At 61.3% G+C, this 57,671-nt stretch carries 50 protein-coding genes and 3 tRNA genes (1 of these 53 running past the window's edge); 38 read left to right on the top strand and 15 right to left on the bottom strand.

All coding sequences use genetic code 11. From position 1 onward, the window contains the following. Window positions 1-1,661, top strand: partial view of a chromosome segregation protein SMC gene (smc, locus tag VLU25_09640; GenBank protein HSR68192.1) — the end only. Its footprint begins 1,924 nt before the window's first position; the window shows 1,661 of its 3,585 coding nt (coding positions 1,925-3,585); the start codon falls outside the window, past its left edge; it ends in the stop codon at window positions 1,659-1,661. Between the two features lie 13 nt (window positions 1,662-1,674). Here smc and VLU25_09635 read toward each other — a convergent pair whose 3' ends face one another. The 3 genes from VLU25_09635 to VLU25_09625 are packed head-to-tail and all read right to left on the bottom strand — an operon-like array spanning window position 1,675 to window position 3,718. Beyond that, a complete protein-coding gene (locus VLU25_09635) occupies window positions 1,675-1,917 on the bottom strand; it encodes a helix-turn-helix domain-containing protein (GenBank protein ID HSR68191.1) in 243 nt (80 codons plus the stop codon). Between the two features lie 38 nt (window positions 1,918-1,955). Then, window positions 1,956-2,837, bottom strand: a complete 882-nt coding sequence (locus VLU25_09630; GenBank protein HSR68190.1) for a PHP domain-containing protein — start codon at window positions 2,835-2,837, stop codon at window positions 1,956-1,958. Beyond that, on the bottom strand, window positions 2,837-3,718 hold the full coding sequence (locus tag VLU25_09625; protein HSR68189.1) for a phosphoribosylaminoimidazolesuccinocarboxamide synthase: 882 nt from the start codon (window positions 3,716-3,718) through the stop codon (window positions 2,837-2,839). Before VLU25_09625 ends, VLU25_09630 begins: the two co-directional genes overlap by 1 nt. 257 nt (window positions 3,719-3,975) lie before the next feature. On the opposite strand from VLU25_09625, the gene groES reads away from it, so the two are divergent. The 3 genes from groES to VLU25_09610 all read left to right on the top strand — a co-directional run bounded on the left by groES (window position 3,976) and on the right by VLU25_09610 (window position 7,704). Further along, window positions 3,976-4,284, top strand: coding sequence for a co-chaperone GroES (groES, locus tag VLU25_09620; GenBank protein ID HSR68188.1), 309 nt, complete (start codon window positions 3,976-3,978; stop codon window positions 4,282-4,284). Between the two features lie 59 nt (window positions 4,285-4,343). After that, complete coding sequence (groL, locus tag VLU25_09615) at window positions 4,344-5,990, top strand: chaperonin GroEL (GenBank protein HSR68187.1); 1,647 nt, start codon at window positions 4,344-4,346, stop codon at window positions 5,988-5,990. A 100-nt stretch (window positions 5,991-6,090) separates the two neighbouring features. Continuing rightward, window positions 6,091-7,704: a glycosyltransferase family 39 protein gene (locus tag VLU25_09610; protein ID HSR68186.1), complete on the top strand. Its 1,614-nt coding sequence runs from the start codon at window positions 6,091-6,093 to the stop codon at window positions 7,702-7,704. Window positions 7,705-7,708: 4 nt separating this feature from the next. On the opposite strand, the gene VLU25_09605 is transcribed toward VLU25_09610, so the two are convergent. Genes VLU25_09605 through VLU25_09595 form a run of 3 tightly spaced genes read right to left on the bottom strand, consistent with a single transcriptional unit; the run spans window position 7,709 to window position 10,461 of the window. After that, complete coding sequence (locus VLU25_09605) at window positions 7,709-8,353, bottom strand: dienelactone hydrolase family protein (protein HSR68185.1); 645 nt, start codon at window positions 8,351-8,353, stop codon at window positions 7,709-7,711. Beyond that, the gene (locus tag VLU25_09600) at window positions 8,350-9,300 is read right to left on the bottom strand and encodes a ring-cleaving dioxygenase (GenBank protein HSR68184.1); all 951 of its coding nucleotides are present in this window, start codon (window positions 9,298-9,300) and stop codon (window positions 8,350-8,352) included. Before VLU25_09600 ends, VLU25_09605 begins: the two co-directional genes overlap by 4 nt. 51 nt (window positions 9,301-9,351) lie before the next feature. Next, on the bottom strand, window positions 9,352-10,461 hold the full coding sequence (locus tag VLU25_09595; protein ID HSR68183.1) for a radical SAM protein: 1,110 nt from the start codon (window positions 10,459-10,461) through the stop codon (window positions 9,352-9,354). A gap of 253 nt (window positions 10,462-10,714) precedes the next feature. Here VLU25_09595 and VLU25_09590 point away from each other — a divergent pair, with 253 nt between their 5' ends. The 5 genes from VLU25_09590 to lat all read left to right on the top strand — a co-directional run bounded on the left by VLU25_09590 (window position 10,715) and on the right by lat (window position 16,756). Continuing rightward, complete coding sequence (locus VLU25_09590; GenBank protein ID HSR68182.1) at window positions 10,715-10,978, top strand: helix-turn-helix transcriptional regulator; 264 nt, start codon at window positions 10,715-10,717, stop codon at window positions 10,976-10,978. Window positions 10,979-11,174: 196 nt separating this feature from the next. Then, on the top strand, window positions 11,175-12,698 hold the full coding sequence (locus VLU25_09585) for a DEAD/DEAH box helicase (GenBank protein ID HSR68181.1): 1,524 nt from the start codon (window positions 11,175-11,177) through the stop codon (window positions 12,696-12,698). A 1-nt stretch (window position 12,699) separates the two neighbouring features. Next, window positions 12,700-13,989, top strand: coding sequence for a sodium-dependent transporter (locus VLU25_09580; protein HSR68180.1), 1,290 nt, complete (start codon window positions 12,700-12,702; stop codon window positions 13,987-13,989). Window positions 13,990-14,048: 59 nt separating this feature from the next. After that, window positions 14,049-15,446: a cysteine--tRNA ligase gene (cysS, locus tag VLU25_09575; GenBank protein ID HSR68179.1), complete on the top strand. Its 1,398-nt coding sequence runs from the start codon at window positions 14,049-14,051 to the stop codon at window positions 15,444-15,446. Further along, window positions 15,428-16,756, top strand: coding sequence for an L-lysine 6-transaminase (gene lat / locus VLU25_09570; protein HSR68178.1), 1,329 nt, complete (start codon window positions 15,428-15,430; stop codon window positions 16,754-16,756). The genes cysS and lat overlap by 19 nt, the downstream gene beginning before the upstream one ends. Before the next feature lie 15 nt (window positions 16,757-16,771). Here lat and VLU25_09565 read toward each other — a convergent pair whose 3' ends face one another. Continuing rightward, on the bottom strand, window positions 16,772-17,221 hold the full coding sequence (locus VLU25_09565; protein HSR68177.1) for a YraN family protein: 450 nt from the start codon (window positions 17,219-17,221) through the stop codon (window positions 16,772-16,774). Between the two features lie 116 nt (window positions 17,222-17,337). Here VLU25_09565 and VLU25_09560 point away from each other — a divergent pair. After that, a tRNA-Gly gene (locus VLU25_09560) sits at window positions 17,338-17,412 on the top strand. Between the two features lie 78 nt (window positions 17,413-17,490). Next, a tRNA-Cys gene (locus VLU25_09555) sits at window positions 17,491-17,565 on the top strand. Window positions 17,566-17,585: 20 nt separating this feature from the next. On the opposite strand, the gene VLU25_09550 is transcribed toward VLU25_09555, so the two are convergent. The 3 genes from VLU25_09550 to VLU25_09540 form a co-directional block, all read right to left on the bottom strand. After that, window positions 17,586-18,479, bottom strand: coding sequence for a hypothetical protein (locus tag VLU25_09550; GenBank protein ID HSR68176.1), 894 nt, complete (start codon window positions 18,477-18,479; stop codon window positions 17,586-17,588). 103 nt (window positions 18,480-18,582) lie between these two features. Beyond that, complete coding sequence (locus VLU25_09545) at window positions 18,583-19,620, bottom strand: fatty acid desaturase (GenBank protein ID HSR68175.1); 1,038 nt, start codon at window positions 19,618-19,620, stop codon at window positions 18,583-18,585. A gap of 58 nt (window positions 19,621-19,678) precedes the next feature. Next, window positions 19,679-20,110, bottom strand: coding sequence for a hypothetical protein (locus VLU25_09540; GenBank protein ID HSR68174.1), 432 nt, complete (start codon window positions 20,108-20,110; stop codon window positions 19,679-19,681). 215 nt (window positions 20,111-20,325) lie between these two features. On the opposite strand from VLU25_09540, the gene VLU25_09535 reads away from it, so the two are divergent. Continuing rightward, on the top strand, window positions 20,326-21,813 hold the full coding sequence (locus tag VLU25_09535) for an AAA family ATPase (protein HSR68173.1): 1,488 nt from the start codon (window positions 20,326-20,328) through the stop codon (window positions 21,811-21,813). Window positions 21,814-22,008: 195 nt separating this feature from the next. Here the strand turns inward: VLU25_09535 and VLU25_09530 are convergent, their stop codons facing one another. Next, a complete protein-coding gene (locus VLU25_09530) occupies window positions 22,009-22,419 on the bottom strand; it encodes a hypothetical protein (GenBank protein HSR68172.1) in 411 nt (136 codons plus the stop codon). A 99-nt stretch (window positions 22,420-22,518) separates the two neighbouring features. Further along, the gene (locus tag VLU25_09525) at window positions 22,519-23,352 is read right to left on the bottom strand and encodes a universal stress protein (protein HSR68171.1); all 834 of its coding nucleotides are present in this window, start codon (window positions 23,350-23,352) and stop codon (window positions 22,519-22,521) included. Window positions 23,353-23,495: 143 nt separating this feature from the next. Between VLU25_09525 and VLU25_09520 the strand changes: the two genes are divergently transcribed. The 11 genes from VLU25_09520 to VLU25_09470 all read left to right on the top strand — a co-directional run bounded on the left by VLU25_09520 (window position 23,496) and on the right by VLU25_09470 (window position 34,798). After that, window positions 23,496-24,461, top strand: coding sequence for an SMP-30/gluconolactonase/LRE family protein (locus VLU25_09520; GenBank protein ID HSR68170.1), 966 nt, complete (start codon window positions 23,496-23,498; stop codon window positions 24,459-24,461). 54 nt (window positions 24,462-24,515) lie between these two features. Beyond that, window positions 24,516-25,631, top strand: a complete 1,116-nt coding sequence (gene tgt / locus VLU25_09515; GenBank protein ID HSR68169.1) for a tRNA guanosine(34) transglycosylase Tgt — start codon at window positions 24,516-24,518, stop codon at window positions 25,629-25,631. 51 nt (window positions 25,632-25,682) lie between these two features. Then, on the top strand, window positions 25,683-26,000 hold the full coding sequence (gene yajC / locus VLU25_09510) for a preprotein translocase subunit YajC (GenBank protein HSR68168.1): 318 nt from the start codon (window positions 25,683-25,685) through the stop codon (window positions 25,998-26,000). A gap of 35 nt (window positions 26,001-26,035) precedes the next feature. Further along, the gene (gene secD, locus VLU25_09505) at window positions 26,036-27,619 is read left to right on the top strand and encodes a protein translocase subunit SecD (protein ID HSR68167.1); all 1,584 of its coding nucleotides are present in this window, start codon (window positions 26,036-26,038) and stop codon (window positions 27,617-27,619) included. Window positions 27,620-27,669: 50 nt separating this feature from the next. Beyond that, window positions 27,670-28,866: a protein translocase subunit SecF gene (gene secF, locus VLU25_09500; GenBank protein HSR68166.1), complete on the top strand. Its 1,197-nt coding sequence runs from the start codon at window positions 27,670-27,672 to the stop codon at window positions 28,864-28,866. A 160-nt stretch (window positions 28,867-29,026) separates the two neighbouring features. Next, on the top strand, window positions 29,027-29,794 hold the full coding sequence (locus VLU25_09495; protein ID HSR68165.1) for a TonB family protein: 768 nt from the start codon (window positions 29,027-29,029) through the stop codon (window positions 29,792-29,794). Window positions 29,795-29,887: 93 nt separating this feature from the next. Then, window positions 29,888-30,577, top strand: coding sequence for a MotA/TolQ/ExbB proton channel family protein (locus tag VLU25_09490; GenBank protein ID HSR68164.1), 690 nt, complete (start codon window positions 29,888-29,890; stop codon window positions 30,575-30,577). A gap of 56 nt (window positions 30,578-30,633) precedes the next feature. Next, the gene (locus VLU25_09485; protein HSR68163.1) at window positions 30,634-31,095 is read left to right on the top strand and encodes a biopolymer transporter ExbD; all 462 of its coding nucleotides are present in this window, start codon (window positions 30,634-30,636) and stop codon (window positions 31,093-31,095) included. A gap of 2 nt (window positions 31,096-31,097) precedes the next feature. After that, on the top strand, window positions 31,098-31,553 hold the full coding sequence (locus tag VLU25_09480) for a biopolymer transporter ExbD (GenBank protein HSR68162.1): 456 nt from the start codon (window positions 31,098-31,100) through the stop codon (window positions 31,551-31,553). Window positions 31,554-31,577: 24 nt separating this feature from the next. Beyond that, on the top strand, window positions 31,578-32,396 hold the full coding sequence (locus VLU25_09475; GenBank protein HSR68161.1) for a tetratricopeptide repeat protein: 819 nt from the start codon (window positions 31,578-31,580) through the stop codon (window positions 32,394-32,396). Between the two features lie 167 nt (window positions 32,397-32,563). Further along, window positions 32,564-34,798: a bifunctional (p)ppGpp synthetase/guanosine-3',5'-bis(diphosphate) 3'-pyrophosphohydrolase gene (locus VLU25_09470; GenBank protein ID HSR68160.1), complete on the top strand. Its 2,235-nt coding sequence runs from the start codon at window positions 32,564-32,566 to the stop codon at window positions 34,796-34,798. Between the two features lie 13 nt (window positions 34,799-34,811). Here the strand turns inward: VLU25_09470 and VLU25_09465 are convergent, their stop codons facing one another. Further along, window positions 34,812-35,978 (bottom strand): porin, encoded by a 1,167-nt coding sequence (locus VLU25_09465; protein ID HSR68159.1) that lies wholly within the window; start codon window positions 35,976-35,978, stop codon window positions 34,812-34,814. Between the two features lie 204 nt (window positions 35,979-36,182). Here VLU25_09465 and VLU25_09460 point away from each other — a divergent pair, with 204 nt between their 5' ends. The 12 genes from VLU25_09460 (at window position 36,183) to VLU25_09405 (ending at window position 50,855) form a co-directional block, all read left to right on the top strand. Then, complete coding sequence (locus tag VLU25_09460; protein ID HSR68158.1) at window positions 36,183-37,376, top strand: acetyl-CoA C-acetyltransferase; 1,194 nt, start codon at window positions 36,183-36,185, stop codon at window positions 37,374-37,376. Window positions 37,377-37,400: 24 nt separating this feature from the next. Next, a complete protein-coding gene (locus VLU25_09455; GenBank protein ID HSR68157.1) occupies window positions 37,401-38,249 on the top strand; it encodes a 3-hydroxybutyryl-CoA dehydrogenase in 849 nt (282 codons plus the stop codon). A gap of 43 nt (window positions 38,250-38,292) precedes the next feature. After that, a complete protein-coding gene (gene recA / locus VLU25_09450; GenBank protein ID HSR68156.1) occupies window positions 38,293-39,318 on the top strand; it encodes a recombinase RecA in 1,026 nt (341 codons plus the stop codon). 3 nt (window positions 39,319-39,321) lie between these two features. Further along, the gene (locus VLU25_09445; GenBank protein HSR68155.1) at window positions 39,322-40,290 is read left to right on the top strand and encodes a hypothetical protein; all 969 of its coding nucleotides are present in this window, start codon (window positions 39,322-39,324) and stop codon (window positions 40,288-40,290) included. A gap of 160 nt (window positions 40,291-40,450) precedes the next feature. Beyond that, a tRNA-Gln gene (locus VLU25_09440) sits at window positions 40,451-40,525 on the top strand. A 144-nt stretch (window positions 40,526-40,669) separates the two neighbouring features. Next, window positions 40,670-43,702, top strand: coding sequence for a glycosyl hydrolase (locus VLU25_09435; GenBank protein HSR68154.1), 3,033 nt, complete (start codon window positions 40,670-40,672; stop codon window positions 43,700-43,702). 171 nt (window positions 43,703-43,873) lie between these two features. Beyond that, window positions 43,874-44,935 (top strand): hypothetical protein, encoded by a 1,062-nt coding sequence (locus VLU25_09430; GenBank protein ID HSR68153.1) that lies wholly within the window; start codon window positions 43,874-43,876, stop codon window positions 44,933-44,935. A 22-nt stretch (window positions 44,936-44,957) separates the two neighbouring features. Continuing rightward, on the top strand, window positions 44,958-45,752 hold the full coding sequence (locus tag VLU25_09425) for a hypothetical protein (protein ID HSR68152.1): 795 nt from the start codon (window positions 44,958-44,960) through the stop codon (window positions 45,750-45,752). 63 nt (window positions 45,753-45,815) lie between these two features. After that, window positions 45,816-47,003, top strand: a complete 1,188-nt coding sequence (locus tag VLU25_09420) for an acyl-CoA desaturase (GenBank protein HSR68151.1) — start codon at window positions 45,816-45,818, stop codon at window positions 47,001-47,003. 35 nt (window positions 47,004-47,038) lie between these two features. Beyond that, window positions 47,039-49,090, top strand: coding sequence for a phenylacetic acid degradation bifunctional protein PaaZ (gene paaZ, locus VLU25_09415; GenBank protein ID HSR68150.1), 2,052 nt, complete (start codon window positions 47,039-47,041; stop codon window positions 49,088-49,090). 17 nt (window positions 49,091-49,107) lie between these two features. Further along, the gene (locus VLU25_09410; protein HSR68149.1) at window positions 49,108-49,881 is read left to right on the top strand and encodes an enoyl-CoA hydratase/isomerase family protein; all 774 of its coding nucleotides are present in this window, start codon (window positions 49,108-49,110) and stop codon (window positions 49,879-49,881) included. Between the two features lie 158 nt (window positions 49,882-50,039). Beyond that, window positions 50,040-50,855, top strand: a complete 816-nt coding sequence (locus tag VLU25_09405) for a DUF6503 family protein (GenBank protein HSR68148.1) — start codon at window positions 50,040-50,042, stop codon at window positions 50,853-50,855. A 17-nt stretch (window positions 50,856-50,872) separates the two neighbouring features. Here the strand turns inward: VLU25_09405 and VLU25_09400 are convergent, their stop codons facing one another. Together VLU25_09400 and VLU25_09395 are read right to left on the bottom strand one after the other, a co-directional pair. Next, the gene (locus VLU25_09400) at window positions 50,873-52,615 is read right to left on the bottom strand and encodes an acyl-CoA dehydrogenase family protein (GenBank protein HSR68147.1); all 1,743 of its coding nucleotides are present in this window, start codon (window positions 52,613-52,615) and stop codon (window positions 50,873-50,875) included. A 15-nt stretch (window positions 52,616-52,630) separates the two neighbouring features. Then, on the bottom strand, window positions 52,631-54,091 hold the full coding sequence (locus VLU25_09395; protein HSR68146.1) for a non-ribosomal peptide synthetase: 1,461 nt from the start codon (window positions 54,089-54,091) through the stop codon (window positions 52,631-52,633). Between the two features lie 21 nt (window positions 54,092-54,112). Between VLU25_09395 and VLU25_09390 the strand changes: the two genes are divergently transcribed. The 3 genes from VLU25_09390 to VLU25_09380 all read left to right on the top strand — a co-directional run. Further along, window positions 54,113-54,448, top strand: coding sequence for a hypothetical protein (locus VLU25_09390; GenBank protein ID HSR68145.1), 336 nt, complete (start codon window positions 54,113-54,115; stop codon window positions 54,446-54,448). Window positions 54,449-54,693: 245 nt separating this feature from the next. Beyond that, a complete protein-coding gene (locus VLU25_09385; protein ID HSR68144.1) occupies window positions 54,694-55,674 on the top strand; it encodes a nucleotide disphospho-sugar-binding domain-containing protein in 981 nt (326 codons plus the stop codon). Next, window positions 55,671-57,671 (top strand): aminotransferase class III-fold pyridoxal phosphate-dependent enzyme (locus VLU25_09380; GenBank protein HSR68143.1); only part of this gene is annotated, 2,001 nt, incomplete at its 3' end. The genes VLU25_09385 and VLU25_09380, both read left to right, overlap by 4 nt.

Genomic DNA, 57,671 nt, shown 5'->3' with positions numbered 1-57,671 from the left:
TGGTGACCGACCTGCAGCGGGCCGTGGGACTGGCCGAAGCCCATCCCCGACAGACTTTCGTGACCCTGGCGGGCGAGGCCCTGGAGCCCAGCGGCCTGCTTTCGGCAAGCGCTTCCCAGTCCAAGAAGCTGGGCCTTCTCAGCCTCAAGCGCAAGAAGCGCGAAATGGAGAAGAAGCTGCAGGCCCGGCAACAGGAGGCCGAGAGTTGCGAGAAGCGGTTGCAGAAAAGCAAGCAGAGACTGCAAGACCTCGCTCTAGAATGCCGCCGGCTGGAAGAATCCGTCCATCAGGCCGAGAAGGAACTGGTCAGCCGCCGCCATGACCTGGAACGCGTGGAAAGCGATCTTGAAGAGCGCCGACGCCAACTCGGCCGGCATGAGCAGCTTCTCTCGGAACACGCCGGCCAAGTGGACTCCATGGGCAGGAAGCTGAAAGAGATCAGGGCCGCGCTGGACCAGCGCAGTCGCCAGCGCTCCGCTTCCGAAGCCTCCCTGGGAGAGCGGCGCAGGGGATTGGAGAGGCTTCGCCAGGAGGTGGGCCAGGCCCGTACTCACCTCAACGAAGCCCACCTCAACCGGCAGGTCATGGTGGAGCGGCGGAGTGCCCTCGACCGGGCTATCAGCCGCATCCAAGAGCAGCAGGGCGATCTGCGGGAGCGGCTGCGGGCCGGCGCCCTGGCCGAGGAAGAGGGACGCGCCCGTCGAACCGAGATGGGACAAAACCTGCAACAACTCGAGAGCGACCTCAAGCGCTTGGCCCAAGAGTCAGAGCAGCTCGAGGGAGTGCTGGCCAAGAGCGAGCGGCAGTACCAGGAGTGGAAGCGGCAGCATCCCGAAGTCGAGGCGCGGCTGGAAGCGCTGCGGGAGCGCAAGTCCGACCTCCAGGATGAGCGGTCTCAGGTCGATATCGAGCGCACCAAGGTCGAAACCAACCTTGAAAACGTCAGTCTCCAGTGCCAGGAGAATCTCAATATGTCCTTGCAGGAGGCCGCCTCCAAGGTCGATCAGGAGTCGCTTTCGCTGGAGGATGTGCTGGGGCCCTACCAGGAACGCCGTCAGAAGCTCGAGAACTTCGGCCCCATCAACATGACGGCTTTGCAGGAATATCAGGAGAACGAAGAGCGCCACGAGTTCCTGGTCGATCAGCGCGACGACATCGAGCGCTCCATCGCCGACACCACCAACGCCATCAAAGACCTCAACCGCCGTTCAAGGGAGAAGTTTCAGGAGGCCTTCCAAGCCATTAACGGCCACTTCAAAGTGCTCTTCCAGAAGCTGTTCGGGGGAGGCGATTGCGGCATGCGCCTGCTCGACGAGGACGATGTTCTGGAAAGCGGACTGGACGTCTTCGCCCAGCCTCCGGGCAAGAAACTGCAACACGTCAGCCTGCTCTCGGGGGGTGAAAAGGCCCTCACGGGACTTTCTTTGCTGATGGCCCTCTTCCAGTATCGGCCCAGCCGCTTCTGCATTCTCGACGAGGTCGACGCTCCTCTCGACGATGCCAACGTGCTGCGTTTCTGCAAGCTGGTGGAGGAGATGTCCGAGGTCACCCAGTTCATCGTCATCACCCACAACAAGCGCACCATGGAAATCGCCAACGCCCTCTACGGCGTCACCATGGAAGAAGCGGGCGTCTCCAAGGTCGTCTCGGTGCGCTTCTAAGAGAGGCTGCTGGCTATCCCTTGCGGAAGTCTCTCTTGTCGAGTTTGTGCAGGCGCAGCTTCTTGGTCAGCGTATTGCGGTGAACGCCCATGGTTCGAGCCGCTTTGGAGAGGTTGCCCCTGTTGACGTCCAGGGCCTTGATGATGAAGAGCTTCTCGAACTGTTCCTGGGCTTCGTTCCAGTAAATCCCCTTGTCCACCATTTCATCGATGACGTCTTCCAAGACCTGCTTCATTGTGGACCGGGCTGCGTTCATCCGACTTCTCCTCGATCGTCTTCTCGGTGCGCCGGCCTTCAATTCCCTTGCCTGCGCTTTTCCAGTGCCTCAACCATGTTCAAGTCGCCTTCCCGAACCGATCCGAAGGCGACTCCGGGTTTGACTTTGCCGTGAAAGTCGCTGCCTGCCGTGATGGTCAAATCCAGCTTGCGAGCCAGATCAAGATACCGTGCCGAAGCGCTTTCGTCATGGTAAGAGGTAAAAACCTCCAGCCCTTGCAGTCCCATTTCCTTCAACTCGGTCAGCATTTCCTCGTCCACGGTGCCCGGCTTGAGTCCCGGATGAGCCAGCACGGCCACGCCCTGGTTGCGCCGTACCAGCCCGATGGCATCCTCCAGGGCGGCTTCCTCTCGGGGCGTGTGGGCAGGCCGTCCGGGCAAGAAGTAGTCTTTGTAGAACGCGACCTCTCCGCTTTGCCCGTCTCTTTCGAAATAGTCCCGCAGCCGAGGGTCGCGGCGGCTCTGAGGCTTTTTCAGCAGTGCCGAGGCCACCGCCGGTCCCGTCACGGGTCGTCCTTCCATCGCCTCTTCCACTTCTTTCAGGGACAGGTCGAATCCAAGTTGGCGCAGTCTTTCGACGCGTTGCCGGTTCTGACGCAGGCGGGCCTGCCGGATGCGGCTCAGGAAATCGCGCAGACTGGACGAGCGCCAGTCCACCAGCGGTGCCAGCAGATGGAACTTGTGGCCGCCGTAGCCGGTGGAGATCTCCACGTTGGAAATCAGGCGGCAGGAGAAGTCTTCTCTCATTCCCTCGGCCTCCTCCACGCCGGCCACGGTGTCGTGATCGGAGATGGAAAAAGCCTCCATGCCATGTTTCTCTGCTTCCCGCCAGATGCGCTCAACGCTCCACTCGCCGTCGCTGGAGTGGTGGGAGTGGATGTGAAGATCGACGAAGCTCATCAGCCCTCCAACTCCCGCCCGGTGAGGATGCGGAAGGCTTCCAGGTAGCGGCGGCTGGTGGCCTCGATGACCTCCTCGGGCAGCTTGGGTCCCGGAGCCTGCTTGTTCCAATCCAGCGTCTCCAGGTAGTCGCGTACGAACTGCTTGTCGAAGGAGGGTTGAGAGCCGCCCGGACGGTATTTGCCGGCGGGCCAGAAGCGCGACGAGTCGGGGGTCAGGGCTTCATCGATGAGGATGAGCCGGTCTCCTTCCAGGCCGAACTCGAACTTGGTGTCGCAGATGATGATGCCTTTGCGTCGGGCGTAGAGCGACCCTTCCTGGTAGAGGCGCAAGCTGATGTCTCTGGCCTTGTTTGCCAACTCCTCTCCCACCAGTTCCTGGGCCCGGGCCTGCGAGATGTTTTCGTCGTGTCCCCGGGCGGCTTTGGTGGAGGGAGTGAAGATGGGCTGTGGGAGCTTGTCGGCCTCTCTCAAGCCGGAAGGCAGGGGGATGCCGCTGATCGAGCCCTTTTGGCGGTATTCCTTCCAGCCCGAGCCGGCCAGGTAGCCCCTCACCACGCATTCGATCGGCAATGGACGGCAGCGCCTCACCAACATCGAGCGGCCCTGCAAACGGGACCGGTAGGGCCGCAAGACCTCGGGGAAGTCGTCGAAATCACAACTGACCAGGTGATTGGGCACGGTGTTCCCGGTCTTTTCGAACCAGAAGGCCGAAATCTGATTGAGGACGGCTCCCTTATGGGGAATGGTATCAGGCAGCACCACATCGAAGGCCGAGAGCCGGTCGGTGGCCACCAGCAGCAGGCGGTCTTCGACTTCGAAGATCTCCCGCACCTTGCCTTGAGCCACCTTCTTGAGTTCAGGAATAGCGATCGTTTTCATAGAGGAGCCTCTCGCCACGCGGCCTCATTCTAGCCGATGAAATTTTTTTTCTCCATCTCCTTGCCTTGGTTCCATGTCGATCTTAGAGATCTTGACGAATCGGGCCAGCGTTGGTATCATTAGCACTCGTTAGAGACGAGTGCCAACAGCCGGTGTTGCTGGGGCACCCAAGCCCTCGCCGGCTCCCACGAATAGATTGAGTTGGCAAGTTCAAAACATATTCATCATCGAGAGATCGCTAAGGAGTGAAGACAGCTATGAGCAGCATCAAACCTTTGCATGATCGCATCCTGGTCAAGAGAGTTGAAGAACAGGAAGAAGTGCGAGGCGGGATCGTGATTCCAGATACCGCCAAAGAGAAGCCCCAGGAGGGCGAAGTCGTCGCCGTCGGCGACGGCAAGGTCCTGGACAACGGCAAGACGGCCCCCATGTCCGTCAAGGCCGGCGACCGCATCCTCTTCGGCAAGTATTCGGGAACTGAAGTCAAGGTTGACGGCAGCGACTACTTGATCATGCGCGAGGACGAGGTCCTGGGCATTCTGGTCGGCGAAGCGGTCAGCGCCTAGCAACAGACCTGAAAAAGCAAGCTTCTGGAAATCCATTCAGACTGAAGGAGATTTGAGATATGGCAGCTAAGCAAGTAACCCATGGAGAAGAAGCCCGCAGGTCCCTTCTGCGCGGCGTCAACAAGTTGGCCGATGCGGTCAAGATCACGCTGGGGCCCAAGGGCCGCAACGTGGTGTTGGAGAAGAAGTTCGGGTCGCCCGTGGTGACCAAGGACGGCGTGACCGTGGCCAAGGAAATCGAACTGGAAGGCATTGAGAAGGTGGGCGCTTCGATGTTGCGCGAAGTGGCCAGCAAGACCTCCGACGTGGCCGGCGACGGAACCACCTCGGCCACCGTTCTGGCTCAGGCCATGATCCGCGAAGGACTCAAGAACGTGGCCGCCGGAGCCAACCCCATGGCCGTCAAGCGCGGCATCGACAAAGCCACCGAGACGGCCATCGGGAAGATCAAGGAACTCTCCAAGGGAGTTCAGGGCGACATGATCGCTCAGGTCGGCACCATCTCGGCCAACAACGACAAGACCATCGGCGCCATCATCGCCGAGGCCATGGACAAGGTGGGCAAAGACGGCGTCATCACCGTCGAGGAAGCCCGCTCCATCGAGACCACCCTGGAAGTCGTGGAAGGCATGCAGTTCGACCGCGGCTACCTGTCCCCCTACATGGTCACCGACCCCGACCGCATGGAGTGCGTGTTGGAAGACGCTTTCGTGCTCCTGCACGAGAAGAAGATCAGTTCCATGAAAGACCTTCTGCCCCTGCTGGAGCAGGTTGCCAAGACCGGCAAGCCTTTGCTCATCCTGGCTGAGGACGTGGAAGGCGAAGCGCTGGCCACGCTGGTCGTTAACAAGATCCGCGGCACCCTCAATGCCGCCGCCGTCAAGGCTCCCGGATTCGGCGACCGCCGCAAGGCCATGCTGGAAGACATCGCCATCCTGACGGGCGGAAAGGTCATCTCCGAGGACCTCGGCATCAAGCTCGAGAACGTCCGCCTGGAGGACCTGGGACGCGCCAAGAAGATAACCATCGACAAGGACAACACCACCATCGTGGAAGGCGCCGGAAGCTCCGAGGACATCGCCGGACGCGTCAAGCAGATCCGCACCCAGATCGAGGAGACTACCTCCGACTACGACCGCGAGAAGCTGCAGGAGCGCCTGGCCAAGCTGGTGGGAGGCGTCGCCGTAATCAAGGTGGGCGCCGCTACCGAGACCGAGTTGAAGGAGAAGAAAGCCCGCGTCGAGGACGCCATGCACGCCACCAAGGCTGCTGCCGAAGAAGGCATCGTGGCCGGCGGAGGCGTCAGCTACCTGCGCGCCGCTCTGGCTCTTGACGGTCTCGACCTGAGCGAAGAAGAGCAGGTGGGCCTGACCATTCTGCGCCGCGCTCTGGAAGAGCCCATGCGCCAGATCGCCTTCAACGCCGGTGCCGAGGGCGCCGTCGTGGTGGGCAAGGTGCGCGAGTCCGACGACCCCAACTACGGCTACAACGCCGAGACCGGGGAATTCGGCGACCTCATCGCCCAGGGCGTCATCGACCCCACCATGGTGGCCCGCACCGCTCTCCAGAACGCCGCTTCCATCGCCGGAATGCTGCTCACCACCGAGGCGCTCGTCACCGAGCTGCCCGAGGAGGATGACAAGGCCGGCGCCGGAGCCGGCGGCCATGGAGACATGGGCGGCATGGGCGGCATGGGCGGATTCTAAAACGCCCTGCGTCTCAACGATCCGCGAGGAGCGGGGGCCGGACTCTTTCCGGTCCCGCTCCTCTTTTTTTATCGGCCTCTATCGGTGATCATGGGGAGCCATGTCCGCTTCTCGCCAAACATTGCTCGCAGCCGCGGCCTTCACCGTTTCGGTGCTCTACCTGACGCTTTTTTTTCAACTGGGCAGCACCGCCTTCATGGGTGCCGACGAGCCCCGCTATGCCCGCATCGCCCAGGAGATGGAGGAGAGCGGCGACTGGATCACTCCCCGTCTGGAAGACCATCCCTGGCTTGAAAAGCCGCCCTTTCTCTACTGGACGGCGGCCGCCTCCTACTCCCTCTTGGGAGTGAGCGAGACGGCCGCCCGTCTCCCCAACGCCCTGCTGGGAGCTCTGGCCGCGCTGGCCTTGCTGCTCATGGGAAGCTTCGTGGCGGGTCCCAGGGCCGGACTCTTCTCCCTGCTCATCCTGGCCACTTCACCGCTCTTCGTAGGCCTCTCGCGCTCAGCCAGCATGGACGCTCCGCTGACGGCCGCCTTCACCTGGGCCTGCGTTCTAGGCTTCCTAGCCGGCGAGGACGGCTTGTCGCCCCGGCTCAGGCTGCTCTGCTCGGCCCTGAGCGGGCTCTCCCTGGGGGCCGCCGTACTGGCCAAGGGCCCGGTGGCGCTGGTGCTCTTCGGCGCCGTCTTCGGTTTTTATTTCCTGTGGCTTCAACGCCTGTCTTGGAGTCTGCTGCAGGCGGCCTTGGCAGCGGCCGTCTTTCTCCTCTCGGCGCTCCCTTGGTACCTGTGGGTGTGGCAGGCCAACGGATACGACTTCCTCATCACCTTTTGGATCAATCATCACCTGGCCCGCTTCATCTCGGACATTCACCACCACAGCGAGCCCTTCTGGTACTACCTGGTGGTCTTGCTCTTCGGCTTCTTTCCCTGGTTTTTCTACCTGGGACCGGCTTTGGCCGGTCTTTGGAAGCGGCGCAAAGAGTTGCGGGGACGCGGCGGACGCGCAGAAGTCTTCCTGTGGATCTGGGCCCTGCTGCCTTTCCTCTTCTTCTCGGCCTCGGCCAGCAAGCTGGGAGGTTATATCCTGCCCATTTTCCCGGCCCTGTCCTTGCTGGTCGGACTGCTTTGGGACCGCCATGCCGATCTTGAAGTCTCGCTCTACCGGGGTCTCAAGCGCAGCACCCGCATGCTCAGCATCTTCGTTTTGATCCTCATTGGCGCTTTGCCCATAGCTGCCTCTGTCTTCTACCATTCCGCGCTTCTGGGTCTTTGGCTGGCCCTGCCCCTGGCGGCGGGCATGGCGGTTTTGTGGCTGCGGACGGGACATGCCAGGCCCGGTCCCGCTTTCATCACCCTGACGGCCATGATGACGCTCTTCGTGGCGCTGGCCTACGCCAAGGCCGGGCCGGTCGTTCAAGACTTCCACTCCACCCGCGGCATCGTGCGCTGGGCGGAGCCCGAACTGACGCCCCAGAGGCCCTTGGTCTTCTACCGGTTCTTCCATCACAGCGCCCGCTATTACGCCGGCTATCAAGCCCGCGGCCAAGCCATCCACCGCTACGATGAATTGTTGGAGTTTTTCAAGGAGACGTCCTGGGACCGTTATCTCATCCTCACCAAAGAGGAGGGATGGCAGGATCTCGACGCCTACTTCCACTCCCGTCTGCTCAGCCGCCAGGGCGAGTTCTACCTGGTGGAAGTCCGGCCCGCGTGAGGGACTATGCTCGGGCAAGCTCGCGCATCAGGGAGGCCACCTGGTCCAGTTCCTCGGGCATGACGGTGTGACCCATGGCTGGGAAGATCTCCTTCTTTACCTCGCCTCCCATCTCCTCCAGGTGGGCGGCGGAGAACTCGACCCGCTCCAGGGGGATGTGGGGGTCGACGTCCGAGCAACCCAGGTAAACCGGAGTTCCTTGCAGATGGCCCTGGTCGTTACGGGGTTCTTCGGGAGGCCCGATGAGTCCGCCGCTGAGGGCCGCCAGGGCGCCGTAGCGCCGGGCGTTGCGGGCGGCGTATTCGAGGGCCAGGCAGGCTCCTTGGGAAAAGCCCAGCAGAACGGTGCGTTGGGCCGGGATGCCCTTTTCGCGGCAGTGCTCCAACATCTCGCCCACCCGCTGCAGCGCCGAGGAAAGCCAAGGCTCGTTGGATTGAAGCGGGGCCATGAAACGGTCGGGATACCATACCGAATGGGCCGCTTGAGGGGCCAGAAAGGCGAATCCCTCAACCTTCAGATAGGAGGCCAGGCCGAGGATGTCGCGGGCTCCGGCGCCTCGTCCGTGCAGCATGATCATAGCCGCCCGCGCCTCCTCCAGCGGCTCGCCTCCGGCCAGGACGCGCTGGTTTTGGTGGAGGGCCTGATTCATGGCTTTTCTCCCGGCAGGCTGACTGCGGGCAAGGCCTGCTCGATCTGGGGCCGCGCTTTCTCCAGCCACTTCGGCAGCTTGAGGCTGCGCCCCAGTTGATCGAGGGGCTCGTCCGCCGTGAACCCGGGAGGATCGGTGGCGAACTCGAAGAGCACGCCGCCCGGCTCGCGGAAGTAGATGGAGCGAAAGTAATTACGGTCGAGAATGGGGGTGACGTTGTATCCCGAGTCCTCGAGTTGGCTTCTCCATGCCTCCTGCTGATTTTGATCGGGGACCCGCCAGGCCACATGGTGGACGCTGCCGGCGCCCAGGGCGGCGCGGGTCTGGCCGGGAGCGGGCACCAGATCGACCAGGGCGGCCCGGTCCCCGGCGCCCCGCAGGCGCAATCGTCCCTCTTCCTCGCCTTCCTCTCGAAATCCCATGGTGTCGCGCAAAAGCTGCGCCGTTCCTTCAAGCCCGGCCAGACGCAGAGTGACCGAATGGAATCCCCGTATGGCGTGAGCGGGTGGTACGGGCGAATCGGCCCAGGGCTGGAAATCCTGGTCTTCATCGCTGCCGACCAACTCCAGGCTGGTGCCCTCGGGGTCGCGGAAGCTGAGCAGGTCTTCCTGAAGGCGCCGCGCCCGTTTCACTGCAACGTCATTGGCCTGCAGCCGTTCTTCCCAGAAGCCCAATTGCCCGTCCGGAACCGCAAAGGCCGTGGCTGCCGTCTCTCCGCTGCCCGAACGGCCGCGTCCCACGGTCCGCCAGGGAAAGAAAGTCAGGATGGTGCCCGGCCTCCCTTGGCCGTCTCCGTAGTAGAAGTGATAGGTGCCCGGATCATCGAAGTTGACGGTCTTCTTGACCAGCCTCAACCCCAACACGCCCACGTAGAAGTCGATGTTGAGCTGGGCGTCCTTGGCGATGGCGGTGACGTGGTGAATGCCTGCGATGGTTGGTTGGCTCATGCTGAGTCCTTTGACGGTCAGGTGATTGTAGAGCAGGCCTCGGCTCCGAGGCTAGGCGAGCTGCAGCAAGCGTTCTCCCACTTCTTCCTGAGAGGGGATGCGGTTCGATCGAAAGACCCGGCTCCACACGTCGGCGTTCTCCATGCAGGTATAGACGCGAGTGGCCGGGGAGGCCGCTTCAATCCATGCCCGCAGCTTGGAGAGCATTTCGACTCTGAGGGGCTTGAAGTAGCGCAGCTTGCCGTCTTGGCACGGGACCAGCTCGCCCAGCGGCAAGGCGGATCCGGGGAAGCGTTCCCGCATGATTTCCTTGAGGCGGGGTGTCATTCGCAGCGCTCCCAGCGAAATGTAGGGTACCGAAGCGGCCGGCAGGCGCTGGAAGATTTCCTCCACCAGGGAGCGGTAGCCGGCTTCCCAGTCAGGGTAGCGGATGACGGGATCGATATGGAACACGATCGGATATCCGGCTTGCACGCAACGCTCGGCCGCCCGCAGGCGCTGCTCGAGCGAGGCTGTTTTGTGCTCTTCGCTCTGCTGCACGGCCCGCGGATTGATCGACCAGGAGACCACGGTGCGTCCGCGGTGATCGAGTTCCAGCAGTTCCTCGACGCAGTCGCTCTTGGTCTTGAACTCCAGCAGCGCATTGGGACGGCGGGCGAAAAACTCCACCAGGGGACGGCTGTAGCCGGTGACGGGATCCAGGGCCAGTGAATCGGCCAACTCGCCGGTCCCCACTCTGAAGTTGGATGAGGGCGCCGAGGAAAAGACTTGATCGAGTTCGCTCAGCAGGTCTTGATGGTTGGCGTAGATCACCATCTGGGGCAGATTCAGATAGGCCTGAAGGTAGCAGTAACTGCATTCCATATGGCAGTTCGAGGCGTAGTTGACGACAAAGTAATTGCAGCATACGTTGCCGGCTCCGACCTTGGTGGTTCCGGCCGGACAGGGTTTGAAAAAGTGTCCCCGGTGACGGCACAGCACCAATTGGCGCTTGGCCTGGGCGATGCTGGGCCGGCTCCGGCGCGACTCTTCCACGAGGTCCTCCAAGCCGGCAAAAAGGCGCTGGGGAACTTCAGGCAAGCGGCTCCGCACATTGGCGGCAATGAGGGAATCGGCCACCGCTTCTTCAATCAATATCTCCTGCGGGCGATAGGGACGCATGACCCTCAATATACCCTCCTTGCCCCACAGCGGGCGCAGGGACTGGGGTAGGAGGCCCGGCCATCATGCCAAGCCCTGCTGCAAATAACGTCGAAATCTGCACTTAAAGAGCCTGTTATCAATGAAACATTGCATTTAAGGATCATGTCCATGCGCTTGGGGTGTGGATTCCGGGGTAAAACTGCACCTGTCAGCTTCTTCCGTTGAGATATAAAAGAAACCTACGCTATTGGCCATGAAATTGGATATCCGTATGATGCGGAAAATCGGTCGCCGCATCCGACACCGCCGGCGCCTGAAGAAGCTCACACAGGAAGACTTGGCCGAACGCAGCGGTTACAGCACCGGCTATATCGGCAGCATCGAGAACGCCCGAAAGGTCCCATCCATCGTTTTCATCTTCGACGTGGCCGCCGCCTTGGAGACCTCCGCCGCCGACTTGCTCATCGATTCCAAGGGGGGCCCCGACCGCGAGGCGATCAAGGACGAGATCCGTCAACTGGTCGACCAGCTTTAATCTCAGCGGGCCGCCAGCCTGGTCCGCTCAAACCGTCCCGCTTGGGGCCGGCTTCCGGCCTCAAAGCAGCCCTTGGCTTGATTTCGCCGGTTGCTGAAGCTAAGATGCAAGACTCAAGACGACCTCCCGGATAAAGTACGCCCGAAAAGGACGGGACGCCCGGCCTTCCATTCCGAGGCGATAATTCAAACGAAACATGAACGATAATCAGACCAAGCATTCCCCAAGCACTCCCTCTTCCCAAGAGCCGCAAGAGCCGGAACTGGCCGAGGTTTCCATGGAAGATCTGCCCAAGGAACTTCAGGACGCGGCCCACAAGGCCGGATGGAGTGCCCTCATGCCGGTGCAGAAGAGGGCGATTCCTTATCTGCTGCAAGGCCGCGACCTGATGGTCCAGTCCAGAACCGGCAGCGGTAAAACGGGGGCTTTCTTGCTGCCCCTGCTGCAGCGCATCGATCCCTCTCATGACGTGACCCAGGCCATGGTGCTGACTCCCACCCGCGAGCTGGCGGCCCAGGTGGCCCGGGAATCGGAGCGGCTCAGTTCGCAGGGATCCAACGTCCGCACCGTGGTGGTCTACGGCGGTGTCGGCTACGGCGCCCAGATGAAGGGCCTGAAAGCGGGAGCCCACCTGATCGTCGGTACGCCGGGACGCATTCTCGACCATCTCGAACGAGGGACCATGCGTCTCAACAAGCTGCGCTACATGATTTTCGACGAGGCCGACCGGCTCATGTCGATGGGATTCTTCCCCGACATGAAGCGCCTTCAGAAGCATCTGCCCGAGAAGCGCCACACCTACATGTTCTCAGCCACCTATCCGCCCAGCGTGCTGAGTCTGGCCAACATGTTCCTGGATTCCCCCGAACGCCTCAACCTCAGCCGCGACACCCTCCATGTGGTGGACACGGAGCACCTCTACTACGTGGTCGATTCCATGGACAAGGACCGGGCTCTGATCCGGCTCATCGAGATGGAGAACCCCGAATCGGCCATTATCTTCTGCAACCGGAAATCGACGGTGGAATACGTGACTCAGGTCTTGCAGCGCTTCGGCTATCACGCCGACATGCTCATGTCGGACTTGAGCCAGAAGGCCCGCGAGCGCGTGCTGGGACGGTTGCGCGACAAGACGCTGACCTTTTTGGTGGCTACCGACGTGGCCGCCCGCGGCATCGACATCGACCGGCTATCCCACGTCATTCAGTACGATTTTCCCGAAGAGGTGGAGAACTACATCCACCGGGCGGGACGCACCGGCAGGGCCGGAGCCGTCGGCATGGCGGCTACCCTGGCCAGCCATGCCGAGGAACTCAACCTCAAGAAAGCCGCCAAGCAGCTGGGCATTCCCCTGGAAAGCCGTCCCCTGCCCGGCGATTCCGACGTCGAGCAAATCGTCTCCGAAAGGGCCACTGCTCTGCTCGAAGCCGACCTTCGCTCGCGCGACAACCTGCAGCGGGAACGCCTGCAACGCATGGTTCCCCTGGCTGACTCCCTGAGCGAAAGCGACGAGGAAAAACTGCTTATCGCCATGCTCCTGGACGACTACTACCAGAAGAAGCTGCACCAGCCGGAAACCTGGACGGGCACCATCGAGCAGCCCGAGCGCACCCAGTCCTCGCGCAGAAAGGGCGGCTCAGGCGGAAGAGGACGGCGAAAGGGCGGAGGCGGCCGGGGCGGCAAGGGGCGAGGGCGACGCGGACGCGGGCGCAAGTCCTGACATGACCCAAGGCCGGGATACCTTCGGATCGAGCTGGGGGACGGTTCTCACCACTGCCGGAGTGGCCATCGGGCTGGGCAACATCTGGCGCTTTCCCTACATGATGGGGGCATTCGGAGGCCTCTGGTTCCTTCTCGTCTATCTGGCTGTCGTGATCGGTTTCGGAGTTCCCGCCCTGATGAGCGAATGGGCCCTGGGACGCCGCCTTCGCCGCGGCCCCATGGGGGCTTTCGAGAAGGCCTCCATGCCCGGCGGCAAACTGTGGGGATGGCTGCTGCTGATCACGGTCGTGATGGCCTCGTCCTACTACGCCGTGGTGTTAGGATGGGTGCTCTGCTACGCCGTCTTCTTTGCCACCGGCCAGACCCAAGGGGATTCCCAGGAGGTATTCCGGGGCCTGACTTCCAACCTGCCCCTGCAAACGGCCGGCGTGTGGACTTGCGTGGCCCTCTCTTGCGCCGCCATGGCCCTGGGAGTCAAAGGCGGCATCCAGCGCATCAGTTCGCTCTTCACGCCCCTTTTCTTCCTTCTCTTCCTGGGCCTGATCGTCTATGTACTGGGGCTGCCGGGCGCCTGGACGGGATTTCTGGCCTATCTGGCCGAAAGCGCCGGCAATTTCACTCCCCGGACCGTCCTGGCGGCGCTGGGACAGGGGCTCTTTTCCCTCAGCCTGGGCGGGACCTACATGCTGGTTTACGGCAGCTACATGCGATCCCGGGAGAACATTCCCCGCAGCGCCTTGATGACGGCCTCTCTGGACGTCTCGGCGGCCCTGCTGGCCTGCTTGCTGGTGGTTCCTGCGGTGCTGGTCTTCGGCATCGACATGGCCAGCGGGCCTCCGCTCATGTTCGTCACCATGCCCGAGGTGTTTCAGCAGATGGACTGGGGAGGCATCGCCGGCACGCTCTTTTTTCTCTCCGTGCTGCTGGTGGCTCTGCTCTCCCTCATCGGCGCCTACGAAGTCATCGTGGCTGCTCTTCGCGACGCCTGGGGGTGGAGCCGGCCCAAGGCTTTGTTGCTGGTGCTGATCACCCAGACGGTGCTCATCTTCCCTCCCATGCTCAGCCTCGACTACATCTTCTACAGCGATCTCTTGTGGGGCTCGACCATGCAGCCGTTGGGCGCCGTCCTCTCCGTGGTGGCCCTGGTGTGGAGCCTGGGCCGGGCCGCGGCGCTGGAAGAGATCTCCCGCAATTCCGGCTTGCCGGTGAAGGGATTCCTGGTGCTTTGGCTGCGCTGGGTGGTCCCCGGCGGAATCGTCATCGGGCTTCTCTACGGGTGGGCGGGCTGATGCTTCCGCTACTTCTGAAGCCTTGATAAGATAGAATTTCGGGCGCGGTGAAGGACTTTATGGCACTACGACTGTACAACACGCTGACCCGGAAAGTAGAGCCCCTCCGGCCTCTCGAAGATGAGCACGTACGCATGTATACGTGCGGCCCCACGGTCTACAACTACGTCCATATCGGCAACTTCCGCACCTTCATCTTCCAGGACCTGCTGCGCCGCTACATCCTCTACAAGGGGTTTGAGCTGACCCACGTCATGAACATCACCGACGTGGACGACAAGATCATCGCCGCCTCTAAAGCCGAGGGTGTGTCCATTGCCGAGTACACCGGCCGCTACGAGCAGGCTTTTCTTGACGATATGGAGACGTTGCGCATCCAAAAGCCCGAAGTCATGCCGCGCGCCACGGAGCATATCGACGACATGGTGGAGCTGGTCAGCAAGCTGCGCGACAAGGGGCTGACCTACGAGAGCGACGGCTCGATTTACTATCGCATCGCCGGCTTCAAGAACTACGGCAAGCTCTCCAGGGTAGAATTGGACGGCTCGGGCAGCCAGGCCCGCGTCGATTCCGACGAATACACCAAGGAGAATCCGCGCGATTTCGTGCTCTGGAAGGGACGCCGGGGCGATGACGCCTACTGGGAAAGCAGTTTGGGAGAGGGGCGTCCCGGCTGGCATCTTGAATGCTCGGCCATGAGCATGAAGTACCTGGGGGAGAGCTTCGACATCCATTGCGGGGGTGTCGACCTGGTCTTCCCCCATCACGAGAACGAGATCGCCCAAAGCGAAGGAGCCAGCGGCAAGCCCTTCGTCAAGTACTGGGTGCATGGAGCCCATCTGATCGTGGAAGGCGAGAAGATGTCCAAGTCGGCGGGCAACTTCTATACTCTGCGCCAAGTGCTGGAAAAGGGCTACAGTCCGCGGGCCGTGCGCTATCTGCTCAGTTCGGTCCATTATCGAAAGCAGCTCAACTTCACTTTCGACGGCATCGAGCAGGCTGCGGCTGCCGTCCGGCGGGTCGACGACCTGCTGCGCAAGCTGCGCGAACTTGAGCCGGCCGGTGAAGACGACGAACGGCTCGCTCAAGCGGTCGAAGAGGCCCGCGCCGCCTTCGAAGCCGCTCTGGACGACGACCTCAATGTCTCAGAGGCTTTGGCGGCTCTTTTCGAATTGGTCCGGCAGGCCAATGTCTCGCTCGACGAGGGTAAGCTGGGGTCGGGCAACCGCCGGGAGATCATGCGGTTCTTCCAGGACGCTGACTCCGTTTTCGATGTTTTCCAACTGGAAGAAGAAGAGTTGCCTGACGAAGACGTCGCTCGCCTCATCGAGGAGCGAATCGAGGCGCGCCGCCTGCGGGAGTTCGCGCGCGCTGATGAGATCCGCGATCATTTGGCTGAGCAAGGAATCATCCTGGAAGATACGAAAGAAGGAACACGATGGAAACGAGTGCACTGAAAACTGACGCCGCGGCGGCTCTGGATTTTCTCAAGAGCCACATGCTGGCTGACGGATACGACTTGGTTTGCGACCTGCACAAGAGCAAGGGTTCACGTCTCTACGATGCCAAGCGAGACACCTTTTTTCTTGATTTCTTCTCTTGCTTCGCCACTTGTCCCTTGGGTTTCAACCACCCCAGGCTGACTACGCCTGAGGCGCTCAAGCGCCTGGGAGAGGCGGCCGTCAACAAGCCTTCCAACTCGGACGTCTACAGTTGGGAGATGGTGGAGTTCATGAGGACCTTCACCCGCGTCGCCAAACCCGACCATATGAAGTACGCCTTCTTCATCGAGGGCGGCGCGCTGGGGGTTGAGAACTGCCTCAAGGCGGCCTTCGACTGGAAAGTGCAGAAGAACTTCGCCAAGGGCTACAAGGAGGAAAAAGGCTACAAGGTCATTCACTTCAAGGACGCCTTTCACGGCCGCACCGGTTACACGCTTTCGCTCACCAACACCGATCCCAACAAGACCAAGTACTTTCCCAAGTTCGACTGGCCCCGCATCGACAATCCCTACTGCCGTTTTCCTCTGCAAGGAGACAACCTTGAGCAGGTGGTGGAAAGCGAGAAGCAGGCCTTGGGCCACATCGCCGAGATCATCAAGGAAGAGGGCGACGACGTCGCCTGCATTGTGTTGGAACCGATCCAGAGCGAGGGCGGCGACCATCACTTCCGTCCCGAGTTCCACCAGGCGCTGCGGGCCATCTGCGACAACAACGACATCCTCATGATCTACGACGAGGTGCAGACGGGTTTCGGAGCCTCGGGCAAGTTCTGGGCTTACGAGCACTACGTGCGGCCCGACATGCTGGCTTTCGGCAAGAAGGCCCAGGTGTGCGGCGTCTTGGCCAGCGCGCGCATCGACGAAGTGCCCGACAACGTCTTCCGCGTCTCCAGCCGCATCAATTCGACCTGGGGCGGAAACTTGGTGGACATGGTGCGCTGCGGGATGTACCTGCAGATCTACGAAGAGGAAAACATCCTGCAGCATGTCAGCGAGATGGGCCAAAGGCTGCTGGAGAGGCTGCACGATCTGCAGGAAGAATTTCCCGACAAGATTTCAAACGTGCGCGGCAAGGGACTGCTGTGCGCCTTCGACATGGTCGACTCGGCTACCCGCAAGGCCTTTCTGCGGCGCCTTTTTGAAGAGCGCCTGCTGATGTTGCCCTGCGGGCGCCGTTCGGTGCGTTTCCGTACGCCCCTCAACATTAGCTGGGACGACCTGCAAGAAGGACTGGGGATTATTCACAAGGTTGTGAGCGCGATGTAAGTCCTGGGCGGTGCTTCAGAGGCGCCAGTGGCGCAGTTCATAGCGGCGCAGATCGGGTGTTTCGACCGCGATCAAGTGGAGGCCGAAGGGCTGTTCCTCGAGTTCGTAGCGGCGCAGGAAGTGCCAGGCGGCCGCCTCCACCCGCGCCAGCTTCTCTTCATCGGCGGTTTCTTCGGGCCGGACGGATGAGGGCCCGCGGCGGGTGCGGACTTCGAAGAAGCCGAGGTGATGAGGGCCGTAGGCGATCAGGTCCACTTCGCCCACCCGGCAAGACCAGTTGCGCGCCACCACGTCCCATCCGCTGCGGCGAAGGTAGCGCAACGCCAGCCATTCGCCCCAGCGCCCCAGGGCGGCGCGCTCTCCGGCCTTCCTGGTGTAGGCGGCGAAGAAGCAAGGACGGATCACCCGGCCCCGTTTCACCTCCACCAGTTCCTCTTGAATTGGAATGCCCTTTTCTCTCTCCACACACCTTCAACGCACCAGCCCGCGCAATCTGCGAAATCCGCCTCAGAAGCCGTCTGGACAGAGGCCCTGAAAAGTTGACAAAAGCACCGCTGGTTCGTAGAATATGGGCTCTGCGAGCGGGAATAACTCAGTGGTAGAGTGCAACCTTGCCAAGGTTGAAGTCGCGGGTTCGAATCCCGTTTCCCGCTCCATTTCCCACCTTCCACACCCGGGCCCCAAGGTTGTTTTCACTTGAGCGCAAGTCTATAATGGCAGTCCGCGCTCAGAGAGGCGGCGTACCCAAGTGGTAAGGGAGAGGTCTGCAAAACCTTTATGCGCCGGTTCGAATCCGGCCGCCGCCTCCAATTCCTGGCTCAAATGCCCGCTATTGGAGGCGCTCTTCATCTCCGGGCTGATTGAGTTCCCAGTAGGGCAGTTTCTCGCTCTTCTCCAGTTCCAGAGAATCGCCGTTGGGGCGCTGCCAGCGGATCAGGCGGTGAGGAAACTCGGCTTCGAACCACATCAGGTCGCGCCGGTCTCCAGCTTGCACTTCGACGCGAAAGGTCTCGAATCGGCCGGCTGGCGCCTGGACGCTTTCACGTTGCTGCACCTCCACCCGGGCCCGCTGGTAGGAGGGTTCTTGGACGCGGCTGGAAAACTGGCTGGGCAGCATGTTGAACTCGAGGCTCAGCCCCACTCGCCATTTCAATGAGCGCAGCGTCACCGGCAAGGTGTCGTAGAGCACCAGATCGTCCGGGTACTCCACATCGTAGGAGCCGTTTCCCTGACCGTCCCAGTAGGTATTGAAGTCGAAGCTGTGGCGTTGGCCATAGCGTACGATTTCCTTGAAGGAATGTCCGCACCATTCCTGGCTGCTGTAGGTCATTTTGGCGAAACGCTGGGGACCGTGCTGGAAGAAAGCGCTCATCATCTGACGGTACTCGTAGATTCCGGTTTGGACCCGTTGCAGGTAGTTGAACTTGAGCATCTTGACCAGCCCCGGCTGGCGCCAGTCGTCGGCTTTGACCAGCAACTCGGGATTATGATCTTCGGTCACCAGGATGTGGACCAGTTGTCGGGCTGGACGGCGGGCGCCGTAGAAGGTCAATCGGGCCTGGTAAAGATTGATCTCAGCCGTGCCGTCGAACCAATAGTCCCGGCTCGAGTAGGAGGAGTCGAGATGATCGGCCAGATCGTTGGCGGCCGAGGCTCCTTGCCGGCAGACCGCCAAAAAGGGAAGAAGCAGCCCGGCCAGGCAGATGAGAATCGTTTTTCGCATGACGTTGATGTCTCCTTCGAACAGTTATCGAGGGGCGCGGCCTGAGGACAGTCTCCGCAAAGGGTAGCGAGCAGCCTCATCCCGCCCAGCTTAGCTACTGGCCCTAGTCGAGATGAAGCGACCAGTTGGTGTGGGGTCGCTTGTTGAGGACGATGTAGTGGTAGAGGAGCTCGCGGATGCTGTGGTCGCTCATTCCCCGCTGCCGGAAGAAAGGCTCCAGCTTACGGCGGAGCTTGGGCATGTTGTAGAAGGGAACCCGCGGATAGTAGTGGTGCTCGAGGTGGTAGGTCGACCACAGGTAGGCGATGTCCCAAAACCGGCTCACCTTCATGAGGGTGCTCCATTGGGCCGGGTCCTCGGGGACGATGAAGTAGTGCTGGCAGAGTCGGTTGAGTGCGAAGGCCACCGGGAAGACCAGCAGGTAGGGAACCAGGTAGGCGCGTCCGGCGGCACCCCAGCCGAAAAAGTAAGCCAAGGCCGCAAAAGCAGCCAGGTGAACGGCTATAGTGGCCAGGCGCTCGTTGCGGATCGTCCTTTGCAACTCTCGCGGGTAGGTGGCGTTTTCCTCTTTGGCAGCCCGGAAATAGATGAAGATCAGGGCCGGCGTGAAGTAGAGCAGCTTGTACCAGCGCTTGTTGACCTTGGGCGAGAGGCGGTGGCGCTTGGGATCATCCTCTTCCGATCCCAGTGAATCGTGGTGGTCGAGATGCCAGCGCGTGAACTGGGTGCGCGAGATGCCGCTGGGGATGGCGTAGAGGAAGCCCAGCACTTTATTCCAAAAGGCCTTGGAGCGGCTGCGCCCGCCGCGGATGGCGTTGTCGTGAACGACTTCGTGGAGCATCACGGTGAAGTTGAAGATCACGAACCCCTGCACGACCGCCAGCGGAATCCAAATCAGCGGATGGGTGAAGACGATTAATCCCCAGGTGGCCAGCCCCATAACGCCGAACTGCCCCGCGGTGACTGCAAGATGTCGCCAAGTGCTGACCTGGTGCAGTTCCCGCAGTTCCTCGGCATCCAGCCGCTGGGACAGTTCCTGGCGCAGTCCGCGGGTGTGGCGGGCGTAGTAGTTCTTGCGCCCGTCAGACGGGATCTCGGAGTCACTTGGAGCCTTGACCAGGGGCGATGCAGCCGAAACCATAGCGCCTTTATTCTAGCAAATGCCGCCTTCCGGGGGACGGAATGGGCGGTGCGGGGGTTTATCCTACTCGCTTCTTGAAGGCCTCGAAGGAGCCCGGAGAACGCTTCTCTCTCCAGCGGATGAACTTGCCGGCTACCTCCTCCAGGTTTCCCAAGAAGTTGGCGTCGCTGAACTGCTGGCGTATCTCCTCGAGCAGGGGCTCGATCCGAACCCACACCAAGAGCATTTCACCTCCGCTTTCGAAGAAGAGTTGTTTGTTGAGCGTCTCGTGACGGATGAAGGAAGCGACCATGTCCCAATAGGACGCCACCATGCGGAAGTAGGCGTTGGTCTGGGAGCCCGACGGACACAGTTGGTTCAGTTCCTTGAGGTTCTTGACTTTGAACGACTCCGAAAACCAGGCGCGCGCTTCCCGCATCTTGCGCTCGCGCCGCAGTTCGTAAAGTCTCAGGATCAAATCGACGTCGTGGTGGTCGGGTGCTTTGGACATGTCGGTCCTCCTCGGTCTGATGCATATGCTTGAAACGGCTGCGGGAGAGGGAACGCGCCTCGGCCTCGGCGGCGCCCCGGCGGCCCGGCGGGTAATGATTCCGTCGATTTTGCCGACAGGGTAAGAGGTGGCTTCACCCCGGCCTTGGTGCCGGACGTTGCGTCCGCAGCCAGAAAAAACTAAAGCCTCAAGCCACCCTTTAATTGTAGGGTCTTATGCGAGTTTCCGCCAGTCATGATTTGCGCACCTTGATCGCCTCCTATCATCCCGTGATCGTTATGGAGACGCTGGAGGAGGAACGGGCTCAACAACTCCTGCGCGAAACGGCCGCGGCGATGGGATTGCCCTTCTTCGAGTGGACCGTCACGCGGGGGCTGCGCCGCCCGCCCAAAGGGGGCATGATCCACGGCACCAACGATCCCCAGGTCATGCTGCGTCATCTGGAAAGTTTGACCATCGAGGGCGTTTATCTGCTCAAGGACCTGGCTTCTCACCTCTCCAGCCCGCCGGTCGCCCGGCAGTTCCGCGAGCTGTGTCAGAAGTTTTCCAGCACCCGTTCGGCCCTGGTGTTAACGGGAGCCGACATCGAGCTTCCCGCCGGAATCGGACACAAGGCCGCCTTCTACCGGCTCAGCCTGCCGGGCCGAGAGGAACTCAAGGAGGTCATGCAGACGGCTCTGGCTTCCTTGCGCCGCAAGCAGCCCTTCCAGGTCGATCTGCAGCCGGGAGATTTGCATCAACTGATCTCGGCGCTGCGCGGGATGACCCTCAACCAGGCCCGCCAGGCTGTCGCCTTCGCCGTTATGGAGGACGGCCGCCTGAACGGCAGCGACATCAACAGAGTTCTGGAGCGCAAGGCCCAGATGATCAGCGACGGAGGCGTGCTGGAGTTCTTTCCCGCCGAGGACAACCAGTCGGAGTTGGGCGGATTCGCCAATCTGCAAGAATGGCTGCAGCGCGCCGAAATCGGCTTTTCCAGCAAAGCCCGGGAGTTGAACTTGAGGGCTCCGCGGGGAATTCTCATCGTAGGGGTGCAGGGCTGCGGGAAATCGCTGGCGGCCAAGGTCATCGCGCGGCGCTGGAGAATGCCCTTGCTCAAACTGGACGCGGGCAGCCTCTACGACAAGTATGTGGGCGAATCGGAGAAGAACTTCCGCCGCGCCGTTGCCATGGCCGAGTCGATGGCCCCCGCCGTCATGTGGATCGACGAGATCGAAAAGGGACTGGGATCGGCCGGCTCCTCCGATCAGGACGGCGGCTTGAGCCGGCGTCTGCTAGGGGCCTTCCTGACCTGGTTGCAGGAGAAGAAGGGAGAAGTCTTCGTGGTGGCCACCGCCAACGACTTGAGCGGACTTCCGCCGGAGCTGATGCGTAAGGGACGCTTTGACGAGATCTTCTTCGTCGATCTGCCCGGCCTGAGCGACCGCCGCTCCATTTTCCGGATCCACCTGCGCCTGCGAAACCAAGATCCCGACTCCTTCGACCTGGATGAGCTGGCGCGCGCCTGCGACGGCTTCAGCGGAGCTGAAATCGAGCAGGCCGTCATCGGCGCCGCCTACCGTTCTTTGCACGAAAGCCGCTCCCTGTGCACACAGCTCATCCTCGAGGAAATCTCCGAAACCGTACCGCTGTCGGTGTCTCGGCGCGAAGATATCGAGCGTCTGAGGAATACCGCCCGCAGCCGTTTCGTCAGTGCCGCCTAGGGCCACAAGGTGGCCAACAAGTTCACACAAGTGTCAAGTTTCAGTGACCGCGGTGAAGGCCCAATTGCTCTCGGCGGTATGAGGCTCGCTACGCCTAGGGCCACTAGGTGGCCAACAAGTTCACACACGGGTCAAGTTTCAGCGACCGCGGTGAAGGCTCAATTGCCCTCGGCGGTATGAGGTCGCTCGCTACGCCTAGGCGAATTCAAGGTGTCCTGCCATCCGCTCCAGTTCGCCCCGCAGCAGGACGCTGCGGTTGGGGGGCTGCATGCTGATCAGCTTGAGTCCGCGCAGGACGCTGGCGGCCAGCTCACCGCGCGGGGAGAAGGCGCGGATGACGATCTTGTTGTCGACGCCCAGGCGGTTGTTTTCGTAGCGCACGAAATCCACCGAAAGATGACCTCCCTGGGGCGCATTCAGTTCAGCGTGGAGAATGATCCGCTCGCGCGGGTCGTCGCCCGGCTTGCCGCTGGAAACCAAGCCTGAGAGCTGCCAGTCGAAGTCGCTGGCGAAACCCTCGAAAACAGCTTCAGCATCCAAGGCGAGGGCCGAAACGGCGTCGTAGGACTCGCCATGGCGCTTGGCCTTGATGTCGTAGAGTTTCATAGATCTCCCGATTGCGCATCGGGCACTCCCGGGCGCTTCCTCAGTATACCGGATTCTCCCTCCCCTTTCGGACAAGGGCACCAAAGTCTGCGGCGCCGTCTACTGGGTGAGAAAGAGCGCTCTCTCGCACTGCTCGATGAGGCGCAGGGTGGTGCTTCCGAAGACTTTGCGCAGTATGAGGCGGCGATGGCTGTTTCCGGCCACCACGATGTCGGCGTCGAAGCGTTTAGCCTCTTCCAGCAGCCCCTTGGTGGGATCGCCTTCCATGACTTCGCCTTGCGGCTCCAAGCCATGCTCGCGGCAGTACTCGAGGGCGTCTTCAATGAGCTGGCGGGCCTCTTCCCTGGGCTTGTTCTCGTCATAGCAGACGACCCGCAAATCGCACTTTTCCCAAAGCTGCATTGAAACGAACCGCTTCATGGCTTTGGCCGATTCCATCGACCCGTTGTAGCCGACCAGGACCTTGACCGGACTCTTGAAGGGTTGGTCCACGGTGAGGACGGGACGGACTCCTTGAGCGATGAGCTTGGCGATGCTGTCGTGAGGCTCGTCGATCACGCCGAACTCCCACAGCGAGCGAAGACCCAGGATCGTCAGGTCGTGATAGCGCCAGTAGGAGATCAGCGACTCGAAAGGATCGCCGTTCTCGCGGTAGAGCCGATGGCGGACTTTGGCCTTCTCGCAAGCCTTGACGAAATCGTTCACCGCCTTGCGCGACTGCTGGCGGGCCTCTTCGATGCGGAACTCGGCCAATTGCTGGGCCGAGTGGCCGGCCCCCAGCGGCACCGAGCCGGTGTCCGAGAGGCGGTCGATGTCCACTATCGTTACCCCGGTCAAAGAGGCGTCGTGACGGCGGGCCAGGCGGACCGCCTCCTCGATCTTCCTTTCCGAGTGTTGCGATCCGGCTAGAGCTACAAGAATGCGCTTGATCATAGTCGTTGACTCGAGGGTCCTTAATACCCCTCAAGGATACTGCCTGAGGTCAGGCTTGTCGATGCAGGGCCAGATTTCGTCCTATCCTGGCGGCCTTTTCCCTTCTCCGGCGTCGGCACGCGAAAGTGCTATAGTGAGCCGCTATGGATATACGAGAGATACAGCCTTCCACGGCGCTTCCCAACGGGCGCCTGCGCCTGCTGATGGAGGGTCTGGACGATCCCTCCTCGGTGAGCGTCTTCGTGGGAGGGCTGCAGGCCGATATCCTGGGCGCCTCCAGAGAGGCGGTGACCATTCGCGTGCCGCCCGCCGACTCGGGCGAAATCGAAGTGCGCGCCAAGCTGGCCGCCCGGGCCCGCATGAAGATCGGCCTTGTCCTCAACGATGAATTGCATCCCGTGACCAATCCGGTGGTGGACCGCCATGGCAACGTCTACACCACCTACAGCGGAGGACGCGGCGAAGAGGTCACCTTCGGCGTCTTTCAGATTACTCCCGACGGCGACACCCGGCCCTTTTTGGCCGATATCGTCAATCCCACGGGACTGGCGCTGGGCCCCGACGGCCGCCTCTATGTATCCAGCCGCCACAGCGGCGAGGTCTTTGCCACCTCCTTCGACAAGCAGGTGGAAAAATTCGCCGTGGGGCTGGGCCTGGCCACCGGCCTGGCCTTCGACTCCAAAGGTCATCTGTTCGTGGGTGACCGCAGCGGGACCATCGCCCGCGTCTCTCCCCAAGGAGAGGCGGAAGCCTACTGCCAGCTCGAGCCCAGCGTCTCGGCCTACCACTTGGCCTTCGATCCGCAAGACAATCTCTACGTCACGGGACCCACATTGGCCACTCAGGATTGCCTTTACCGCGTGCCTCCCGGAGGAGAGCCGGAAATCCTCTTTCGCGGACTGGGGCGCCCTCAGGGAATCGGCTTCGATCCTGAGGGGAATCTGCTGGTGGCGGCTTCCTATCGGGGACAGAAAGGACTTTACAGCATGGCCGGCGGCCAGCCTCGACTGCTGCTCAGCGGCCCCATGCTGGTGGGTTTCGCCTACGATCTGGAGCGAGGCCACCTTTACTGCGTCGACCACTCCGCCCTTTACCGTGTCGACCTCTAACGGCTCGGCGCACGGCTTGGGACGATCACTGTATCCCTTGGCCGCCTAACGCCCATGTCATTCAGCTTCACCGTCCATGAGCAGGATTCCGGCAGTCAGGCCCGCTGCGGACGCCTGACCACCTCGCGGGGCGTGATCGAGACGCCCGTCTTCATGCCCGTGGGCACCTCCGCCACCGTCAAGGCCGTCCCGGCCGATTTCCTGCGCCGCCTGCAAGCCTCCATTATCCTCTCCAACACCTACCACCTCTTTCTGCGTCCGGGTCACGAGGTGGTGCGCGATCTGGGCGGACTGCACGGATTCATGGACTGGGAGGGCAGCATACTCACCGACAGCGGCGGCTTCCAGGTCTACAGCCACCGCCAGTTGCGCCGCATCCGCGAAGAAGGGGTGGAATTCCGTTCTCATCTGGACGGCAGCAGGCACTTTCTCTCTCCCGAGCGCTCGGTCGGCATCCAGCAGGCCCTGGGCGCCGACATCATCATGACCTTCGACGACTGCACGCCTTATCCAGTGGAGCGGGCCGAGGCCCGCGAATCGATGCTGCGCTCCATGCGCTGGGCCCAGCGCTGCCGCGATTGCCACCAGGACGGCCCACAGACGCTCTTCGGAATCGTGCAGGGAGGCATGTTTTCTGAATTGCGCCGGGAAAGCCTGCAGAGACTGCTGGAAATCGAATTCGCGGGACTGGCCCTGGGGGGATTCAGCGTGGGCGAACCCAAGCCGCTGATGTATGACCTGGTGGCCCAAATCACCCCTCAGCTCCCCGCCTCTGCGCCCCGCTATCTGATGGGCGTGGGAACTCCTCTCGACATCCTCTATTGCGTCCAGCAGGGCGTGGACATGTTCGACTGCGTCATGCCCACCCGCAACGCCCGCAACGGCACCCTCTTCACCTGGCAGGGCAAGGTCCATATCAAGAACGCCCGCTACAAAAGCGATGCCGGGCCTCTCGATCCCCAATGCGGCTGCATGGTATGCACCTCTTACTCGCGGGCCTATCTGCGCCATCTCTACCAGTCGGGAGAGATTCTCTCCGCCATTCTCAACAGCTACCACAACCTGGCTTTCTACCTGGGATTGATGAAACGGGTGCGGGACTCCATCCGCCGGGGAAAACTGGATGAATTGGCGGGCCTTCTCCGTCGCAGCTATGAGGACGACGCCTGATTTTTTGCTATACTCCCTGTTTCACTTGAGAAAGGGAAAGACGGGGAGAGCATGTTGCATTCACTATTGGCTTCGGCCCAGAATCCGGCCGCCAGCCCCCTTTACACCGTCCTGCCGCTGCTGATCATCGTGGGCATTTTCTACCTGCTGATCTGGCGTCCCATGAAAGTCCGTCAAAAGAATCACGAAGCCTTGATCGCCGGACTCAAAAACGGGGACAAGATCATTACCGCGGGAGGCATTTACGGCGTCGTATCGGGGTTGCGCGAGCACACCCTGCTCATCAAGGTGAGCGACAAGGTGAAGCTGGAGGTCGCCAAGAATTCGGTGGCTTCCTTACAGACCGGGGATAGCTCGGATGAGTCGTGAGGACGGCGAGCTTGCCCTCCACAGGATGAACAATCATGAACAACCTGCGTAACCGCATCATACTGATCGTGGCCGTGATTGGGGTATCGATCTATCTCTTCTACCCGCTGGAGGAGACCATCAAGCTGGGCCTCGACCTCAAGGGGGGCATCCACATGGTGGTTGAGGTGATGGTGGACGACGCCCTGCAAGAAGAGGTCAGACAGGTCGCCGACCAGGTGGAGTCGGCCCTGCGCGAAGAAAACGTCATTTTCGGGGATGTGGCCTTCCAGGAAGGCAGTCTCGACATCCTGGTCAGCGGAGTCGAAGCCGGCCAAGGCCGCCTGGTGGAAGCTGAACTGGACCGCTGGTCGCCATCCTTCTCCTACTCGGTGCGCAGCAGCGGAGGAGTGCGCACCTACACCCTGACGCCTTCGGGAGCCTACAAGAACTTCACTCGTCGCCAGGCCGTCTCCCAAGCCCGCACCGTCATCAACCGCCGCATCGACACCTATGGCGTGTCCGAGCCCTCGGTGACCGTCTATGGCGGCGGGGACGTCAAGCGTCAGATCATCATCGAGTTGCCGGGTGTGGACGACGAGCAACGCGTCAAAGACCTCATCACGGGTACCGGAAAGCTGGAGCTTCGCTTGGTCCACCCTGAATTGGGTGGCCCCTATGGAAGCGAAAGGGACGCCTTGGCGGCATTCGGCGACCTGATGCCCTCCGACTACGAGGTCCTTCCCATGCGTGAAGCGACTCAGGAGGGATCGCGCGGCTACATGGTGGTGCGCAAGGTTTCGGTCATCACCGGGACCCATCTCAAGAACGCCCGCGTGGTCACCGACAATTTCACCGGGGAGCCGCAAGTGCAGTTCTCCCTCAACGCTGACGGCGTGGCCCTTTTCTCCAGGGCCACCCGCGAGAATGTGGGGGGCTTCCTGGCCATCGTCCTGGACGACAAGATCTATTCCGCCCCCAGCATCCGCGAGGAGATCAATACTGAAACGGCCCTCATTACCGGAAGCTATACCCAGGAAGAGGCCCGCGATTTGGCGGTGACGCTCAAGAGCGGCGCCCTGCCGGCGGAAATCCAAATCCTGGAGACCCGCACCATCGGCCCCTCGCTGGGCCGGGACTCGATCGAGCGAGGCATCCAGGCCTCTCTGCTGGGATTGGTGCTGGTGGTGGTGGTGATGCTGGTCGTCTACCGTTTTTCCGGCGTCAACGCCGTCCTCTGCCTGGTCATCAACTTCCTTATTCTGCTGGGCGTGCTGGCCTACTTCCGGGCCGCCCTGACTCTGCCCGGCATCGCCGGAATGATCCTGACCATCGGTATGGCCGTGGACGCCAACATCCTTATCTTCGAGCGCATCAAGGAAGAATTGAGGCTCAAGAAATCGGTCCGTTCAGCCGTTGACTCGGGATTCGGACGCGTCTTTTTGACCATCATCGACACCAACCTGACCTCTCTGGTGGCGGCCCTGTTCCTCTTTCAGTTCGGGACCGGGCCCGTGAAAGGATTCGCGGTGACTTTGGCGGTCGGATTGTTGGCCAATATTTTTACCGCAGTCTTCGTCTCCCGCACCTTCTTCAGCATATTGCTGCGCGCCCGAGAGCAAGACGCGCTTTCGATTTAATAACGGAACTCCAACCGGTCACCGGTTACTAATTAAAAGGGCTGATTGAAATGGAACTGGTTAAGGATCCAAGAATCAACTGGCTGGGAATGAAGTGGTATTTCATCATCGTGTCGGTCCTGCTGGTGGCTGCCGGCGCGGTTGCCCTCTTCGGCGGACAACTGGTCTTCGGCGTCGACTTCACCGGCGGCATCCTGGTCAAGGTCAAGTTTCAGGACCAGCCTCCCTTGGAGCGCATCCGCGAGGCCATGGGCCGGCAGGGTTTCAGCGGAGCCGCGGTAAGCCGCATCGACGAACCCTCTCTCAATCAAGTGCAGGTCCGCATCGGGTTGGCCGAGGGGTCGGACGAGAGTCTGGAGCTGAGCCGCCAGACCGACTTGGTCTTGAGTGCGTTGCAGCAGGAATTCAACCCGGACGCCCAGGGCATCGATCTCAACAACGCCTCCCGGACCGATCTGATCGAGTACTTTACGGGACTCGACCCTGCTCTGTTGGAAAACGAACAGTCCGAGGCCGAGACGGCCACCAACGGACCCCAGGAGGGCCCTCCGGGAGCGGTCGATGCGGCTCAGCGGATGATCGACCTGCGCACCGCCAACAGCGGCCTGATCAGCGATTTCGCCCAGATCGAGGAGCTGGGGTTCGGGCAGGAGTTGAACGACCGCCTGCGGGAGGACTTTTTCCTGGGCAGCTACACCGTTATCAGCAGCGAGAGCGTGGGTCCCAAGGTGGGAAACGAGATGAAAGAGCGGGCTCAGAACGCCATACTCTTCTCTCTCATCGGAATGCTGGTCTACATCTGGTTCCGCTTCCAGTTGATCTACGGCATCGCCGCCATCGTGGCCCTCTTCCACGACGTCTTCATTACGGTGGGCTTTTTCGCCCTCTTCGGCAAAGAAGTCTCCCTGACCGTCATCGCGGCCCTCTTGACCCTGGTGGGATACTCGCTCAACGACACCATCGTCATCTTCGACCGGGTGCGCGAGAACAGTCGCCTGATGCGGCGGCGAAGCTTGACCTCGATCATCAATACCAGCATCAATCAGACCCTCAACCGCACCATTCTCACCTCGGCCACGTTTTTCATGGCGGCGCTGGCGCTCTATCTGCTGGGAGGAGAGGCCTTGGACGGTTTCTCCTTCGCGCTGGTGGTTGGAGTCATGGTGGGAACCTATTCCTCGGTGGCCATCGCCAGCCCCCTGGTGGTTTGGTGGGATGCCGTGATGGAGAAGAGAAAAGCTGGCTGATCTGCCCCCGCTTGCACTCGGTAACCACTTGAGTGTAAAGAGGATAAGGCCTCAGCCGAGAGAAAAACAATTGTCTTGACTCGACTCAGTTGGGGTAGTAACATGCGCCCCACTACGGTTTAGGCCGTTTTCGGGTCGTAAGAAAGGGAGAGGAAATCCAATGTTCGACAATCTTCTGGAGTCCTCAACGGAGACTCATGAGGGGCGAAGTTCGAGTTCGTTCCTGGTCTCGTTCGTCGTTCACACCATCATCCTGGCACTGATCATCGTCATACCCCTTTACTGGTATGATGCTCTGCCGGATACGGAATTGCTGACGTTCTTGGCGGCACCTCCGCCACCTCCTCCTCCCCCCCCGCCTCCGCCCCCGGCTGCTCCGCCCGAACCGGTGCAGCGCAAGGAAGTGCAAGTGGTGCGAATGGACCCCGACAAGTTTATGGCGCCCACCGAAATCCCGGAAGACATACCGGCTCCCGATGAGGACCTGCCTACCCTCTCCAGCCTCCAGAATCTGGGCACCGGTGTTCCCGGCGGCGTGCCCGGCGGAGTCGTAGGCGGCGTTCCCGGCGGCGTTCCCGGCGGTGTGATTGGAGGCGCGCCCACGGCGCCGCCCCCGCCCCCGCCCCCGCCCAAGAGAAAAGAGCCGCTCAAAGTCGGTGGAAGCGTCCTGTCGTCCAAGCTCATCCGCAAGGTCGAACCGCGCTACCCCGAACTGGCCAAGAGAGCCCGCGTGCAAGGCGTGGTCTTCTTGAAGATCACGGTCGACGAGTCGGGCAGCGTAAGCGACATTCAAGTGGTGCGCGGCCATCCTCTGCTGGATCAGGCGGCCATCGACGCTGTGCGGCAGTGGCGTTATTCGCCTACTCTGTTGAACGGCGAACCGGTGCCTGTCGTCGCCACCATCACGGTACATTTCCGGCTTCAATAGGGGACCGAGGCCCGGCTGTGCCGACTGAGAGGGATTTTCCAGGCGAGAGAAGCAAGAAATTGAAACCAAAATTCCAATAGGGAGGTTTTCTGTATGGGTGGATTGGATTATATGCACATGTGGGAGCAGATGGGATGGATCGCCCGAGCGGTGGTCATCATCCTGGTGCTCATGTCGATCTGGTCGATCTCGGTCATGATCGAGCGGCTTCTTTACTACCGCAAGGCGCGCAATCAATCTCGCGAATTTGCGCCGGCGGTGGCCGAAGCGCTTAAGAACGGCAACGTTCAGGAAGCCATCGAACTGGCCGACCAGTACGACAAGAGCCATCTGGCCCGCGTCGTATCGGCAGGATTGCAAGAATTTCAAGCCCATCAGTCCGGCGGCGATATTCCGGGCGAAACCATCGAGGCGTCCAAGCGCGCATTGCAGCGCGCCACGGCCATCGGCATCGAAGACTTCAAGCGCTCTTTGGGCGGCTTGGCCACCATCGGCGCTACGGCGCCCTTCGTGGGTCTCTTCGGCACCACGATCGGCATCATTAACGCCTTCGCCGGTATGAGCCAGGGCGAGGACATGGGTATCGCGGCCGTCGCCGGCGGTATTTCGGAAGCTCTGGTGGCTACGGCCATCGGCCTCCTCGTGGCTGTGCCTGCCGTTTGGATGTTTAACTACTTCACCTCCCGCATCGAGTCGTTCGTGGTGGAGATGGACAACTCCTCGTCCGAGTTGATCGACTACTTCCTCAAGCGAAGGGCCCAGACGCAGGCATCCGCCAACTAGAGCCAAGGGGCGCCCCGCATCGGCGCCCGCTTTAGACGCGAAGGGAGAAGTCGACAATGGCAATCTCAGGCGGAGGCAGCTCCAAACATTCCGGAGTCAACGCCGAAATCAACGTGACCCCGATGGCCGACATCATGTTGGTCCTCTTGATCATCTTCATGATCACCACGCCCCTCATCCAGGAAGGCATCCCCATCAACAAGGCCAAGGCCCGTTACGCCGAGGAAGCGCCTCAGCTCGACGCTGAAGGCGTCACCACCGTGACGGTGACGCGCGACGGTCTGCTCTACATCAACAGCGATCCGGTTCCCAACGAGGACTTCGTGGACAAGTTGAGCGAGAGCCGGGCCCGCGCGCCTGAACTGCCCCTCTTCGTCAGGGGCGACGTGGCCGCTCCGTACGGAAAAGTCGTGCAAGTGGTCAACCTGGCCCGCGATGCCGGATACGAACAAATAGGCATGGTGGTCGACCGGTCAGAAGGCGGCGTCGACTCAGCGCTGCCGGTGGGAGGTAACTAACTATGGGAATGACAACAGGCGGACCCGGTGGCGGGCCCAAATCGGACATCAACGTCACGCCCTATATCGATATTCTGCTGGTTCTCTTGATCATCTTCATGGTCATCCAGCCCACCACCAAGTACGACCTCAAGGCCCGCACGCCCCAGGAGCCCGAAGAGGATCTGCCCGAAGACATCATCATCAAGAGCGACAACATCGTCTTGCAGATCCACGCCGACGGCACCTACGCCATCAACCAGGAGCCCGTGACCCTGGACGCTATGGGCGGCCGGCTCTTCGAAATCTACAGCGCCCGCTCCAACAAGAACATGTTCGTGCAAGGCGACGAGGATCTGCCCTTCGGCGACGTCATCCGTGTCATCGACATCGCCAAAGGATCCGGGGTCGGAGACATCGGATTGATCACCTCGGCCGACACGTCGGGTGGAGGCGGCGGCTCAGAGGGCGGCCAATAAAGCGGCGGCTATGGAGGCTATAAAATGAACAAGAGCATCGGAATCGCCGCAGCCATTCTGCTGGGAGCGTTGCTTCTCGGCGCCAGCGGGTGCGGCATCATCGACGGTCTGAAGGCGCGCAACCACGTCAACGAAGGCGTGGCGGCCTACTCGGCCAAGGAATATCCTGAAGCGGTCGAACATTTCAAGCGAGCGGTCGAGCTCGACCCCGAGCTGCTGGACGCCAAACTCTATCTGGCTCATTCCTACCGCATACAATACGTCCCCGGCATTCCCCGACCCGACAACCAGGCGCTGGCCGAAAACGCCATTCAGACTTTCCAAGAGGTGGTTGAGGAAGCTCCTGAGGATCGGCCCGACGCCAAGTCCAACGCCATGGCCTCCATCGCCGGACTCTACGATTCCATGGGCGAGTACGAGAAGGCCAAGGACTGGTTCCAACGGCGCGCCGAGATCGAAACCGACAATGCCGAACCCCTCTATGGGTTGGGCACGGTGGCCTACAAGCAGGCCAATAACCTGACCGGCGAGAAGGGCGCCAACGTCGAGGAACTCAGCGAGGAAGAGCGCCAGCAGGCCACCTCTTTCGTTGAAGAAGGCATCAAGGCTCTTCAGGACGCCCGCGAGATTCGCCCCGATTATGCCGATGCGCTGGAGTACCTCAACCTGCTCTATCGTGAACGGTCCGAGCTGGCCGAGAACGAGGAAGAGAAAGAGCGCTGGGAACGCGAGGCCAGCAAACTGTCTCTGGAAGCCCTGAGGCTCAGGCGTCAGCAGCAGCGGGAAGAGGAACAAAAGCGCCGTGCGCCCCTCGGCGGCCGTGAACAAAGCAGCGAAAACTAGGCGTCCGCCGATGACCGCGGGGACGTCCTGAAAACGATTTTGCGAGAACTTGGAGGCGGTGTGGCCCGATGGGCCCGCCGCCTTTTTTTGTGTGTCCTGATCCGTTCCCGCCGCGATTTCCATTACAATAGCCGGTTAACCTCTCCTTTGCAGGAGTAGGAAAAACGATGATTCGATACGAGGAACTGGAAGAGAAGGTCCGCAAGTATCAGCCGTCGGCTGATCTGGACTTGCTGCGCCGCGCCTATCTCTTCTCGGCCCGAGAGCACAAGGGGCAGACCCGCCTTTCCGGCGAGCCTTATCTGACCCATCCCTTGGAAGTGGCCGGCATTCTGGCCGACATGCGCCTGGACGTGGTGTGCGTCAGCGTCGGCCTGCTGCACGACGTGGTGGAAGACACCCTGACCACCAGCGATAAGATCAAGGACCTCTTCGGGCCCGATGTGGCTGACCTTGTGGAAGGGGTCACCAAGTTGGAGAAGATCCACTTCTCCACCAAGCATGAAGCCCAGGCCGAGAACTTCCGCAAGCTCCTGCTGGCCATGGTCGACGACATCCGCGTCATCCTGATCAAGTTGGCCGACCGTCTTCACAACATGCGCACCCTGCAGCACATGCCGCCCGAAAAGCGCAAGGCGATATCCCGGGAGACTCTGGAAATTTACGCCCCCATCGCCCACCGCCTGGGCATGTCGAAAGTGAGGGGAGAGCTGGAAGACTTGGCCTTCAGCTATCTCGATCCCGTCAACTATCAAAATATCGTGGCTCAAGTGGAGGAAAAGAAGGCTCACAGCGACGAGTTCATCAGCCGGGTCACCCGCCGGATTGAGAGGGAGCTTTCTGAACACGGCATCGAAGCCATCCTGCAGCATCGCATCAAGCGCATCTACAGCATTGCCATGAAGATGAAGCGGCAGAAGATCGGCTTGGATCAGGTCTACGACTTCATCGCCATTCGGGTGTTGGTCGACAGCGTCAAAGACTGCTACACGGTGCTGGGCGTGATCAACAACATGTGGCCTCCGGTGCCGGGCCGCATCAAAGACTTCATCGCCATGCCCCGTCCCAACGGCTACCGCTCTGTGCACACCACCGTGGTGGACAGAAACGGCCAGCCCTTCGAAGTCCAGATCCGCACCCACGAGATGCACCGGGTGGCCGAGGAAGGCATCGCCGCCCACTACAAGTACAAAGAGGGCTACGAAGAGAACGGCAAGGACGACAAGCGCTTTCAATGGTTGCGCCGTCTCCTCGACTGGCAGCACGAGGTCAAGGATCCCCACCAGTTTCTCAGCAACCTGAAGATCGACCTCTATCCCGAGGAAGTTTATGCCTTCACCCCCAAGGGCGAGATCATTACCTTGCCTCGGGGCGCCACCCCGGTCGATTTCGCTTACACCATCCACACCGAAGTCGGCCACCATTGCGTGGGAGCCAAGGTCAACTCGCGCATCGTTCCCCTCAAGTATCAACTCGTCAACGGCGAGCGGGTGGAGATCCTGACCTCCAAGGAGAGTCGTCCCAGCCGCGATTGGCTGAGCTTCGTCAAGACCTCCAAAGCCCGCAGCTCCATTCGGCGCTGGCTCAATCAGGAGCAGAAGAAGAAGGCCGTGGAGTTGGGCGAAAAACTCCTGGAAAAGGCGGCCCGGCGCTACGAGGTGAGCCTCAAGCAGCACGAAGAGGAGTTGCAGGAACTGCTCTCCGACTATGCCGCCTCCAAGAAGGAGGATCTGCTGGCTGCCATCGGCTACGGCAAAGTCGAGGCGCGGCAGATTCTGCGACGCTTGGAACCCGACAAGGTGGGCCTGCCGGCCGCCGAGAAGGAAGCCGCCGCGGGCAAGCCGCGAAAGGTCTACGAGGACTCGGGAGGCGCCATACAGGTCAAGGGACACGACGACCTGATGGTCAATCGCGCCAAGTGCTGCAATCCCATCCGGGGCGAGGAGATCGTGGGCTACATCACCGTCGGCAGAGGCATCACCATCCATTCCACCCAGTGCCGCAACGTCGAGAATCTGCTTCTCAACCCCGAGCGCATCATCGAGGTCAACTGGGCCGGTGAAAGCGGTGCCGCCTGTTACCCGGTGCGCCTGCGCATCAGCACCGAAGACCGCACCGGCATCCTGGCCGACATCGTCTCGGCCATCGCCAACGTCAACACCTATATCCGCAGCGCCAAGGCCGATACCCTGAAGGGGCGCTACGGGCGAATCGACGTCACGGTGGAAGTCAAGGACACCCGCCACCTGGAGAAGATCATCAACTATCTGAAGACCATCAAAGGCGTGCAGGAGGTCGAGCGCGCCAAGATGCCTCCCCGCGGCCGCAAGTCCCGCAGCCCCAAGCCGACCAGGCGCCCAAGCCGCGGCGGCACACCTTCCCAATCGTCGCGAACCAACTGAATTTCCGGGGGGCCTAGAACGCCAATTGCAGGCGCGCCTGCAGGCGGTGGATCGTTTCTGCTTGATGCGGACGGGAATGAATGTAGTTGACGGTGAGACGGGAAAAGCGACTGGGGTACCAGTTGACCCCGAGGGTGGCCGAGCGCATGCGTCCCCCTCGGATGTCGCCTTCATCCAGGTCGATCATCGACCAGCGCGCAGCCACCTCCCAGCCTCCCGCGCCGCCACGATGCACTGGCTCGAAACCCCGCATCCTGGTGTAGCGAGCCCGCCTGAAGTCAAAGGGACGGTGGCCACCCTGGTTGAGGGCCCAGGCGAATTGCAGGTAGCCGGAATGAAAGTCGACCCAGCGGGCCGGCGCGGGAAGCGGTCCGCTTGTCTCCGGAGTCCAGCGGATGCTGCTCCGGGTCCACTCGCTTTGCACGGAAAAGGCGCCCCACTTGAAGGACAGCTCCGGTTGCAGTACGCGGCCCGACGAAGCGCGCAGTTCCCCGGTGTCGAGCAGGCGTTGCGAGAACACCGATTCCGCACTTTCGGCAAAACGCAGGCGCGAATCGACGTACTTGCGACGAGAGCCGCTGAATCCCAATTGCAGTAAGCGACTGTTCCCTTGACGCCATGGGATCAGGCTGACTCGCGCCGTGTAATTCAGGGCCCCTTCCCCGGCCTCGACTCCCGAGGCCTCCCTGAATATCCCCCCCGACCAGAAGAGCCGGCCCTGAAGGGCCGTGTTGTCCATTACCAGTCCCAGATTGCGCGAGTCCATGAAAACAGTGGCGCCCAGAGAGCGTTCAACGAAGAGGGAGTCGGTGTTGCTGGTAAGCCGCTCAAGACCGATAGGCTCTTTCAAGTGCCCGAAACGCAAGCGTCCGATCCAGGGCAGCTTGTCGAGACCGGCATAGAGATCGACGATGTCCGTCTGTCTTCCTGCGAAGTTCCATTCAGCCTTGAAGAACAGGCGGCGATGGCGGCCTCTCAAGGTGGCGTAAAGACGTCGCAGCCGGTGGTCGTCGTCAACGCTGTCGGAGGAGGCCAGATTGAGATCGTATTGAAGGCGCCCGCCCGCCTGCAAGCGAATGTCGCTCCGCCGCAGCTCGATAACTACCCCTGAGTCGAGCCGAACATCGGTCCCGCCAGGCTTGAGAGCTTTCGCCCATCCCGGCGGCAAGACAAGACTCAACCACAAACACGCCAAGGCCGTACCGGAATGCACGGTCGAAGATACCCTCCCAAGCTGTCTTGTTTGCGGAGAACTGAACGAACTCCGCCAGCGGTTCATGAGCGCAGCCTAAAAACTAGCACGAAGGGGTGGCGGCTTGGTAGGCCATATCCGACATCCGCCGGCGGGGCCCGCGAGCGACGCCGAACGGCGATTTCCATTATCATGACAGGTATCATGAGAGATGCATTTATCGTGTCCGCATGTCGGACTCCAATAGGGAAATTTCAGGGAGCATTCGCTTCCCTTACAGCGATTCAACTCGGAACCGTGGCAGTAGGCGAAGCCATCCGCCGCGCCGGCCTTTCGGCCCGTGATGTGGACGAAGTCATCATGGGAAACGTGCTGCAGGCCGGGTTGGGACAGAATCCCGCCCGTCAGGCCGCTCTGGGCGCCGGTCTGCCGGCCACGGTCTCTGCCATGACCATCAACAAGGTATGCGGTTCGGGACTGAAATCGGTGACCCTGGCGGCTCAAGGCATTGCCGTCGGCGACATCGAGGTGGCCGTGGCGGGAGGCATGGAGAGCATGACCCAGGCTCCCTACCTGCTGCTCAAGGCCCGCGAAGGCTACCGTTTGGGACACGGCCAGTTGGTGGATACAATGATCCACGACGGCCTCTGGGACGTTTACAACGACTATCACATGGGCAACACCGCGGAAGTCATATGCGACAAGTATAGTATTTCACGCGAGGCTCAGGACGAATACGCTGTCGCCTCCCATGAGAAGGCTGTTGCCGCCGCCCAAGCCGGCCGCTTCCACGACGAGATCGTGGCCGTGCCGGTGCCTCAACGCAAGGGCGATCCGGTCACTGTCGAGAGTGACGAAGGCCCCCGTCCAGGGAGCAGCCTGGAGGGTCTGGCCAAGCTTCGGCCGGCCTTTCAGAAGGACGGTCGGGTGACGGCCGGCAACGCCTCTCAAATCAGCGACGGCGCCTCGGCCCTGGCCGTGGCCTCGCAGGAGGCGGTAGAGAGGCTGGGACTGAAGCCCTTGGCCCGCATCGTGGCCTCGGCCACCGTAGGCGTGGAACCGGAGATGGTCATGATGGCGCCCGTGGGTGCCGTGACCAAGGTCCGTCAGCGGGCCGGTTGGGGCGACGACGATGTCGACCTCTACGAGATTAACGAGGCTTTTGCGGCTCAGTGCGTGGCGGTTTGCCAAGAGTTGCCGCTGGACCGCGGAAAGGTCAACGTCCACGGCGGTTCGGTGGCCCTGGGGCACCCCATCGGCGCCAGCGGAGCCCGAGTCCTGACCACTTTGCTCTACGCCCTTAAGCAGCACGGCGGCCAGCGCGGAATCGCCAGCCTGTGCCTGGGCGGCGGCAACGGCGTCGCCATGGCTGTGGAATTGCTTTAAGGCAACGCTGAAGCGAGCTTGATTATGAAAATTGCGGTCATCGGCGCCGGCACCATGGGCAATGGAATCGCCCAGGTGGCGGCCACCAACGGACATCAGGTCATCCTCAAGGAGATCGAGGCGGCGGCCCTGGAACGGGGAATGGCCTCGATCCGCAAAAGCCTCTCCAAGATCGTCTCCAAGCGCGACGACATCGAAGACAAGCAGGCCTTTGAGCATGAGGTGCTGGAGCGCCTGCATCCAACCACCGACTGGGAACCCCTGTCCGAGGCCGAGTTCGCTGTGGAAGCTGTTTTCGAGAGCTACCAGATCAAGAAGGAAGTCCTGGAAAAGCTCGATCAGGTCTGTCCCCAGGACATCGTGCTCTCCAGCAATACCTCTTCCATCTCCATCACCCGGCTGGGCAGCATCCTCAAGCGTCCCGAGCGCTTCATCGGCATGCATTTCATGAATCCTGTGCCCCTCATGAAACTGGTCGAGATCATTCGCGGCCTGGCTACCAGCGACGACACCTACCAGAAGACCCGCGATCTGAGCGAGCAATTGGAAAAGATCCCCGTAGAGGTCAACGACTCGCCCGGATTCGTTTCAAACCGCGTGCTCATGCCCATGATCAACGAGGCCATCTTCGCCTACCAGGAAGGCGTTGCCGAGGTGGAGAACATCGACGCCGTCATGAAGCTGGGGATGAATCACCCCATGGGCCCGCTCAAGCTGGCCGACTTGATCGGGCTGGACGTCTGCCTGGACGTCCTCAACGTCCTCTACGACGGCTTTAAAGATCCACGTTACCGCCCCTGCGCCTTGCTGCAGAGGATGGTCGATGCCGGATGGCTGGGGCGCAAGACGGGAAGAGGGTTTTACCAGTACTGACAAAGGCGGGAGCTGGAGCGGTTCTCGCCGAAAGGAAAGCAAGATGAGCAGCAATCAGGACAAGAAACGGGCCATAGACATGGCCCTCAGCCAGATCGAGCGGCAGTTCGGCAAGGGCTCGATCATGCGTTTGGGCGCTGAAGGGGCGGTCAGCGTGCCCAGCATTTCCAGCGGTTCCATCGCCTTGGACGCGGCCTTGGGCGTGGGCGGCTTCCCCCGCGGAAGAGTGGTGGAGATCTACGGTCCCGAATCGAGCGGAAAGACCACCATCGCCCTCCACGCCGTGGCCCAAGCCCAGAAGGCCGGCGGAACCGCCGCCTTCATCGATGCGGAGCACGCCATGGATGCCGACTACTGCAGGGCCCTGGGCATCGACGTCGACGACTTGCTGGTTTCCCAGCCCGATTCCGGAGAGCAAGCTCTTGAAATCGCCGAGATGCTGGTGCGCAGCGGCGCCGTCGACGTGCTGGTGATCGACTCGGTGGCCGCTCTGGTGCCCAAAGCCGAACTGGAAGGCGAGATGGGCGACTCTCACGTGGGACTGCAAGCCCGCCTCATGTCGCAAGCGCTGCGCAAACTGACAGCCATCGTCTCCAAGTCGAAATGCTGCCTGATGTTCATCAACCAGATCCGCGAGAAGATCGGTGTCATGTTCGGCAATCCTGAAACCACCACCGGCGGCCGCGCCCTCAAGTTCTACTCCTCCATGCGCCTCGACATCCGCCGCATCGCCGCCATCAAGGAGGGCGACCAGAACGTCGGCAACCGCACCAAGGTCAAGGTGGTCAAGAACAAGCTGGCTCCTCCCTTCCGCGAAGCCGAGTTCGACATCGCCTTCGGACGGGGCATCTCGCGAGAAGGCGAACTGCTCGATTTGGGTGTCCTTCACAAGATCGTCAACAAGAGCGGCTCCTGGTTCTCCTACGGCGAGGAGCGGCTCGGTCAGGGACGCGAGAATTGCAAAGAGTTCTTGCGCAACAACATCGAGATCGCCCAGGAGATCGAAGACAAGCTGCGCGAAGCGGTGGGGATCAAGAAGCCCCAACCGGCCGCCTCTGCGGCCGAGTAGGCTATGAGCGGTCTTGAAGACAACGGGCTGGGAATTGTCATCCCGGTCTACTATCCCCCTGACCTCGACAAGTCTCTGATTCGTCACGCACTGCAGGAGACTCTGCAGTGCCAGGACGCCTATTGTCCCTTGTCGCGCTGCCTGCTGGTGGTTGACCGGGCGACACCGGCCGACGAGATCTTGAGCGACGCTCCTGCCGACTCGCCTCTGGGCCAGGTGCAGGTCGAGCGCTTGCAGCGCAACCGGGGCAAAGCCGGATCGGTCAGCCGAGGACTGAAAGCGCTGCTCTCCCGGGAGGATGTACGCTGGATCATCAGCCGGGACTGCGACGGGGATCACCTGGTCGACGACCTCCCCCGCTTCTTGCGCCTGGCGCGGGAGATGGAGGAGCGCGGGCCTCTCTTCGCCATCTTCGGCGCCCGCTCCTCCTACGCCAAGTCGATGGGCTGGGTGCGCCAGGAGTGGGAGAACCTGACCAACGCCCTCTTTCTCGACTTCCTCCTCTACCTGACGGCCCAGCGCAGCCAGGTGGTCGACCGCCTTTACTGGACCCGTGACCCCCTCGATCTGCAGAGCGGCTACAGGCTCTACAGCCGCCAGGCGGCCCAGGTGGCGGCCCGAGGACTGGAGGCGCTTCCCGACGACCCCCTGGTCTACTCCTTCGCCAATGAACTGCTCCCGGTGCTCGACCTCACCTTGCAGGGGGGACGGGCGGGGCAGGTTCCCTCTACGACACGGGCCGGTCAGGCCTTCTCCAGCTACGCCTCCCTGGACCCGGTGTCCCACTATGCCTCGTTCTTCGCCTATCTGGGCCGGCGCCATGACCTCCCGGCCGACGTCCTCTGCCGGCTCCTGGACAGCCGCCTTGGCGAGAGCGAGCTTTTCTGGAGCGATCACCGTCAGCAAGTGCTGCGATTCCGCCGCCTCTTGTGCCCCGATGCGGACCCATTCTCGCCTCCGCGGCACGTCTAGCTGTAGCGAGCAGCCTCATACCGCCGAGAGCAATTAGGCCTTCAGCGCAGTCGCCGAAACTTGATTCGTGTGTGAACTTGCTGGCCACCTAGTGGCCCTAGCGGGCGGGCCCGGCTTATTTGAACGCGGGAAGGGCATTTGCTATCATCTTACGTCCGGTTCGGGGATCGTCTAAGTGGCAAGACAGCGGCCTTTGGAGCCGTCAATCTAGGTTCGAGTCCTAGTCCCCGAGCCAATGCTTTCCCCCGCATAATCTGGATTCCCGGTCCGCACTGATCGCCACCCTTAGGGTATATTGAAACGCGGTAGTCGTACGCCCATCAGCAACGGAGATTGAATGCGCTCTTTTCGTCCGCGCCGCTTTGGGACGCGATTGTGGTTGACTGTTCTTCTGCTCGGATTGTTACTCGACCCGGGCCGGGCCGCCAATCCGGCGGGACTCTCTTCCCCCGACGTTGACTCCCAGGCCCTGGAGAGCCTCCATTTCCGCGCCATCGGACCTGCCGTGCAAGGCGGACGCGTGACCTCTTTGGCGGTGGTGGAAGGACAACCCAGCATTTTCTACGTGGGAACCGCTTCAGGCAATCTCTGGAAGACCGAGAACTTCGGGACCACCTTTGAGCCTCTCTTCGAGGACCAGGCCACAGCCTCGGTGGGAGCGGTGGCGTTGGCGCCTTCCGATCCCAACGTGATCTGGCTGGGGACGGGAGAAGCCAACAACCGCCAAAGCTCCCCTTGGGGGGAGGGCGTTTACCGCTCCACCGACGGCGGACGCACCTGGAGCCACCTGGGACTCGCCGAAACCCGTCACATCGGACGCATCCTGGTCCATCCCTTTCGCAGCTCTACGGCCTGGGTCGCCGCGCTGGGCCATCTCTGGGGACCCAATCCCGAGCGCGGTCTTTACCGTACGCGGGACGGCGGACTCAGTTGGCAGAAGGTGCTCGATCTGGGCCCTGACACGGGCGTGGTGGACTTGGCCATGCATCCCTCGCGTCCCCACATCATCTATGCGGCCGCCTACCAGCGCCGCCGCACCGCATTCGGCTTCGCCGGCGGAGGAGAAGGGAGCGCCATCTACCGCAGCCTGGACGGAGGCGACAACTGGCAGAGACTGAGCCAAGGACTGCCGAACTCGCCTATGGGACGCATCGGCTTGGCGGTTGCGGCTTCAGACCCCGACCGGCTTTATGCCATTGTGGAAGCCTCGGGCGGCGGACTCTTCCTGAGCCGCGACAGGGGCGGCACCTTCACTCGCGTCAACGACCGCAATCCGCGGCCCATGTACTTCAGCAAGCTGGGGGTGGATCCTTCCGACGCCGACCATCTGTGGTTGCTGGGCGTTCACCTGCACGAGAGCCGCGACGGAGGAAACACGCTCTCCAACAACGCGGCGGCTCAGGTCCATCCCGATCACCATGCCATCTGGATCAGCCGCGACGGCTCTCGCTTGCTGCTGGGCGGCGACGGCGGACTGTCGGCTTCCTTCGACGGGGGCAAGAGCTGGCGCATGTTCGACAACCTGCCCATCAGCCAGTTCTACAAGATCGGAGTCGACATGGATCATCCCTACCGGATCTATGGCGGCTTGCAGGACAACGGCACTTGGGCGGTTCCCTCCGCCGTCTCCGATGCCCGAGGCATCCGCAACGCCGACTGGATCAACCTCAACGGCGGAGACGGCTTCTATGCCCAGGCCGATCCCCTCCAGCCGGGCGTGGTCTATGTTGAGAGTCAGCGGGGCCGGCTGCTGCGAGTCGACCTCTCCAACGGCTCCCGCCAACTGATCCAGCCCACCCCGGCTCCCGGCGACTCTCCTTATCGTTGGAACTGGAACGCCCCTTTGCTGCTTTCCCGTCACAATCCCGACACCCTCTACAGCGGGGCCAACGTGCTGCTCCGCTCCGGCGACCGAGGGTACTCCTGGCAAGCCATCAGTCCCGATCTGACCTACGCAGTCGACCGGAGCCGGCTGGAGATTTCCGGAGACAGGCCCTTTACCCTGCTCTCGCGCCATGACGGAGTCGCCTTTTACGGGACGCTCACGGCCCTGGCTGAATCGCCCCTCGACCCTCAGGTCCTCTACACGGGCAGCGACGATGGACGCCTGCATGTCAGCCGCGATGGGGGAGGGTCCTGGCAAGACATCGGCAGCAACATCGCAGGACTGCCCGAGCGGGCGCTGGTCAGCAGCATCGCCGCCTCTGCGGCCCAGCCGGGACGCGTCTACGCCGCCTTCGACAATCACCGCAACGACGACTACCGCCCTCTGCTCTATGCCTCGCAGGACTTTGGAGCAAGCTGGGAAATGGTGGTGGAGGGTCTTCCCGAAACCTCCATCAACGTGGTGCTGGAAGATCCCGTCAATCCCGAACTTCTCTACCTGGGCAACGAACGCGGGCTCTATCTCTCCTTTGACCGGGGACAGGCGTGGCGCCGCCTCAAAGCCAATCTGCCTACCGTTCCGCTCGACGACATCGTCGTTCACCCCCGCGAGAACGATCTCATCCTGGCCACCCACGGCCGCGGACTGTGGATTCTCGACGATGCCAAGCCGTTGCAGGAGTGGACCCGGCGCAACTCCGACTCCCTTCATCTCTTCACGCCCCGGGCCGCTCAAATCCATCACCTGCGCAAGCCCCAATCCTGGACCGGCGACGGCGACTTCGCGGCACCCAACAGGCCCTACGGAGCGCTCATTCGCTATTACTTGCCGCAAGCCGTCGAACAGCCCCAGTTGCAGGTGCTCGCCGAGGACGGAGTTCCGGTGCGCGCTTTGCCTGCGCCGGAGCAAGCGGGCCTCCACCAGGTGCTATGGGATCTGCGCGGCGAAGCTCCGGCCATTGCGCCACCGCGGCGTAAGCCGCGAGGTCCTCAGGTGGCGCCGGGAATCTACAGCGTTCGCCTGCGGGCTGGCGAGGAGACCATGGAGCGCACCTTTGCGGTCAGGCTCGATCCCAGCTTGAGCATTCCCGCCGAGGACCTGCGTGAGCGGCGGGAAACCGTGGAGCACCTGCAGGAACTGCTGCATTCCCTCAACCTCTCGCTGCAGGCGGCGCGCCGCCTCGACGATGCGCTGGAGGGTCTGCGGGCCGCCCCAGGCGAGGACACCGACCTGCGCCGGCTGCGCCGCAGCCTGGCCCGGTCGGCCCGCTCGCTGGGAGAATTGCGCCGCAGCCTTCCCGTTTTGCTGGCCACTGTGGACGCCACTTTCCTGCCTCCCACCGATCAGCAACTGAGGGGCGCCCGGCGAGCCCGCCAGGTGCTCCTTGAGGCCGTCCGCAACCTTGAAGCCCTGCGCCGTCACGAGGTGCCGCAGCTCTACCAGAGGGCCGGCCAACCCCTTCCCGACCTGGGAGGAGACTGGCCCCTCATCAATTCCGTCCTGGAAACTCAAGAGGGCAACAAATAGGCGTTCTTTTTCGGCTGATCAATGAGCCGTCTTCCAATCTTGAGGCGCTCCTTCGGCAGGAAATGAGTAAAATAGATGGGAGCCATGCGGCCCGCGCAAGAAGTTGGCTTGACCCCGGAATCTGGACCGCATAAACTTACGGGTCGTAACTCGCGAAGGATGAGGAAGACTATGGGCGGCCTACCCACTGAAATCAACTTCACACTCAGTCCTCAAGACCGCTTCGACGTCATCGACGTCACCAAAATCAAGTCCGACGTCAAGGACTTGCTGGAATCCTTCAATAAGGCTCTCTTCTGCTCTCTCCACACCACGGCGGGTTATCTCGATCAGAAGATCTGCGCGCGGCTCAACCACTGCCCCGATTCGCTGCATACCTACTTGAGAGGATTCCGCCAGCTCTTTCCACCGGACGCTCCTTATCGCCACGATCAGATTCATCTGCGCCAGGAGTTGAGCGAAGAGCAGAAGCAGTGCGAGCCGCGCAACGCCGACTCTCACCTGACTTTCATCAGTTCCGGCCTCAAGAACTGCGTGTCCTACGAAACGCGCCCCGACACTCCCGTCTATTTCATCGATTTGGACGGCGTCTATGAAAGCCAGGTACGCCGCCGCCGCACCACCGTCATCGGCTACAACCGGGAAGTGAATGCAACCCGCACCACCTTCGTGGTGCCCGCTTCGCGCCACGCCGTCGATTCCATCAACCTCAAAGACCCGCGCCTGGGACTCTTCCAGATGCTGCGCGAAGAACTCCGTCGGCAAGGCATCGAGAAGGGGCGCATCCGCATTCAGTTGGCGGGCAGCGAGACTCATGTCGGCCTGACCATGAACGAATACGAAACCTTGCTCATGCGTCACGACCTGGCCGAGGTCTTGCACAATCCCTTCCGTTTCATGGCCGAGAAGGGACGCAACATGTGGCGCGATCCTAGGGCCATCCCCAACAAGACCATCAACTACGCCAAGTACGACCTGGTGCAGGTCGTCAACGAGCTGGTGGACGTGCTGGGTATCAGCGACACCGTGCTGGAGCGGTTCGTGGGACAGTTCCTGACCGTCACCGCCAGCCGTTTCCTGCGCATGGAGCGGACCGTCGACCTGCCCATCAGCGACCGCAAGGGATCGAGCGAGATCCTTGAAGGCACCTATCAAAGCCCTATCCTCTTGCAGTGGAACAAGTCCGAAAGCGGTGACCGCAAACTGGATATCACCTTCTCCCGCTTCGTCTAGAAGACTACAGGACCAGCCGTTTATGAGAGCGCTGCTTTGCCTAATCCTGCTGCCTCTTTCAGTCCTCCCCTTGCGCGCCCAGGACCACCTTTATTTTCCTCAGTTCGGAGACGGTTCCCTGGCGGGATTGCAGGTGCGCACGACCTTGCTTTTCGTCAACACGGGTCCTGCCGCCACCGTGACTGTGGAGTTCTTTGACGCCCAGGGACAGCCCCTGGTGATTTCGGCTGAGGGCATCAGCGATTCACAGAGGGTGATCGAGTTGCAGGGCGGACAGGGCCTTTCCTTGCAGACCTCAGGGGAAGGCAGCCAGCAGAACCCGCTGGCTTTGGGCTACGCCCGCATAGAGGCGCCCGACGGTGTCGAGGCCAGCGCCGTGTTCTCCATCCGCGACCTGGACTCCGGCGTGCTTCTTTCCGAGTCGGCCGTGGCGGCGGTCCGTCCTCTCCAGAGCTTCACGATCCTCTTTGACAGCACCGGTCCGCTCAGCACCGGCCTGGCCCTGGTTTCTACGGGTGAAGAAGAGGGGCTGCTGAGCGTGACCCTGCGCGACAGCCAATCTCAAGAGATTGCCCAACGGCAGGTCGCCGTCCAGCCTGGGCAGAGGATCTCGGCCTTCGTCCCCGAGTTGCTGGAACTTGAAGCCGGCCAGGCGGACGAGATGCGGGGAAGCCTCACCGTTGTTTCCCAGGCGGGGCCTGTCGCCGCCATCACCCTGCGTCAGTTGGCCGAGGTGAGCTTTCCCATGGGCGTCCCGGCTCTGACGACCTTTCCCGTCGCTCCCGGGGCGGCCTCTCAACAGGCTCCACCCAGATGAGCTTGAGATCGGTAGGTGTGTTAGCATTTAGACTCGGCCAATCAATGAGAAGAGGAGCGACCCTTGCCAGCGACTAAGAAGAATTTCCCGCGACGAGTCCAACCCGAATACCACGACGACATCATTTACCCCGACGCCATTCCCTTCGTACTCGTCCATCTGGCCTGCTTAGGAGCCATTTGGACAGGCGTCACCTGGGAATCTGTGGCCATCATGTTCAGCTTCTACTTTCTGCGCATGTGGGCCATCACGGCCGGGTTCCACCGCTATTTTTCTCACAAGACTTTTCAGACCAGCCGAGTGGCCCAGTTCATTCTGGCTTTTCTGGGGCAATGCGCGGCCCAAAAGGGCACCATCTGGTGGGCGGCCCAGCACCGCCGCCACCACAAGTATTCCGACATGCCCGAAGACATCCACTCCCCGGCCCAGCATGGCTTCTTCTTTTCCCACGTGGGATGGATCTTCTCCAAGAAGCGGGGTAAGGCCGATTACAGCCGCTGCAAGGATTTGACCAAGTATCCGGAGCTGGTGTGGCTGGACCGCTTTCAGAACCTGCCGGCTCTCTTCATGGCCCTGGCCGCGCTTTGGATAGGAGGATGGCCGGGACTGACGGTGGGCTTTTTCTGGAGCACCGTGCTCCTCTACCACGCCACTTTCTGCATCAACTCGCTGGCCCACGTGCACGGCAAGCAGCGCTACGTGACCGGTGACGATTCGCGCAACAACTGGTGGCTGGCCTTGATGACAATGGGTGAGGGATGGCATAACAACCACCACTACTATCAAAGCAGCACCGCCCAGGGATTCCGCTGGTACGAGGTCGATTTCACCTACTACGTGCTCAAGGTGCTCTCCTGGACGGGCGTGGTGTGGGGCCTGCGCAAGCCGCCTGCCCACGTGGTGGCCGGTGAGCGTCCCCTGCCCTCCGTCATCATCGACAAAGTGGCTCACGACCTGGCGGCCACTTTCTCAGTCGAGCGGATCAGCGGTCAGATCGCCGAGGCCTGGCAGCATAAGCCCACCCTCAAGGACCTGCGTCAGCGGGCCAGCGAGGCTCACAAGCAGGCATCCGAGTACCTGGCCGAGATTCATCTTCCCGACCTGCCCCAGTTTCCCTCCCTTGAAGAACTGAGGCGGCGGGCCGAAGAGCGCTTCGCCTACACCCCCTCCATGGACGAGATTGCCGAGAGGGCATACGGGATCCTCCTCAACAAGGTCTCCAACCACCTGCTCCGGCAGCAGCCTGCATAGCCCCGCACCTGGGATCTCGATATAATCGAAATCCTATGAAGATTGAAAGTTTTGCTCAGGGCCAGTGGTATTTCGGAAGCGAAAGTCCGCGCAAACTCCATCATGCCGTTAACGGCGAGGACATCGGAGCCGTCGACTCCTCGGGACTCGACGTGGCCGGCATGCTCGACTACGCACGCAAGACGGGCGGACCCAGTCTGCGCGAAATGACCTTCCACGAGCGGGCCATCATGCTCAAGCAGATCGCCATCTATCTGCTCGAGCGCAAGAAGGACTTTTACGAACTTTCCTACGCCTCAGGCGCCACCAAGCGGGATGCCTGGGTGGATATCGACGGAGGCATCGGGACCTTTTTCGTCTATTCAGGCAAGGGACGCCGGGAGATGCCTGACGACACCGTCTATGTGGACGGTCCCATGGAAGTGCTTTCCAAGGAGGGGACCTTCGTGGGACGTCACGTGTGCCTGCCCTTGCAGGGGGCCGCCGTCCACATCAACGCCTTCAATTTCCCCTGTTGGGGCATGTTGGAGAAGCTGGCTCCCACCTTCCTGGCGGGAATGCCGGCCATCGTCAAGCCCGCCACGCTGACCAGCTACATCACCCAGGCCGTGGTCAAGGCCATGCTGGAATCGACCCTGCTGCCTCCCGGCGCTCTGCAGTTGATCTGCGGCGGAGTGGGCGATCTCTTCGAGCACCTCGATTCGCAGGACGTCGTCACCTTTACCGGGTCAGCCACCACTGGACGCAAGTTGAAGAGCCATCCGCGGGTGACCGAACACGCCATTCGTTTCAACATGGAGGCCGATTCGCTCAACTGCTGCATTCTGGGGCCGGATGTCGAACCCTCCGATCCCGAGTTCGACTTCTTCATCAAGGAAGTGGTCGACGAGATGACCATCAAGACCGGCCAGCGCTGCACGGCCATTCGCCGCACCTTCGTCCCCCAGGAGCGTGTCGACGACGTGGTCGAGGCGCTTAAGGCGGCACTGCACGAAGTCAAGATCGGCGACCCCAAGCGGGATGAGGTGCAAATGGGTCCGCTGGCGGGCCGTCCTCAGGTTAAAGAGGTTTTCGAGAAGGTGGAAGAGCTCAAGCGGGGCGCCGAAGTGGTTTTCCAACAAGCCGATTATCACGGCGGCGACCCCGACAAGGGAGCCTTCTCTCCCACCACCTTGCTCTATTGCGACGAGCCTTTCCAGCACGAGGAGCCTCATAACGTCGAGGCCTTCGGCCCCGTCAACACCGTCATGCCCTACAAGTCGCTGCAGGACTCCATCCACCTGGCGGCATTGGGCAAGGGATCTTTGGTGGGATCGCTCTTCACCGCCGATGACCGGGCCGCCCGCGAGGTGGTCACCGGCATCGCTCCCTACCACGGCCGTCTTATGATCATCAACCGCCACTGCGCCAAGGAGTCCACCGGGCACGGATCTCCCTTGCCTCATTTGGTCCACGGAGGCCCCGGACGGGCCGGGGGCGGGGAGGAATTGGGCGGAGTGCGCGGCGTCATGCACTACATGCAGCGGACGGCGCTGCAGGGCTCGCCTACCACCCTGACCCGCGTCGCCAACGAATGGATGAAGGGCGCCGCCCAGACCCGGCACACGGTCCACCCCTTTCAGAAGTACTTCGAGGAACTGGAGATCGGCGAGACTCTGGTGACTCACCGGCGCACCATCACCGAAGCCGACGTCACCAATTTCGCGGGGGTCAGCGGCGATTATTTCTATGCCCACACCGACAAGATCGCCGCTGCCGAGAACCCGATCTTCGAGGAGCGCGTGGCCCATGGGTACTTCCTCATCGCCGCCGCCGCGGGGCTCTTCGTGCACCCGGCTCAAGGCCCCGTCCTGGCCAACTACGGGCTCGACAACCTGCGCTTCATCGAGCCCGTCTACATTGGCGATACGATCCATTGCCGCCTGACCTGCAAACGCAAGATCTTCAAGCATAAGAAGGAGGAAGACGAGGTGCCGCAGGGCATCGTCGAGTGGGACGTCGAGATCTTCAACCAGGACGACGAGACGGTGGCCAATTACACCATCCTCACCCTGGTCCGCCGCAAAGACGACCAGCGCGTGAACTAGAAGGCCGGAGCAAGCACATGGCCGAGCAAAAAATCGAGCAGGGCAAAATCAAGGTCCGCATCTCGGGGGGGATCGGCTCTCTCTCCTTCTATCATCCCAAGGGCAACTCCCTCCCTGGGGATCTGCTGCGCCAGTTGGCCCAGGAGATCACCGAATTGGGCCGGAACGACGAGGTCAAGGTGGTGGCGCTTTACAGCGAGCGCGAGGACGGGCCTTTTTGCGCCGGAGCCTCCTTCGATGAGCTGCTTTCCATCGAGAGTTTCAACCAGGCCAAGGAGTTTTTCATGGGATTTGCCGAGGTGATCCTGGCCATGAAGAACTGCCCCAAGTTCGTCATCACCCGCGTGCAGGGCAAGGCGGTGGGCGGCGGCGTGGGCGTGGTGGCCGCCTCCGACTACGCGCTGGCCTCCTCCAGCGCCTCCATCAAGCTGAGCGAGTTCGCGCTGGGGTTCGGACCCTTCGTCATCGGTCCGGCGGTGGAACGCAGGATAGGCAAGGCCGCCTTCACAGCAGCGGCCATCGACACCGACTGGCGCGAAGCCAACTGGGCCCGCGAAAAAGGACTCTACTCCGAAGTCTTCGACAGTTTTCCGGTGCTCGACGGCGCCTTCGCGACTTTGGCGGGGAGGCTGGCCGAATCCAGCCTCGACGCCATCCGCGACCTCAAGCGGATCTTCTGGCAGGGAAGCGAAGACTGGGACCGTCTTCTCCCCGAACGGGCCGAACTGAGCGCCCGGCTGGTTCTCACCGACTTCACCCGCCAGAAGATCGAGGCCTTCAAAAACCGCTAGCCTTTACTTCCGCTAAGCCGGGCTGCGTGGAAACCCGGTCAAGTCAAGAAGTAGGCGAGGGAAAATCACCGCCCGCAGGGTAGCGCACCCGGTTGCAGAAGGCAACGGAAACTATCCCGGCTCACGCGGCATCCATCTTGGGTAGATTGGAGAGAGAAATGCGACTAAATGCAGTTTGGCTGGTAGGTTTGTTGTTGTCAGGTTGCGGAGGTGCGGCTGAGGAGGCGCAGCCGCGGGAGGCTGAAGCGCCTTCGCAAGAAGTTGCCGCCAGCGGTTTTTCGGCTCCCATCGAGGCTGCTCACAATGCCGCCGCCTGGAGGGCGAAGGAGGTCTTCCAGGCCGGGCTCGAGATCAGCTTCGGGGGCAACCCGATCTTTCAGGGCGATATGCTGATGGATGTCTCCGGCGCACCCGCGCGGCTGGACCGTCAGGACGGCGCCAGCGTGGTCTACGCCCAAGGAGAGGCCTGGGTAACGCCGGCATCGGCCGAGTTTTCCCAGGCGCGCTTTCACGTCCTCACCTGGCCCTATTTCCTGGCCGCGCCCTTCAAGCTCAACGACCCCGGCACCAGCATCGAGGAAACCGGCAAGGCCATGCTTGGTGACAAGGAATACGACACAGCCAAACTGACCTTCGAGGCCGGGACCGGCGACACTCCCGACGACTGGTACCTGCTCTACCGCGACCCCGACAGCGGGCGGCTTATGGCCATGTCCTACATCGTCACCTATGGCACCTCCACCAAAGAAGCCTCCCAAGACCCTCATCTCATCGCTTACGAGGACTTCCAGACGGTCGAGGGCATACCCATCCCCCGCAAATGGGTCTTCTGGACCTGGCGCGAGGGCCAAGGCATCGTTGGCGACACCCCCATCGGCCAAGTCCTCCTCACCAACCCCCAGTTCCTGCTGGCCGCCAGCGCCCGCTTCCAGCGTCCCCAGGACGCCCGAAAGGCCGAGCTGCCATCCCAATAAGCCAGCCAAAATGAGCGTCAAGCTTGGTCGACCGAATACCGGGCATCAGCTTGGCCGGCCAAGCTGATGGGATAGATCGAGAACAGCCTGTTTTCGTCGAGGAGCTGGTTGAGTCGAGGCACGATCCTGCCCACTAATTCGCAGCAGTGCGGTTGTGTCTGGCGGTTCAGATGCCTGAGGGCGAGGAGCATCAGCCAGTCGCCCTCGCGGAAGAACCGGCCCAGGAGATTGCGGTTATGCTTCCATGTGAGAATTGCGGAGGCGATCGCGTAATGGCGGCTGGTTGCAATTGCAGCGTCGAAGGCATGGGTGGAACGCCTCGCCTGGGCTCGACCGGTTCCCAGGAGTCTCTCTAAATCGTTTTTGGTCTTCTGGAAATCTTGCTCAAGATGGTGCCAAACCCGACCTTGGGAATCATTCCCCGCCGATGGACAATCTCGGCATGCTTCGATCCAAGCGCCCAACGGCCCGCCGTCGGGACTCGCGCAGCGAAGGCGGGTGAGGTCCAGAGCTGGAAGGGGGGCGTCCAGTGAAAAGAGAGAATTCCAACGAGCCGGCTGGTCCCGCGAAGTGGAAGTGGCCAATTGGGCAAACAGTTGAGAACTGAGCCAGTTCAGGTTGACAGCGGCATTGCCGTCGAAAAGGCCGATTAGCGGGAGATCGCGGAGGATTTTCTGGAAGATTCCCGATTCAGGCTCTTCCCGAAGATAATGGCGCGCTCCCAGGACGGTTGCCAAACGCCCCACAATCTCCTCTGCCTTCTTGGGTATCCAGTATTTGGCTACGGAGGACAAGATGCTCATTTGCCTGGGGATCACGTGCAGTCCCCTTGCCGCCGTGGCCGCCAGGCATTCGCAGGCCAGCAGATCTACAAAGCACTCCACCAGCAGATGGCGGACCGTGCTGATTTCCAGGATCGGACTGCCGTACAGCTTTCTTTCCCGGGCAAAGGAGAGTGTAACCCGAAGTGCGGTGTCAACCGAGCCCAAAGACAAGCCGATTGCCATGATTCGAGTGACTTGCATGCCCTTTAGCAGGATGGATAGCCCTTGACCGCGACTCCCAACGCGGGCTGACCGAGGGATTGTGCACGAGTCGAAGCGGATCCCGCTGACATCCATGCCCCTGACGCCATGGGTCTTGATCTTGGGCAGGTGGCAAAAGGATCCCTCGTCGAGTTCGTCCTTAAGAACCAAGAACAGTGATAGACGGTCTTGTCCGTCGGCGTTTGCCTCGCGAGCCAAGACGGTCATGGCATCGGATCGGGTCGCATTGTTGACGAGCCACTTTTCGCCCGAAAGAAGATAGCCTTCAGGACACGGCTCCGCCTTCGTTTCGGTGGCCCGAAAATCGCTTCCGTGGCTCCTTTCAGTCAAGGCCAGCGCGATTTTGCCACCGCTTGCAATTAGGCGTGAGAGCTTCTGCTTCTGATCTTCGCTGCCGGCCATCCATACGCTGATTGCCCCGAGCAGAGTCTTGCCGTGAGAGATTGTCGCCGTCAAGTCCCGCCGCGCACCGATTCTCACCACGTTGAGGAGTTCCTCAAAATTAGAAAGGCGTCCGCCGTGGCTTCGAGGTATGTAGAAAAGATGGGCGCCCGTCCGCTGCAGGAATTCGAAACCCTCGTCAGGATGAGCCTCCAGCTCGTCGAGCTGTACCGTCTTCTGATAGGAAAGGGGCGTCGAAGCGATACGTGGGTCCATGAGCGAAAGCTCCAATCTCCGGGCCGCTTCCCATTGTTTGAGCGTGATGATGGCCAAGTCTCGTCTCCCAGGTCATTCCTTGGGCACGTGCAGGGAATCAGCTCGTGACGCGAACGCTTCGTAGTGGTGTTCGATGAGATGTTCCGTAAGGCCTTCGATGGTCGGGAAGTCTGCTATCAGGGAGAGATCGATCTCTTCATCCAGCAGTTCCTCCAACTGAGCTCCTATTGTCATCGCATCGAACGAATCCAGCCCGAGAGCGGATATCTTGGAGGTGACGTCGATGGAAGGCTGAGGGATGCCAGTGAGGTCTGCGATCCGGCCCACGAGCCAACTCTGAACGGCTTGCTCGAGTTCCCTGCTCCCGGCTCGACGGTCTTGGAAGGCTACCCGCTTGCGAATATCCATTGAGCCTTCGATGTAGGCCTTGCGGCAGGTATGACGACTAACCTTGCGGCTTGCCGTCCGCGCGATGACGCCGGGTTCTACCACCAGTACCTCCCGGACATGGATGCCGTGCCGGTCGGTGACCGCTTTCCGGATTCCGGACGCCAGCTTCCGAGGAAACTCGGCGTCCGCGGCAGCCCTAGTCTTAAGAGCAATCAATATCACCAGCCGCTCGTCGTTGGAATCCACAGACTCAGGGCTGGCTGAGAACGCCACGCAGCCCCCTTCCCTGATTTCCTCGCTGCACTCTTTGACGGTTTGTTCGATGTCCTCGGCGTCATGGTTTTTGCCTCGTATCACGATAAGGTCTTTGAGCCGTCCCGTCACGTACAGCTCTCCGTCTCGTAGAAAGCCCAGGTCTCCGCTGCGAAGGTAGGTACGCTCTTCGGGCTCTCCCTCTATGCTTGCTTGGAAGATCGGCCGCGTTTGATACTCTGGCCCCCAATATCCTTGCGCCACACTCGGCCCGCGCAGCCATATCTCGCCCACCTGCTGCTCTTGAAGGGCTTGGCGAGTTTCAGGGTCGACGATCCTGATTTCGTGACCAGCCACAACGGGACCGCAACTGACGACAATCCGACCGTTTTCTGCGGGAGCCTCAGGCAATACCACCTTTTTCCTAAGCCCATCAGAATCGACTCGTAGCAAGTTGATCGGCGACTCCTTGCGCCGACAGGTCGCCATCAACGTGGACTCAGCCAGCCCATAGCAGGGCATAAAGCTGTCAGCACGAAAGCCGGCTGGCGAATAGGTGGTCTCGAAGACCCGCAGGGTCCGCGGTCGAATCGTTTCCGCCCCGAGGAATGCCGTAGTCCATCGTTTCAGGTTCAACTTGTCCGGTTCGACAGGTCTGTCTACGCAAAGCGAATAGGCGAAATCGGGCCCGCCACTGTGCGTTGCCTCGTACTTCGAAATCGCTTCCAGCCAGATACGGGGGGAAGCCAGGAAGTTCAGCGGCGAGATCAGAAACACTTGAATGCCGCAAAAGGCGGGGACCAGAATTCCGCCCACCAGCCCCATATCATGATACGGCGGCAGCCAGATCACGCCGCGGCTCTCAGGCCGGACTCGGAAAACCTCCTCGATGCAGCGGCAAGGACTTTCGTCGTGACGTTGGCAGATGCGCAGGAGACGGCCTTCAACGTCGGTTCGGAACGTCGGGTAATAGAGCGGCTAGGCGATGTCATCGGGAACTTTTCCCGACAACTCGAAGGTCAAGTCAGCTTCGCCCAACGCTCCCGCTTCTATCGGACCCACTATCATGATAAGAGCGAGGGAGAGTTCCTGATGCTCGCCAGAAAATACGAGGTAGACTTTCTCATCTTAGAAAAGCCACATGTGCTTTCGCTGCCGCAGGTATTCGAGAACGCCGGATTCACAGTTTATCGAGTTCTCGGACCAACATTGAAGGAGTCATCGGCAAAGCAAGGGGAGTTGCCATGAGATATCTATTGGTGCTCTGGGACGGGGGCGGCAACGTCCCCCCGCAGCTTGAGATTGCGCGCCAGTTGGTTGCACGCGGTCATCGGGTGCGGATACTCACGCACCGGTGCCTACGCGAGCAAGTAGCCGGAACCGGAGCCGAGTTCGTCCGGTTTCGGCGCATCAGGGAACACGAGGCACGCAATCCCGCCAAAGATCTCATCAAGACCTGGCGAGCACGAACTCCGTTAGGATACTTGCGGAGAATGCGTGACCATCTGATGTTCGGTCCGGCCAAGGCTCTGGCCCTCGACGTTCTTGATGCCCTGGAGCAGGAGTCCGCCGACGCGATGGCGGTCGACTTTCTCATGCCGGGCGGCCTTGTGGCCGCCGAGGCGGCGGGAGTCCCAGCCGCCGCCGTGGTGCATACCATCTATTCGTTGCCGGCGCCCGGCCTGGCGCCGGTTGGCATGGGCCTGGCGGCACCCCAATCCGCCTTGGGCAGGAGGGGGGCGGATCTCCTTAACGCCATCGTGGCCATGTTGTTCAACCGGCGCCTTAAGAGCTTCAATCAAACCCGCCGCGAATTGGGGCTCGGCCCTCTGACCGATTCCATGCAGCTCTATGAAAGAGCTCACAGGATTCTGGTGCTGACCTACCGCTCCTTTGATTTTCCGGCTTCCAGCTATCCGGCCAACGTCCGATATGTGGGGCCATGTCTTAAGCCCCTTCCCGAGAATGATACGGGACCTTGCGTGGACTCCTATCCCGTCGTGGCCAGCTTCAGCACGAACTTCGCAGACAATGCCCGGCTGGTCGATCGCATTCACGAAGTTCTTTCTCTATTGCCCCACCGATGCCTCCTTCTGACGCCGGCGATCGACCCCGACTCCATTGCAGAGGCGGCCAACGTGGACAAGTCGCGTTTCGTGCCCCACGAGAAAGTTTTTCCCGCAGCGAAGGTCGTCATCACCCACGGCGGCCACGGCACCGTCATCAAGGCGTTGCTGCACGGTCTACCGGTGGTATGCCTGCCTTGCGACCATGATCAGTCCGATATCGCCCAGCGGTTGGTCTCTCTGGAGGCCGGCATCAGGCTGTCTCCACGGTCCACCAAGAGGGCCATTAGGAACGCCGTGGAAAAGGTGTTGAGAGAGGAAAAGTTCACTCAGGCTGCCCGGCGGGCGGGCGACCGGTTCCGTCTGGAGGAGCATCCTCTAGCCGTCGAAGAAATCGAATCCTTATGAACGACGCGCCTGACGCCTCCCAGAGTCGAATATCCTGCCCCGGCCTGGAGCAGAGCAGCGACTTTTATCAGGTCTTTCTCAAATATTTTTCGGATGCGGAATCATTCAACCCCACGCGTTCCGCCCTGCTGCGCAAATTCGGCCTCGCCCTGCAGATTGAACGTTGTCAGGGCCTCTACCTGTACTCCCCTTCGGGCCTACGCTATCTGGACTTCCTATCTCAATACGGGGTTCTCCCTTTTGGGCACAACCACCCCGAGATAGTGGATGCGGTCAAGGACTACCTGAACCGTTCCAGGCCGATCATGTTGCAGCCGTCAACGCCACCGTCCGTCGAGCGACTGGCAGATACTCTGCAGCGCTTGGCCCCCGGCAAGCTCAGGTTTTGTGTCTTTGGCAGCAGTGGCGCGGAAGCCGTCGAGATAGCCGTGAAGGCCGCCAGGGCGGCAACGGGCAAGCAGACGATTCTCTCCACCAGGACAGGGTTTCACGGCAAGACTCTAGCAGCGTTGTCGGCCACTGGCCGTAGCCTTTATCAACGTCCGTTTGGGGGTCCGGCGCCGGGCTTCGAGCATATCGCATTCGCAGACCCGGACCGGTTGGAGCATTATCTGCGCCGTCATGCCCGCGAGACCGCTGCTTTCATCGTGGAACCGATCCAGGCTGAGGGAGGGATGATCGTACCTGGCAGCGACTATCTGGAGCGTGTGGGAGGGGCCTGCCGGCGTAACGGCGTTCTCTTCATCGCCGATGAGATTCAAACCGGTCTCGGCAGAACAGGGAGTCTCTTCGCAACTCTTCCCTCAGCCTCCCCTGATATCCTTCTTCTTTCCAAGGCTCTCGGCGGCGGAATAATGCCCATCAGCGTCTGCATGATCTCTGAAGCCGCTTGGACTCCTCAGATCGGTTACCTGCATAGCTCTACCTTCGCCAACAACGGGCTGGCATGCTGCGTGGCCTCCAAGGTCATCGACATGCTTGTTCGTAAGGGAGAGAAGACGATCAATCAGGTGCGCAGCAGCGGCGCTCGCCTGCTAGCGGAGCTGCAAGGGATTCAGCGCAAGTATCCCGATGTGGTCAAGGACGTCCGGGGACAGGGCCTGCTGACGGGGATCGAATTCCGTCCCTTCGACCGCGGCGATTCTGCGGCGGTCGCCATGTGTGCGCACAGCGAGTGCATGATGGGTCTGCTTTCAGGATATCTGCTCAATGAGCACCGCCTCGTCACGGCTCCGGTATTCAGCCATTCGCGAGTGCTCCGCCTGCAACCGCCGCTGACCGTGTCGGAGCAACAGATCGGGAAGGCCGTGGATGCGCTCGATTCACTCTGCGAAAATCTCCACAAGGGCCGCTACTCGCGCCTGTTCTCCTACCTTGTCCGCAAGCCGTCCGACTCGCCAACAACTTCTCCCCCTCGCAGCACCGGCCCCAAGGCCGGATTCCGCTCCGCGACTGCACCGGGGGGGCAAAAAGGAGGCTTCGCGTTTCTCATTCATCCGAGTTCGACGGAGGACTTCTTGCGAGGCGATCCTTCCTTCCGCGAGTTTTCGGCGGAGGAACTCGCCAACTGGCACAAGTGGGCTGTCGGCATGCCTCCCAGTATCGCGCACCGAATCCCCAAGGTAGAGTCCCCGATGGGCGTTCAAACCAGTGGCTGGTTCATCGGCATTCCTCTCCTGCCGAAGGACTTTTACAGAATCGGGCGAGTTGCCGCGATCGGCTTGGTTGAAGACGCGATAAGGGTGGCGTGGCATCTGGGCGCCTCGGTAGTGGGCCTCGGCGGATATTCCTCCATTGTCACCCGGGCGGGACTTGAGGTAACCGGTCATGGAGTAGCTGTCACCAGCGGCAATTCGCTTACGGCCGTGGCGGCTTTGAGGGCTTTGCAGAGGCGTTGCCGGGGGAAACGGCCGCTCTCGAGCCGAAGCGTCGCCGTACTCGGTGCAGCCGGGTCTGTGGGACGCCTGACGGCGACACTGCTGGCACCTCATGTCAGG

The organism is Acidobacteriota bacterium, assembly GCA_035471785.1.
In the GTDB taxonomy this organism is placed as follows: Bacteria; Acidobacteriota; UBA6911; order RPQK01; family DATIPO01; genus JANQFM01.
The sequence above is the reverse complement of the archived record's forward strand: the minus strand, read 5'-3'. Positions and strand labels throughout refer to the sequence as shown.

Bases quoted from the DNA above. Each gene is read 5' to 3' on its own strand.
- VLU25_09635 (HSR68191.1), bottom strand. From the start codon at position 1,917: ATGAACGCAGCCCGGTCCACAATGAAGCAGGTCTTGGAAGACGTCATC.
- VLU25_09630 (HSR68190.1), bottom strand. From the start codon at position 2,837: ATGAGCTTCGTCGATCTTCACATCCACTCCCACCACTCCAGCGACGGC.
- VLU25_09625 (HSR68189.1), bottom strand. From the start codon at position 3,718: ATGAAAACGATCGCTATTCCTGAACTCAAGAAGGTGGCTCAAGGCAAG.
- groES (HSR68188.1), top strand. From the start codon at position 3,976: ATGAGCAGCATCAAACCTTTGCATGATCGCATCCTGGTCAAGAGAGTT.
- groL (HSR68187.1), top strand. From the start codon at position 4,344: ATGGCAGCTAAGCAAGTAACCCATGGAGAAGAAGCCCGCAGGTCCCTT.
- VLU25_09610 (HSR68186.1), top strand. From the start codon at position 6,091: ATGTCCGCTTCTCGCCAAACATTGCTCGCAGCCGCGGCCTTCACCGTT.
- VLU25_09605 (HSR68185.1), bottom strand. From the start codon at position 8,353: ATGAATCAGGCCCTCCACCAAAACCAGCGCGTCCTGGCCGGAGGCGAG.
- VLU25_09600 (HSR68184.1), bottom strand. From the start codon at position 9,300: ATGAGCCAACCAACCATCGCAGGCATTCACCACGTCACCGCCATCGCC.
- VLU25_09595 (HSR68183.1), bottom strand. From the start codon at position 10,461: ATGCGTCCCTATCGCCCGCAGGAGATATTGATTGAAGAAGCGGTGGCC.
- VLU25_09590 (HSR68182.1), top strand. From the start codon at position 10,715: ATGATGCGGAAAATCGGTCGCCGCATCCGACACCGCCGGCGCCTGAAG.
- VLU25_09585 (HSR68181.1), top strand. From the start codon at position 11,175: ATGAACGATAATCAGACCAAGCATTCCCCAAGCACTCCCTCTTCCCAA.
- VLU25_09580 (HSR68180.1), top strand. From the start codon at position 12,700: ATGACCCAAGGCCGGGATACCTTCGGATCGAGCTGGGGGACGGTTCTC.
- cysS (HSR68179.1), top strand. From the start codon at position 14,049: ATGGCACTACGACTGTACAACACGCTGACCCGGAAAGTAGAGCCCCTC.
- lat (HSR68178.1), top strand. From the start codon at position 15,428: ATGGAAACGAGTGCACTGAAAACTGACGCCGCGGCGGCTCTGGATTTT.
- VLU25_09550 (HSR68176.1), bottom strand. From the start codon at position 18,479: ATGCGAAAAACGATTCTCATCTGCCTGGCCGGGCTGCTTCTTCCCTTT.
- VLU25_09545 (HSR68175.1), bottom strand. From the start codon at position 19,620: ATGGTTTCGGCTGCATCGCCCCTGGTCAAGGCTCCAAGTGACTCCGAG.
- VLU25_09540 (HSR68174.1), bottom strand. From the start codon at position 20,110: ATGTCCAAAGCACCCGACCACCACGACGTCGATTTGATCCTGAGACTT.
- VLU25_09535 (HSR68173.1), top strand. From the start codon at position 20,326: ATGCGAGTTTCCGCCAGTCATGATTTGCGCACCTTGATCGCCTCCTAT.
- VLU25_09530 (HSR68172.1), bottom strand. From the start codon at position 22,419: ATGAAACTCTACGACATCAAGGCCAAGCGCCATGGCGAGTCCTACGAC.
- VLU25_09525 (HSR68171.1), bottom strand. From the start codon at position 23,352: ATGATCAAGCGCATTCTTGTAGCTCTAGCCGGATCGCAACACTCGGAA.
- VLU25_09520 (HSR68170.1), top strand. From the start codon at position 23,496: ATGGATATACGAGAGATACAGCCTTCCACGGCGCTTCCCAACGGGCGC.
- tgt (HSR68169.1), top strand. From the start codon at position 24,516: ATGTCATTCAGCTTCACCGTCCATGAGCAGGATTCCGGCAGTCAGGCC.
- yajC (HSR68168.1), top strand. From the start codon at position 25,683: ATGTTGCATTCACTATTGGCTTCGGCCCAGAATCCGGCCGCCAGCCCC.
- secD (HSR68167.1), top strand. From the start codon at position 26,036: ATGAACAACCTGCGTAACCGCATCATACTGATCGTGGCCGTGATTGGG.
- secF (HSR68166.1), top strand. From the start codon at position 27,670: ATGGAACTGGTTAAGGATCCAAGAATCAACTGGCTGGGAATGAAGTGG.
- VLU25_09495 (HSR68165.1), top strand. From the start codon at position 29,027: ATGTTCGACAATCTTCTGGAGTCCTCAACGGAGACTCATGAGGGGCGA.
- VLU25_09490 (HSR68164.1), top strand. From the start codon at position 29,888: ATGGGTGGATTGGATTATATGCACATGTGGGAGCAGATGGGATGGATC.
- VLU25_09485 (HSR68163.1), top strand. From the start codon at position 30,634: ATGGCAATCTCAGGCGGAGGCAGCTCCAAACATTCCGGAGTCAACGCC.
- VLU25_09480 (HSR68162.1), top strand. From the start codon at position 31,098: ATGGGAATGACAACAGGCGGACCCGGTGGCGGGCCCAAATCGGACATC.
- VLU25_09475 (HSR68161.1), top strand. From the start codon at position 31,578: ATGAACAAGAGCATCGGAATCGCCGCAGCCATTCTGCTGGGAGCGTTG.
- VLU25_09470 (HSR68160.1), top strand. From the start codon at position 32,564: ATGATTCGATACGAGGAACTGGAAGAGAAGGTCCGCAAGTATCAGCCG.
- VLU25_09460 (HSR68158.1), top strand. From the start codon at position 36,183: ATGACAGGTATCATGAGAGATGCATTTATCGTGTCCGCATGTCGGACT.
- VLU25_09455 (HSR68157.1), top strand. From the start codon at position 37,401: ATGAAAATTGCGGTCATCGGCGCCGGCACCATGGGCAATGGAATCGCC.
- recA (HSR68156.1), top strand. From the start codon at position 38,293: ATGAGCAGCAATCAGGACAAGAAACGGGCCATAGACATGGCCCTCAGC.
- VLU25_09445 (HSR68155.1), top strand. From the start codon at position 39,322: ATGAGCGGTCTTGAAGACAACGGGCTGGGAATTGTCATCCCGGTCTAC.
- VLU25_09430 (HSR68153.1), top strand. From the start codon at position 43,874: ATGGGCGGCCTACCCACTGAAATCAACTTCACACTCAGTCCTCAAGAC.
- VLU25_09425 (HSR68152.1), top strand. From the start codon at position 44,958: ATGAGAGCGCTGCTTTGCCTAATCCTGCTGCCTCTTTCAGTCCTCCCC.
- paaZ (HSR68150.1), top strand. From the start codon at position 47,039: ATGAAGATTGAAAGTTTTGCTCAGGGCCAGTGGTATTTCGGAAGCGAA.
- VLU25_09410 (HSR68149.1), top strand. From the start codon at position 49,108: ATGGCCGAGCAAAAAATCGAGCAGGGCAAAATCAAGGTCCGCATCTCG.
- VLU25_09405 (HSR68148.1), top strand. From the start codon at position 50,040: ATGCGACTAAATGCAGTTTGGCTGGTAGGTTTGTTGTTGTCAGGTTGC.
- VLU25_09385 (HSR68144.1), top strand. From the start codon at position 54,694: ATGCGTGACCATCTGATGTTCGGTCCGGCCAAGGCTCTGGCCCTCGAC.